Here is a 55,331-nt window from a genome sequence, read left to right on the forward strand (position 1 = left end):
GCCCTGGGCCAGCGCGTTGACCGATTCCGCGTGGTCGAAGGAGACGACGCCGGGCGGCTGGTACTTCATCAGGTCCTGACGGAACTGCAGACCGGCCTGGCTCTCCTTGCTGAGCAGGTTCGACTTGAACTCCTTGTTCAGCAGCGAGCCGCCGAAGGGCCAGAGGAAGCGCATGAAGCTGTCGGCCGACTGGGTCTCGCCGCGGCGCGACTGCAGGGCGTAGGCGAACTCGTTCTTGGAAGCGTCGGTGAGCTTGGGACCGTAGACGGTCATCACCTCTTCCCAGGTCGCCGGCGGCTTGTCGAAGCCCGCTTCCTTGAGCTTGCAGGAGTTGTAGAACAGCAGGCCGGAATAATTGTCGAAGGGCAGGCCGTAGACCGTGCCGCCCCAGGAGCCGAACGCTTCCAGCAGCAGCGGGAAGAAGCCGTCGAGCTTGAGGTTGGGATCGGTGATCGCCCTGTCCTTGGCGAGTTCGTCCACCGGCACCAGCCAGCCATTCTCGGCGAACTCGCCGATCCACACCAGATCGACCAGCGCCATGGTAAGGTCGCCCTGCGAGGTGAAGTTCAGCACTTCCTTCTCGCGCGCGTTCTCATAGGGAACGATCTCGTAATTGACCTTGATGCCGGTCTTCTTCTCGAATTCGGGCAGCAGCTTGATGATGGCGCGGTAGCCCGGACGGTCGAGGAAGATGCCGTTGACTTCAGTGCCCTTGAGGGGCTTGGCCGCCTCTTCGAGCCAGTCGGCCATTGCCGCCACCGGCATGGCCGCCGTTGCCGCCGCGAGGGCGACGACGCTGGCGCAGATTTTCAATGCACGCTTCATGGTTTCCTCCTGAAATGGCGCAGCGCCACGGTTCGGGCGAGGCCGACATGCGGACGGTTGAACCGTCTCTCATCCTTGGCGGGGGCGTGGAGCCGTCGCCGGCGCCGCTTCCTTCCGCAGTTCCGCCGGACGTGCCGGCCTCAACCCTGTGCCGGCGCTTTTCGAGAAGCCCGGCCGCGACAACAGTGCCGTTGTCGACGGGAAACCGATACATTTGTAATCTGAAATATGCAATAGCATCAGAGGCGGATATGGTGGCCGATGCGTGGCAGTCAACAAGCGTGGAGACGGGCAGGATGGCAGCGGAGCATGACGATGGAATGGAGCCGCTCCGCGCCCGGCAGGCTGTCGCCGAGACGTTGGCGCGCGGGGCGGGGGCGCGGGCGCGCAGGTTTTTTCTCCAGCGCGACACGCTGCGCCCAGAGCTGAAATCCGATTCGCAGGACCTCGTCAGCGAGGCCGACCGCAGCATCGAAGCCTGGCTGCGCCGCGCGATCCGCCGGCATTTCCCCGGTGATGGCATCGTCGGCGAGGAGGAAGCGGCAACGGAGGGCACGTCCGGTTTCGTCTGGGTGATCGACCCGATCGACGGCACCATGCCGTTCCTGGTCGGCCAGCCGAACTGGACGGTGTCGATTGGGCTCGCGCGCGGGACAGAGCCGGTCGCCGGCGTCATCTATGCCCCGATGCTGCGCGAACTTTATTCCGCCGTCGCCGGCGGTGGCGCCCGGCTGAACGGGCAGACGCTGGCGATGAACCCGGACTGGACCGTCGCCTCCACCACAATCGGCTTCGGTGCCACGCAGAAGGCATCGCCGGCGGAGGTCGGGGCCTTTGTCGAAGGGCTCTACCGGGAAGGCGGCGTGCTGTTTCGCGTCGGCTCGGGCGCGCTGATGCTGGCCTATTTGGCGGCCAACCGCCTTGCCGGCTACTACGACCCGACCCTGCACTGCTGGGATTGCTGGGCTGGCATGGTGCTGGTGCGCGAGGCGGGCGGGCTGGTGAGCTTCGAGGGCGATTTCACCCGCCCCGGCGCCATGTGGGCCGGCAACGCCACCGTCCACGCCGTGCTGCGGCGGCTGAGCGGGCGCGACTAGGCGAGGGCGGGGATGACGGCGTTGCGCATTCGGTCATCTGGACTTCGAGCAGGGTCAATCAACCCGCGCGTCTGTCGATAGGCTTTCCCCTGCGATGCCGGTTGCGCGGCATGATCGCCAACAGAGGGAACAGCAATGACTTCGCGCTTTCTCGTGACGTGCGCCGCCTTGTCCGCCGTGCTCCTGTCGTCCCCGGCCTTCGCCGTGGACCCGACCACCTGCGCCAAGCCCCGCTTCTCCGATGTCGGCTGGACCGACATCACCGCCACCACGGCGGTGGCCAGCGAACTGCTGAAACATCTCGGCTACAAGCCGGACGTTGCCGTGCTCTCCGTCGCCATCACCTTCAAGGCGCTGGAGAATGGCGACCGCGACATTTTCCTCGGCAACTGGATGCCGCTGCAGGAGCCGACGCAGGTGCCGCTGGTCAAGGACGGCAAGATCGACGTCGTGGCCACCAATCTCGACGGCGCGCGCATCGGCTTCGCCACCTCCAAGGCGGCCTATGATGCCGGGCTGAAGACCTATGCCGACATCGCCAAATTCAAGGACAAGCTGCAGGGCAAGATCTACGGCATCGAGGCCGGCAGCGGCGCCAACGCCACCATCTCCAAGATGATCGCCGAGGACACGTTCGGGCTGAAGGGCTTCGACCTCGTGGAATCCAGCGAGCAGGCCATGCTCACCCAGGTCGGCCATCGCATCAAGCAGGGCGAGCCGGTGGTGTTTTTCGGCTGGCGGCCGCACCCGATGAACGTCAACCTGCCGATCGCCTATCTCACCGACGGCAATGACGTGTTCGGACCCAAGGATGGCGGCGCCAGCGTGCTGACCCTCACCCGGCCGGGCTATACGAAGGACTGCCCGAATGTCGGCAAGCTGCTCACCAACCTCGTCTTCGACGTGGCGATGGAAGACCGGCTGATGAGCGACATTCTCGACAAGGGCATGCAGCCGGAAGCGGCGGTGACGGCGTGGATGAAGCAGAACCCGGCGGCGGTCGACGGCTGGCTCGCCGGCGTCACCACGCTCGATGGCAAGCCCGGCGCGGCGGCGGTGAAGGCCGGCCTCGGCCTGTGAGCCTTCTATAGACGCTGACGGCGCGCCGCGGACGGTGGCGCGCCGAACTGCCGCCGGAACGCCCGCGACAGCGAGGCGAAGGCGGAAAAGCCGGTGCGCTCGGCGATGTCGGCGATGGGGAGATTGGTGTCGAGCACCAGCCGACGCGCCGCCTTCAGCCGCAGCGTGACGTAGTAGGCGCCGGGCGGCACATCCACCGTTTTGACGAACAGCGTCTCCAGTCCCCGCGTCGACACCCCCACCCGCCGGGCGATGGCGGCGACGGTGAGCGGGCGGTCGATATGCGTCTCCATCAGCCGGATCGCCTCGGCCACGCGCGGCTCATGTTGGCGGATGCGGCCGAGCGAGACGATGGGCTGCACGTCCGAGCCCGCGCGGACTTCCTCATAGATGTAGAGGCTCGCCACATCGAGCGCGGCGGAATAGCCGTGCCGGGCGCGGATCAGCGCCAGCATGCAATCGAGCGCCGGGGTGGCGCCGCCACTGGTGAACACCGGCTCGTCGACCACGAAGCGGTCGGGCTGCACGTCGGTGTCCGGGAAGCGGGCGGCGAAATCTTCCAGATCCTCCCAATGGGTGGTGGCGCGCCGTCCCTCCAGTAGCCCGGCAAAGCCCATCAGCCATGAGCCGGATTCGATTCCCCCCGTGGCGACCGAGCGCTTGGCGCCGGCGCGGATCGCCTTGAGGATCGGCGGGGTGGCGAAGCGCGTCGCCTCGAAGGCGGCCACCACCATCAGCACGTCCTGCCGCGCGCCGGCATCGAAGGCGCCGTCCACCGGGATCGGCAGGCCGCAGCTCGCCGTCGGCATCTGCCCGTCCATCGACACCAGCTTCCAGCGGAAAACAGGCCGCCCCAGCACGCGGTTGGCGCCGCGCATCGGGTCCAGCGTCGCCGCCAGCGAGAGTAGCGACAGGCCGGGAAACAGCAGCAGCGTCACGTCGAGCGCGTCGTCGGTGGGGGCAAAGATCATGGCTTCGCAGAATGAGAAATGGATTGCGTAAATAGTTGCGTCACGACTTCGCTTTGCCGTCAAGCTCCACCCATGCGTTCAGGAGCCACGCCATGCCTTTGCAGATGAATCGCGATGTCTTCATCACCTGCGCCGTCACTGGCGCCGGTGACACGACCGGGCGCTCGGCCCATGTGCCGATCACCCCGCAGCAGATTGCTGACAGTGCGATCGACGCGGCGAAGGCCGGTGCGGCGGTGGTGCACTGCCATGTGCGTGAGCCCGAGACCGGCGCCGCCTCGCGCCGCCTCGAACTCTACCGCGAGGTCACCGATCGCATCCGCTCGGCGGAGGTCGACGTGGTGCTGAACCTCACCGCCGGCATGGGCGGCGACCTCGTCTTTGGCGGCGTCGAGGCGCCGTTTCCGCTGAACGAGAAAGCCACCGACATGGCCGGCGCCACCGAGCGCGTCGCCCATGTCGCGCAGTGCCTGCCGGAAATCTGCACGCTCGACTGCGGCACGATGAACTTCAATCTCGGCGACTATGTCATGACCAACACGCCGTCCATGCTGCGCGAGATGGCGCGGCAGATGACGGCGCTGGGCGTGCGCCCCGAAATCGAGGCGTTCGACACTGGGCATCTCTGGTTCGCCAAACAGCTCGCCGAGGAAGGGCTGATCGAGGACCCGGTGCTGATCCAGCTGTGCATGGGCATTCCCTGGGGGGCACCGGATGACCTCAACACGTATCTGGCGATGGTCAATAATGTGCCGGCGGGCTGGACCTTCTCTGCCTTCTCCATCGGCCGCAACGCCATGGCCTATCCGGCGGCGGCGGTGCTGGCGGGCGGCAATGTGCGCGTCGGGCTGGAGGACAACCTCTATGTCGGCAAGGGCCAGCTCGCCACCAACGCCCAGCTGGTTGAGAAGGCGGCCAACGTGGTGACGCATATGGGCGCGCGGATCATCGGCCCGGCCGAGGTGCGCGCGAAGCTGAAGCTGGTGAAGCGCTGAGGAGATGTCGATGTCCGCCCTTTCTCCCATCTCCCGCGCCGCCTGCATTGGCGGCGGCGTCATCGGCGGCGGCTGGATCGCCCGCTTCCTGCTCGCCGGCATCGACGTCAAGGTGTTCGACCCCCACCCCGACGCGCAGCGCATCGTCGCCGAGGTGCTGGCCAATGCCGAGCGCGCTTACGGCCTGCTCACCGGCGCGCCGCTGCCCAAGCGTGGCGCGCTGACATTCTGCGCCAGCGTGGCAGAGACGGTGGCGGACGCGCAATGGGTGCAGGAGAGCGTGCCCGAGCGGCTGGACCTCAAGCGCCGGGTGCTGGCGGAGATCGACGCCGCCGCCCCGGCCGACGCGCTCATCGGCTCCTCCACCTCCGGCCTCAAGCCGACCGACCTGCAGGCGGAGCTGACCCATCCCGGCCGGCTGTTCGTCGCCCATCCCTACAACCCGGTCTATCTGCTGCCGCTGGTCGAGATCGTCGGCGGCGCGGCGACGACACCGGAAACGGTGGCGCGGGCCAAGGCGGTGCTCGACGCCATCGGCATGAAGGGCGTCGTCATCGCCCGCGAGATCGAGGCCTTTGTCGGCGACCGGCTGCTGGAGGCGCTGTGGCGCGAGGCGCTGTGGCTGATCAAGGACGACATTTGCGACGTCGAGACGCTAGACGACGTGATCCGCTATTCCTTCGGCCTGCGCTGGGCGCAGATGGGCCTGTTCCAGACCTACCGCATCGCCGGGGGCGAGGCCGGCATGCGCCATTTCCTCGCCCAGTTCGGCCCGTGCCTGCAATGGCCCTGGACCAAGCTGACCGATGTGGTCGATCTCGACGAGGCGCTGGTGGAGAAGATCGGCGCGCAATCCGACGCGCAGGCGGGGGGGCTCTCCATTCGCGAGCTGGAGCGCATCCGCGACGAAAACCTCGTCGGCATCGTCCAGGCGCTGAAGGCGGGGCAGGGTGGCGAGGGTTGGGGCGCGGGCCGGCTCTTGAAGGCGTTCGAGCAGCGCCTGTGGGCGCAGGCGGGCGCCGCTCCGGCCGCCGATACCGCCGCGCCGCTCGAACTGGTGCAAACACGCGTCTCGCCGGCCTGGATCGACTATAACGGCCACATGACCGAGCACCGCTATCTCCAGGTGTTCGGCGACGCCACCGACGCGCTGCTGCGCCTCATCGGCGTCGATCTCGCCTATGTCGAGGCCGGGCACAGCTACTACACGGTGGAGACGCATCTGCGGCATCTCGACGAGGCGAAGCTGGGGGAAGTGCTGACCTGCACCACCCAGATCCTCGGCGCGGACGAGAAGCGGCTGCATGTCTTCCACCGGCTTTGTGCCGGCCCCGAGCGCCGCGAAATCGCCACCGGCGAGCATATGCTGCTGCATGTCGACAGCAAGGCCGGCCGGGCCTGCCCCGCGGCCGCGCCTGTGCGCGCCGCCCTCGACGTCCTCGCGCAAGCCCATGCGGCGCTTGACCGGCCGATCGTGGCCGGGCGCTCAGTCGGCCTCAAGGCGCCCGCGCCGGCGGCGTGAAGAGGCGTCGCCAAAAATACCGTCGCGGCGTACCCTGTTGCGGGAACAGCGCGCCCGCCCGTGCGTTTATCCCCGGCATCCAACTGGGGCTCTGGGAGACATTCGCATGGAAGACGCACAGATTGGCTGGATCGCCGCCATCATCATCGGCGGTCTGGCGGGCTGGATCGCCTCCTCGATCATGAAGACCGGCACCGGGATCTTCCTCAACATCGTGCTCGGCATCATCGGTGCCGCCGTGGCGAGCTTCCTCTTCGGCCTGATCGGCATCGGCTTCGGTGGCTGGATCGGCTATCTCGTCGCTGGCGTCCTCGGTGCCTGCATATTGATAGGGCTGGTCCGCGCGATACGAAACTGACGCAGCGGCCGGCGGCAGCGCCGCCACTGCACCGAAGAGGGCGCGCTCGCAAGGGCGCGCCTTTTTTAATTGTCGGAGTTTAAAGCAGCAAAGCTTGAATTGATTGGCGATGTTCGCTTTCCATGTGAATATTCTTACTTCGATGAAAATTGGAGGGGGGCATGTTCTATTATCCGACTGAAGAAGAGAAAGCTGCGTACGAAGCGATCGGTCGGTTCGCTCTGGAGTGGGGTAAGCTCGAGCATTGGCTCTACCTTAATCTATTCCACGCCAAAGTTAAATCGAGCCACTTCACTACACTTCGGATAAAAAATTGGACCAAATTAATATTGAAGAAATATGGTGAGGAATCAGGCATTGGTGCTTGTGCCGTAAAATGCGAATTGGATTTATTAAATATTATGGAAGTTCGCCACAGGCTAATTCATGGCGCTCTTGGTGCTATAAATGATAATTCACGAATAATAATGCTCTATGTGGGGAAAACTGGCGAAAACGAAACTACCATATATACAATCGAACAACTGCACGATTTTTGTCACCAGATTGGCCTTTTAAAGGGCGTTGTTAACATGATTAATTCGGGAAATATTCCGTTAGGTTATCCGGAATCTTAATCGAAGGCTAGCGCTACTTAAAGAATCCGCTGGGCGCGAGGGTGAGGGCCCAAAACGCTTTAGAACCCGCTCTTGACCCTGAGATGGGTGTGCGCGTGCGGGGAGCCGTGATTGTGGACGTGGCGGGACTCGTCCTGCGCCACCGGAATAAGGCTGAGCGCGCCGTGCATGACGCCGCGCTCGAGGAACAGTGCCTGAGCATAGGCGGCGATATCGCCGACCTGCCCGCGCATCACCGTCACATCGACCGAGGTCGTATGGTCGAGCGGCACGGAGAGGGCGGCGACCGTCTGGTCGTGCCGCTCCAACCGGCCCTGCGGCACCCGCGCGGCGAGATTGCGCACCGACTGGTCGATGGCGCAGCTGACGACACCGAAGCAGGACGCCCGCGCCGGCCCGTCCGGGCGGGCGGAAAGGCCGCGCCGCACCAGATCGCGTATCGCCTCGGAGCGGTTCGCGGCGCCGCTCTCCTGGATGAAGCCATCCAGCTGGGCGGCCAGATCGTCGTCGATGGCGATGGTGATCCGCTGCATGAAAGCCCCCGGCCGAATACCGTGAGGCTAGGTTATCACCTTGATCCCGGCAAGAATTTTCCCCAGCGACGGCTTTTGTCCTTGCCGGAGGCAGCGCATCATTTGTATGATTTTTAGTCAGTTATTTCATACGAGGGATGCCGTATGCCCCGTTGCTTGCAGGCCGGTTTCGTCGTCTTCGCCGCCCTCGTCCTGCCACTCGGTGTCGGGCCGGCGCTGGCGCATTTCCAGGAGATCATCCCCTCCGCCGACGTGCTGCCGGAGGGCGGGCCGGTGAGCGTCGACATGGTGTTCACCCATCCGGTCGAGGGCGGGCCGGTGATGGAGATGAAGAAGCCGGCCAGGATGGGCGTGCGGGTCGGCGGCGCCACCACCGACCTCCTCGGCCAGATCAGCGAAAAGCCGGTCGACGGCAAGAGTGCCTGGTTGCTCGCCTATGAGCTGAAGGAGCCGGGCGCGGCGATCTTCTTTGTCGAGCCGCAGCCTTATTGGGAGCCCGCGGAAGGCAAGTACATCGTCCATTATGCCAAGGTGATCGTCGACAGCTACGCCACGGGCGAAGGCTGGGACGACCTCGTCGGGCTGCCGGTGGAGATCCAGCCGCTCACCCGCCCGACCGGGATTTGGACCGGCAACGTCTTCTCCGGCGTCGTGCTGAAGGGCGGCAAGCCGGTGCCCTTCGCCGAGGTGGAGGTCGAGTTCATCAATGACGGCACGGTGACGCCGCCGAACGATGCCTTCGTGACGCAGGTGATCAAGGCAGACGCCAATGGCACCTTCACCTATGCCATGCCGCGCGCCGGCTGGTGGGGCTTCGCCGCGCTGCTGGAAGGCGACACGCCGATGACCTCGCCTGAGGGCAAAGAGGTGCCGGTGGAAGATGGCGCGCTGATCTGGGTGAAGGCGACCGATATGGGCGCCGGGAAGTAGGCGGATGGCGCACATTCCGGACGGCCTTCTTTCCGCCCCCGTCCTCGTTGGCGGCGGCCTCCTCGCCGCCGCCGGCGTGGCGCTGGGGCTGCACCGGCTCGATGAGCGGATGATCCCACGCACCGCGCTCCTCGCGGCGGCATTCTTCGCGGGTTCGCTGGTCGCGGTGCCGGTGGGGCCGTCGAGCGTGCATCTGCTGCTGGCGGGGTTGATGGGGGTGATGCTCGGCACTGCCACCTTTCTGGCCGTGCTGGTGGCCCTGTTGTTGCAGGCGCTGCTGTTCGGTTTCGGCGGGCTGACGACGCTCGGGGTGAACACGGTGAACATTGCGCTGCCGGGGGTGCTGTGCGGGCTCGCGTTGGGGCCGCTGATCCGCGCCACCGCGCGGCCTTCGGTGCGGCTGGCGGCCGGCGCGCTGGCCGGGGGGCTGGCGGTACTGGGGACCGGCGGGCTCGTCGCCCTTTCGCTGTGGCTGTCGTCCAGCGCCTACACACCGGCGGCCCGCGTGGTGATCGCCACCTATCTGCCGCTCGCGCTGGTGGAGGCCTTCATCACCGCCTCCATCATCGCCTTCCTCGCCCGCGTCCAGCCCGGGGCGCTGCGGCCGGCTGCGCCATGATCCGTCTCCTGACGGGGGTCCTGCTGGCACTGGCGTTCATCGGCCCGGCGCAGGCGCACAAGCTGAAGGTCTTCGCCACGGTGGAGGGCGGCGAGGTGAAGGGCTACGCCTTTTTCATCGGCGGCGGCCGCGCGGCGCAGACGGCGTGGGTGGCCAGAGATGCGGCCGGCGCGCCGTTCGCTTCCGGCACCACCGACGGGGAGGGGCGCTTCGCCTTCCCTGCGCCGCAGCCACCCACGGACGCCACGGTGACGGTCGACACGCGCGAGGGGCATGTGGCCTCGGTGACGCTGCCGTCGTCGCGCTTCGGTGGCAGGGCGGTTGCGGCCACCCCGACGCTGCCGACGGACGGCCCGAGCCCGATCGACCCAGATGCCCGCCTTGCCGCGCTGGTCGAGGCGGCGGTGCAGCGGCAGGTGGCGCCGCTGATGGAGCGGATTGAGCAGCTGGATACGCGCCTGCGCTATGCCGACATCCTCTCCGGCGTCTTCCTCATTCTCGGCCTTGCCGGCATCGGGTTATGGGCGAGGGGGCGGCGCGGATGACGGCGGGGAGCATCGCGCAGACGTCTCCCCAGCGCGACCTGCGCCTGAACCTCGTCGCCGCCTTCATCGTGCTCGCCTGCCTGTCGCAGCTGCACACGCTGCCTGTCGCGGCGGCGGCGCTGGCGGCGGTGGGGCTGGCGGCCGCCTGGCGGCGGCCCGGCCCCCAACTCTGGCGGCGGCTGCTGCATGTCGAGGGCTTCCTGCTGCTGCTGTTCGCCACGCTGCCCTTCACCCTGCCGGGACAGCCGCTGTTTTCCCTCGGCCCGCTGACCGCGAGCGTCGAGGGCGTGGAGCGGGCGGCGCTGATCGCCACCAAGGTCTCCGCCTGCGTGCTGGTGCTCTCGGCGCTGCTGGGCGCGGTCGAGCCGGCGCGGCTCGGCCCCGCGCTGCGCGGGCTCCATGTGCCGGAGGCGATCGTGCGCCTGTTTGTATTGACAGCGCGCTATCTCGGGTTGATCCGCGACGAGGCGCGGCGGCTGCAGGAGGCGATGCGGATGCGCAGCTTCCGCCCCGGCACGAACCGCCACAGCTGGCGCAGCTATGGTCACCTTGTCGGCATGCTGCTGGTGCGGGCGCTGGAGCGGGCGCAGCGTGTGGAGGAAGCCATGCGCTGCCGGGGCTATGAGGGCCGCTTTCCCCATCTGCCGCAGCCCTCTCCCACACGGCGCGACTGGGCGGGCCTCGTGCTCGCGCTGGTCTTCGGCCTCGCGGTGACGATCGCGGACCGGCTATGAGCGCGCTTGTCGCCCTTGAGGGTGTCACCGTTGCCCGCGAAGGGGTCGATGTGTTGCGTGAGGTCAATTTCGCCCTTGCCGCCGGTGAGCGGCTGGCCATTGTCGGGCCGAACGGGGCGGGCAAGACGACGCTGCTGCGCGCCCTTGTCGGGCTGGAGCGCCCAAGCGCCGGGCAGGTGAGGCTGTTCGGCACGGCATGCCGGAGCGAGCGCGAGTTCCGTCCCCTGCGCCCGCGCATCGGCTATCTGTTCCAGGATAGTGACGACCAGCTGTTCTGCCCGAGCGTGATCGAGGATGTCGCCTTCGGCCCGCTCAATCTCGGCTGCACCCAGGCGGAGGCGTTCCGCCGGGCCGAGGAGGTGCTGGCGACGCTCGGCATCGGCGCTCTCGCCGAGCGCATCAGCCATCGGCTTTCCGGCGGCGAGAAGCGTCTCGTCTGCCTCGCCGGGCTGCTGGCGATGCAGCCGGACGTGCTGCTGCTGGATGAACCCACCAACGGCGTCGACACCGAGAACGGCAAGCGCCTGCGGGCGGCGCTGCGTGCTTTTCCCGGCGCCATGCTGCTGGTCTCGCACGATGACGGCTTCATCGCCGAGCTGGCGACGCGGGCCCTGGCGATTGAGGGCGGGCGTCTGTTCCCGGCCGCGCTGCACGCCCACCCGCACAGCCATACCCATTCCCACCCGCATATCCATCCGGTGACGGCGAGCTAAGGCACCACGGCGCCGCGCGTCCTTCCCTCCGCCGCCTCTCGCGGGGTGAAAAGCGCCGGGAAGCGCGGCGCGCGGTATGGACAATCTCAAATTGTGGTCTGACCACGCTAGATACGGAACCGCTGGCCGGACATGCCGCGGCCGGACTAATCGGCTTACGCGCGACGGTCCGCGCGGGCGCCTATTCCTTGGGCGATCAGTCGCAGATGCAGCGTCACATAAGGGGATATATGGCCTCTTACGGTATCCGTCCACAGGGCGTCCCGCCGTCGATTCGTCCCTCTGCCTAATGGAAAGGCGGGCCGGCGTCCAAAATTTGGATTTGCCAGCGCGGTCAGACCGCGCAATCCTGACAACAGGTCAGACCGCATGAGCCATCTTAACCGACACCCTTGACCCTGGGACGCAACATGCTTGGCACAGTGAGTACCGGACTTCTCGACCTTGGACGGCGGGTCCTTGTCCCGTCCCGCAGCATGGCGCACGCCCCGCGCCTGACCTTCGCCGGCCTGCTGGCGGGCGGCATCGGTGCCGGCCTCGTCGCAGCGCTGCTGGCCGCGCCCCTGCCGGCGCGGGCACAGGATGCCAAGACCACGCTGGTGGTCGCCGCCCCGCGCACGCCGGAATCTCTCGACCAGGAATACCCGCCGACCGAGGCCGGCCATGAGGTGCGCCGCAACGTCAATGAGCGCCTGCTTGGCTACGCCCAGAAGAAGGGCGATGACGGCATCCTCTACGAGGATTTCACCACCATCGTCGGCGTGCTGGCGGAGAGCTACGAACTCTCACCGGACAAGAAGTCCATCACCTTCAAGCTGCGCAAGGGCGTGAAGTCCTACAACGGCAACGAGCTGAACGCCGACACGGTGATGTGGTCGTTCGAGCGCGGCTGGAACATGAAGTCGAACTTCCACTGGTACATGACGCAGATCTTCAAGATCGAGGATCCGAAGGTCGCCTTCACCAAGGTGGACGACTACACGGTCAAAGTGTCGATCCCGAATCCCTCGCCGCTGCTGGACCGCATCTGGATCAACAGTGACCTTGGCATTCTCGACGCCACCGAAGTGAAGAAGCACCTCACCCCCGAAGACCCCTGGGGCGCGCGCTGGCTTTCCACCAACACCGCCTCCTTCGGTCCCTACCAGATCACCAAATACACGCCCGGCCAGGAAGTGGTCTATGACGCCAACCCGAACTACTGGCGGGGCCCGGCCAGGCTGAAGCGGGTGATCCTGCGCGAGATGCCGACCTCGGCTAATCGGGTGGCCGCGCTTCAGGCCGGCTCGGTCGATGTCGCGGAATATCTGCTGCCGCGCGAGCTGGCGCTGCTCTCCAAGGTGCCCGGCGTCACCGTCTACAAGGTGTTCGGTAACTTCATCCACCGCGTGGAAATGAACAACGCCAAGCCGCCCTTCGATAATCTGAAGGTGCGCCAGGCAGTGAATTATCTTGTGCCGCGCGAGGAAATCCTCAAGAGCGTGTATTTCAACACGGCGCGCTTCACCAAGAGCCCGATTTCCGAGATCTACCCGGCCTTTACCGACGAGTACTTCTTCTTCAACAACGATCCCGCCAAGGCGAAGGAGCTGCTGAAGGAGGCCGGCTTCCCCGAAGGCTTCAAGACCCAGCTCGCCTACCGCACCGGCGACCAGATCGAGGAAGAGATCGCCGTCATCCTGAAATCGGCCTTCGCCAAGGGCGGCATCGATGTCGAGCTGCTGAAGCTGCCGGCCTCCACCCTGGTCGAGCGCTACACCAAGGGCGAGGTGCCGATGTACTTCTTCCGCGACATGGCGATCGTGCCGGACGCGGCCTATGTCGCCAATCTCTGGCTCAACAGCGCCTCGGCGATCAACTACTCGAAGTTCAAGAGCGATGAGGTCGACGCCCTCATCAATGCCGGCCTGACCAGCACCGACGAGGCCAAGCGCGTCGCCGACATGAAGCGGGTGCAGCAGATCACCATGGAGGGCGCGCCCTGGGTGTTCCTGATGAACCCCGGCTACCAGCTGGCCACGCGGGCCAATGTGAAGGGCTATTCCTGGTACACGCCGAACGGCAACGCCTTCTACGACATGTACAAGGAGTGAGCCGCCGCCGCTCGCTCAAGAGTGTCCCGGCTTCGGTCGGGACACTCGCCGCGCCTCCCCCCACCGGACGCACGAGCCCCGCATGACTGTCGCCGTCCGCCTCGCCGGATTCTGGGGCACCGTTCCCCGCCCGTTGAAGATCGTCGTCAGCCGCCTCTTCATGCTGGTGCCCCAGCTCTTCGGCGTGATGATGGTGACATTTCTGCTGGTGCGCCTGCTGCCGGGCGACCCGGCGCTGCTGCTGCTCGGCAACATGGCGACGCCCGACACCATCGCCGCCTTCCGCGAGCGGCTCGGCCTCGACCTGCCGATCTGGGACCAGTTCCTGCGCTATGTCTGGAACGCCCTGCACGGCGATCTCGGCACTTCGATCTTCACCTCACAGCCCGTCGTCTCCGACCTTCTGGAGCGCGCGCCGGCGACGCTGGAACTGATCACCTACGCCATGGCGCTCACCATCCTCATCGGGGTGACGCTGGCCATCGTCTCGGTGGTGCGGCCGGGCGGGGCGGTGGATATCGGCAGCCGCATCTACGGCCTTGCCGCCGGCGCGATCCCCGATTTCTGGATCGGGCTGCTGCTGATCTACTTCTTCTTCTACATGCTGGGCTGGGCGGCCGCGCCGTTCGGGCGCATCGACACCTTCGTCACGCCGCCTCCCGCCGTAACGGGCTTCTACACTCTGGACAGCCTCATCGCCGGCAACCCGCAGGCTTTCTTCTCCTCGGTCGGGCGACTGGTGCTGCCGGTGCTGACGCTCGCCATCGTCAATGCCGGGGCTCTGATGAAGATGACCAAGACCGTCTTCGCCGATGTCTACCGCAGTGATTTCATCCGCCACGCCCGCGCCTCGGGCCTGCCGGAGCGGACCATCCGACGCATTGCGCTGCGCAACTGCCTGCCGCCGATCATCACCCTTGTCGGTTTCATGGTCGGCTTTCTGCTCGGGGCGGCGGTGCTGGTGGAGACCATCTTCTCTTGGGGCGGGCTGGGGCAATATGCGGTGCAGGCGGTGGTGAACAGCGATTATCCCGCGCTGCAGGGCTTCGTGCTGGTGGCCGCCACCTTCATCCTGGTCGTCTATACCGTGGTCGACATCCTCTACGAACTCGCCGATCCGAGGATCCGGGTATGAGGGCGACCTTCACGCGCTATCTCAGCCGCCATCCCGGGGCGGTGATCGGGCTGGTGCTGCTGGGCCTGCAGGTCATCGCTATCCTGTTCGCGCCATGGCTCACCTCCTATTCGCCTGTCGAGGCCGACCCGCTGGCCTCGCTGGAGCCACCCTCGCTGGCGCACTGGTTCGGCACCGATGTGTCGGGCATGGATATCTACGCCCGCGTCATCTACGCCACCCGGATCAACCTGCTGATCTCGCTGACCGCTGTGGCGGTGGCCTTCGTCATCGGCGTGCCGGTCGGGCTGCTGATCGGCTTCTACCGCGGCGGGCTGTCCTCGCTTGTCATGCGGGTGTTCGACTTCATCCAGTCCTTCCCGATCTTCGTGCTCGGCATGGCGCTTGTCTCGGTCATGGGACAGGAAATCTGGAACGTGTCGATCGTGCTCGCCGTGCTGTTCATCCCGATGTTCGCCCGCGTGATCCGGGCGGAGGTGCTCTCCCTGCGCGAGCGGCCCTTCGTGGCGGCGGCGCGGTGCAGCGGGGCGACCGACTTCTCCATCATGTTCCGCCACATCCTGCCCAATGCGCTGACCCCGGCAATCGTACAGATCTCGATCAGCGTCGGCCTTGCCATCCTGCTCACCGCCGGCCTGTCCTTTGTCGGCGCAGGCGTTCGCATGCCGACGCCGGAATGGGGGCTGATGGTGTCTTCCGGGGCGCAGCAGATGATCCTTGGCGTGTGGTGGGTGTCGCTGTTCCCGGGGCTGGCCATCGTCATCGCCGTGCTCAGCTTCGCGCTGATCGGCGACATGGCGAAGGACCTCTCCGATCCCACCACGAGGGACCGCCGATGAGAGCGCCAAACGCCGCGCCGCTGCTAGCGGTGGACAATCTCAGCGTCGATTTTGGCGAGGGTTCGCCCAAGGCGCTGTCGGGGGTCTCCTTCGAGCTGCGCCGCGACGAGGTGCTGGGCATTGTCGGCGAGACGGGCGCCGGCAAATCGGTGCTGGCGCGCAGCCTGCTCGACCTGCTGCCCGAGGGCGGGCGCATCGTCGAGGGCGACATAAGGCTCGACGGCGCCTCGGTGCTCGGACTGAGCGAGACGGAGCAGGGCAAGCTGCGCGGGGCCCGCATCGCCCTTATCGGCACCAATGCCAAGGCGCTGCTCGACCCGGTGGCGACGGTGGGGGCGCAGATCGCCCGCGTGCTGCGGGCGCATCGCGCCTGCGGCCGACGGGAGGCTTGGGCGGCGGCGGTGGATCTTCTGGCCCAGGTCGGCATCGTCAATCCGGAGCGGCGGGCAAAGGCCTATCCGCATGAGCTGTCCGGCGGCATGGCCCAGCGCGTGGTCATCGCCATGGCGATGGTCGCCAATCCCGATATCGTGCTGGCTGATGACGCCACGCTCGGCCTTGATGCCACCATACAGGTGCAGGTGCTGGATCTGTTGGTGAAGCGCTGCCGCGAACTCGGCGCCGGCGTCGTGCTCATCACCCATGACCTCGGCATCATCGCCCATTATTGCGACCGGGTGGCGATCATGAAGGGCGGGCGGATCTTCGAGCTGGGCGAGGTCGGCCGCTTCCTGGAGGGGCCGCGCGACGACTACAGCCGTACGCTGCTCGATGCCGCGCGGGTGCGCCCGACGCCGATGGCGGGGCAGGGCGAGGGGGGCGGCGTCACGGACGAGGCGCACGCAAAGCCGCTGCTCGATGTGCGGCGGCTGGAAAAGTTCTTCCCCATTGCCGGCAGCACGGAGGTGGTGCGGGCGATCGACGACGTGTCCTTCTCGGTCGGGCGCGGCGAAACGCTGGCGCTGGTGGGGGAGAGCGGTTCCGGCAAGACGACGGTGGGGCAATGTCTCGTGCGGCTGCTGGAGTGCGATGGCGGCGGCATCACCTTTGACGGCGTTGACATCACCGACATGCCGGCCAAGGAATTCCGCCCCCTGCGACGGCGCCTGCAGATGGTGTTCCAGGAACCCTATGTGGCGCTCAACCCGCGCTGGCCGGTGCGGGCGCTGATTGCCGAACCGCTGCGGCTCGACCCCGGCCTCGACGCCAAGGGGCGCGAGCACCGGGTCCGGCAATTGCTCGATCTGGTCCACCTGCCGCTGAGCCTTGCGGAGGCCTATCCGCACGAACTGACCGCCGGCGAGCAGAAGCGCATCGGCATTGCCCGCGCTCTGGCCACCGGGCCGGACTTCGTGGTGTTCGACGAGCCGACTACCGCGCTCGACATCAGGGTGCGGGCGCAGATCATCGATCTGGTGCGCGACTTGCAGGCCGAGATCGGCATGTCGGCGCTGTTCATCACCCACGATCTCAACTCGGTGCGCTCGCTCGCCCACAATGTCGCGGTTATGCGCCACGGCAAGATCGTCGAGTACGGTGAAACCGAAGCCATCTTCGCCCACCCGACGCAGGACTACACCCGCATGCTGCTTTCCGCCGAACTGCCCATCGAGCAGGGCCTGCTCCAGCGCGACCGGGCCGAGGCCCGCCGTCTTGCGGGAACGGCCTGATGGAGCGCCATATCCTCGTAACCGGCGGTGCCGGGCTGATCGGCAACGCGGTGCGGTGCGCGCTGGAAGCGCAGGGTCGCAAGGTCGTCGCGATCGATCTGGTCGAGCGCACCCGCGAGGGCCTGCCTCTTGTCGCCTGCGACCTCACCGACATTCACCGCCTGCACGCTGTCGCGGCGGAGTATCCGCTCGACGCTGTCATCCATTGCGGCGCCCATTCCGGGCCGATGGTGGCGCGCGACAACCCGTATTCGATGGTGCAGGTCAATGTGGTGGGCACCGCCAACATGCTGGAGCTGGCGCGCATTCATCAGCTGCGCCGCTTGGTGTTCTGCTCCTCCACCAGCGCCTATGGCGACACGCCTGAAGGGCCGGTGCCGGAAGACGTGGTGCTGCGCCCGACCTCGGTCTATGGCGGCAGCAAGGCGGCGAGCGAGGCGCTGCTATGGACCTATTGGCGCCAGTTCGGCGTCGATGCGCTCGCCATCCGCCTGTCCTGGGTCTACGGGCCGGGGCGAACCACCGATTGCGTCATCCGCACCATGATCGAGGACGCGCTGGCCGGTCGGCCGACGCGGCTGCCCTTCGGCCAGGATTTCCACCGCCAGTTCCTCCATGTCGAGGATGCCGTCGCCGCGCTGCTGCTGGCGCTCGACGCGACGCCGCCGCCGCGGCGCATCTACACCGCCACCGGCGGCACCTATGTGACGCTGGGCGAGATCGGCGAGGTGGTGAAGCGGGTGCTGCCGCAGGCCGACATCGCCCTCGCGCCGGGCCCCGATCCGGTGGACGAGGTGCACCGGCGCTTCGACATCTCGGCCATAAGCCGCGATCTCGGTTACACCCCGCGTTTCGATCTGGAGACGGGCATCCGGTCCTATGCGGACTGGATCGCGGCCCGTGCAGGCTGAGGAAACAGCACCGATGCAGGAATTCTCGCTTCACGGCCGCAAGGCGCTCGTCACCGGCGGCAGCCGGGGGATTGGCGGCGAGGTGGTGGAACTGTTCGCCCGCTATGGCGCCGAGGTCGCCTTCTGCCATGTGGGCGATGGCTCTAACGCGGCGGCGCTGGAAGCCCGGCTGACGCAAGCGGGCCACCGGGTTTTCGGCACCGAATGCGACGTGGCCGATGCGGCTGCGGTGGAGGCCATGGCCGTCTGGGCGAAGGAAATACTCGGCCAGGTGGACATTCTGGTCAACATGGCTGGCATTGGCGGTGACAAGGCCTTTGTCGACCTCTCCATTGAGGAGTGGGACCGGATGATCGGGGTGCATCTGCGCGGGCATTTCCTCGTCACCCGGCAGTTCTTCCCCGACATGCTGGCGCGCGGCTATGGGCGGGTGATCAACTGCGCCTCGCAGCTCGCCTATCGCGGCGCCCCGGCGCTGGCGCATTATTGCGCCGCCAAGGCCGGCATTGTCGGCTTTACCCGGGCGCTGGCCTATGAGGGAGCGCCCCATGGCGTGACGGTCAACGCCATCGCCCCCGGCGCCACCGAAACGGTGCTTCTGGGCGGCTTGAGCGACGAATGGCGTGCCCGCAAGCTCACCGAAATCCCGCTCGGCCGCTTCGGCCAGGTGTCGGAGATCGCCCCCACCATCCTGATGCTCGCCTCGGCGGCCGGCGCCTTCTATGTCGGCCAGACGCTCTCGCCCAATGGCGGCGACATCATGCTTTGATCCCATTCTTCTCCGAACGCATCCAGCGAGGCGCCCATGAGCGAATTCGATACGGTCATACGCGGTGGCACTGTGGTCACCGCCTCGGACACGGTGCGGGCCGATGTCGGCATTCGCGACGGGCGGATCGTGGCTGTGGCCGAGAGCCTGACCGGCGGCGCGAAGGTGATCGACGCCACCGGGCTGCTGGTCATGCCCGGCGGCATCGACAGTCATGTGCATCTTGCCCAGCCGGCCTTTGGCGGCCCGGCCATGGCGGATGATTTCGAGAGCGGCACCCGCTCCGCCATTGCCGGCGGCAACACCACGGTGCTGCCCTTCGCGCTGCAGCCGCGCGGCGCCAGCCTGCGCCAGAGCGTGATGGACTATCACAAGGAAGCCGACGGCAAGTGCTATTGCGACTACGGCTTCCACCTCATCATTTCCGACCCTTCCGCCAGCGTGCTGGGGCAGGAACTGCCGGCACTGGTGGGCGACGGCTACACCTCGTTCAAGGTGTTCATGACCTATGACGACCTGGTGCTGAACGACCGCCAGCTGCTGGAAGTGTTCGACTGCGCGCGCGGCTGCGGTGCCCTCGTCATGGTGCATTGCGAGGGCTATGACGCCATTCGCTTCATGACCCAGAAGCTGGAGGCGGCTGGCAAGACGGCGCCCTACTACCACGGCGTCTCCCGCCCGCAATCGGTGGAACGCGAGGCCACCCACCGCGCCATCAGCCATGCCGAGCTGACCGACGTGCCGATCATGGTGGTGCATGTCTCGGGCCGCGAGCCGATGGAGCAGATCCGCTGGGCGCAGCAGAAGGGGCTGAAGGTCTATGGCGAGACCTGCCCGCAATATGTCGCGCTCACCGCCGAGGACATGAAGGGCCTCAACATGGACGAGAGCGGCGGCAAATATGTCTGCTCGCCGCCGCCGCGCGACCACGCCAGCTGGGACGCCATCTGGGAGGGCATCCGCACCGGCGTGTTCCAGACCTTCTCGTCCGACCATTGCGCCTTCTTCTATGAGGGCGAGATGGGCAAGCTGAACCCGAAGGCCCGCACTTCCTTCCGCTGGGTGCCGAACGGCATTCCCGGCGTCGAGACGCGGCTGCAGATCCTGTTCTCAAAGGGGGTGGTGGAAGGGCGCATCACGCTCAACGAGTTCGTTGCACTCACCTCGACCAACCACGCCAAGATCTACGGTCTCTACCCGAAGAAGGGCTCGATCGCCCCCGGCTTCGACGCCGACATCGTGCTGTGGGACCCGAACCGCAAGGAAACCATCCGCCAGGAGCTGATGCATCACGGCGCCGACTACACGCCCTATGAAGGCATGGAAGTCACCGGCTGGCCGGTCATGACGCTGCTGCGCGGCAAGGTGATGGCGGAAGACGGTCGCATCGTCGGCGAACCCGGCGATGGCGGCTTTCTCAAGCGCGAGCTCTCGCCCTATGCCGTGCCGGCGGGAGGCGCAGCGTGAGCGGCGCGCCGGTCGCCCTCGTCACCGGGGCGGGCATCGGCATCGGGCGGGCGACCTCCTTCGCCTTCGCCCTCGCCGGCTACCATGTCGTCGTCACCGATGTGCTGGAGGCGGAGGGCGGTGACGTTGCCCGCGCCATTGTCGATGCGGGCGGACGCGCCGAATTCCTCCCGCTCGACGTCACCTCGACGCCGGCGACCGATGCGCTGGTGGCCGATATCGAGGCGCGGCATGGGCGCATCGACGCGATCATTGCCAATGCCGGCATCGCCAAAAAGGTCCCGCTCGGGGTGATGAGCGACGAGGCGTGGGACCGGACGTTTGACGTCGACCTGAAAGGCATCATGCGGATCGTGCGCGCCGCTGCCCCCGGCATGCGAGCCCGCAAGGCCGGCTCAGTGGTGGCACTCTCCTCCATCATGGGCGTCGCTTATGGCTGGGACGAGCATGTGCATTATTCCGCCGCCAAGGCCGGCGTGGTCGGGCTGGTGCGCGGGCTGGCGGTGGAACTTGCGCGCGACGGCATCACCGTCAACGGTGTGGCCCCGGGCTATATCCGCACCGCGCAGGCGCTCTCGCGCGAGCATTCGCTGGGGCCGGAAGGGCTGGAGAAGGCCGCCGACTTCATCCCGCTCGGCCGCGTCGGCGAGCCGGAAGACATTGCCGACGTCATCCTCTTCCTCGCCTCGCCGGCGGCGCGCTACATGACCGGGCAGGTGATCGCGGTGGATGGCGGGCTGCTGGTCGGGCGCTATTGAGCCTTGCCGGAGCCAACAAAAGCGTCGAAGGAGCGCTGTACCAGCGCCGGGTCGAGCCTGCGCGCGATCATGACAATCTGCGTGCCGTGGACACCCTCGGGCCACGCCTTCAAGTGCTCGGGGGCGTGGACGAGGTGCTGGACACCCTGGATGACCACGGGTTCGGCGATGCTCTCGATCGACAGCAGTCCCTTGAGGCGCAGGATTTCGCCGCCATGGCGGTTCAGCAGCATCGACAGCCAGAGCGCGAAGCGCGGCCAGGCCAACGGCGCCTCGGCGCGGATGACGAAGGCCCGGATGTCGCCGTGCCGGCCGGCTTCGTGCGCGGCATGGCCGTGAAAGCGCCAGCCGCCTTCGCGCACCGCCGCCGCCTCGATCCAGCGCCGCACCTCGGCGGCCCGGTGCGCCTCGTCGGCGGGGTCCGCGAGCAACAGCGCGATATCGGGCGCCTCGTCCGGGAGAAGCGTGACTAGCGCGGCGCTCGGGTTGAGGGCTGAGAGGCGCGCGGCCAGCATGGCGGCTTCCCCGGGGGAGGCAAGGTCGCTCTTGCTGATCGCCAGCCTGTCTGCCGCCGCCACCTGCCGCAGCGATTCCGGGAAGGAAGCGAGATTGCCCACGCCGTTCGGTACGTCGACGACGGTGACGATGCCGCCGAGACGGAACTGGTGGCGCAGCATCGGGTCGGCGATCAGCGTGGTGACGATCGGCCCGGGATCGGCGATGCCAGTGGTCTCCAGCACCACGCGGGCGAAGGGGGGCAGCGTGCCGTGCCGGCGGCGCTCCATGAGGTTGACTAGTCCATCCTTCAGGTCGGTCCGTACCGTGCAGCAGACACAGCCGCTTTTCAGCAGCACGATGTCCTCATCCACGGCCTCGACCAGAAGATGGTCGAGGCCCACCTCGCCGAACTCGTTGATCAGCACGGCGGTGTCGGCCAGTGCCGGCGAGGCAAGCAGCCGACGCAGCAGCGAGGTCTTTCCCGCGCCGAGAAAGCCGGTGAGCACATGCACCGGCAGCTTTCCGGCAGGGGCGGGCGGACCGTTCATCGGCTTTGTTCGACCCGCGCGATCACCGCCGGGTCGAGCGGATCGCAGGGCTGGCCGGCGAGCTTTTCCGCCTCCGGCCAGAGCGCGCCGAAATGCTCCACCACTGCCATGCGCCCGGTGCGCGAGCGTAGGGTGAAGCGGCCCGCCCATTCGTCGAGCCTGAGCCCGTAGAGTCCTAGCACCTCGTTGGCGCAAGCCGCGCGGGCCCGGCGCTCCGCCGTCGGCGTGACGCTGCCGCCGGTTCCTTTGCCGGCGGTCCAGTGGTCGCTGGCGGCGAAAGCGCCGCAAAGCCCGCACATGGCCCGGCCTCAGGGCGTGGGCCGGGCGGTGCCGCTGCGCGGAAAGCGCCGGGCGAAGTCGTCGGCGATCTCCTCCATGGTGACGAATTTCACGCCCTCATGGCCCTTGATGTAGTCGAACAGCCGCTCGTGCATCTTCAACACATGCGGGCGGCCGGAGACATCAGGGTGGATGGTGATGGGGAAGACGGCGTAGTCGTAATTCTCGTAGACCCAGTCGAATTGGTCGCGCCAGGTGTCCTCGATATCGCGCGGCGAGACGAAGCCATGGCTGTTCGGTGCAGCCTTGATGAACATCATCGGCGGCAGGTCGTCGAGGTGCCAGGAAGCGGGAATCTCGATGAGATCGGTCTCCTCGCCCTGCACATAGGGCTTCATCCAGGTCGACGGGTGCTGGGAGTAGTCGATCTTGGTCCAGCTGTCGCCGACCGTCACATAATAGGGGTGGTGGTCATTGTGCATCAGCGAATGGTCGTACTTGATGCCCTTCTGCTTCAGCAGTTCATTTGTCTTCGAGCCGAACTCCCACCACGGCGCCACATACCCGCGCGGCGGCTTGCCGGCGAGCTGGGTGATGAGCTCGACGCATTTGTCGAAGATCGCCTCCTCCTGCTCAGGCGTCATGGCGATGGGGTTCTCGTGGCTGTAGCCGTGCATGCCGATCTCGTGGCCGGCATCGGCCACCGCCTGCATCTCCGCCCGGAAGCTCTCGATGGAATGGCCTGGAATGAACCAGGTGGTCCTGATGTCCCATTTTTCGAACAGCCGCAGCAGGCGCAGGCTGCCGACCTTGCCGGCGAAGGCGCCGCGGGAAATGTCGCAGGGGCTGTCCTCGCCGCCATAGGAGCCGAGCCAGCCCGCTACCGCGTCAACGTCAATGCCGTAGGAGACGAAGATTTCCTTGGCCATTCGCGTTCCTTTCGCTGTTCCTGCCACGGTGGGGGCCGCGGCGCCCAAAGCTCAGACGAATTCGGTCATGGTGATCCCCGCGCGGTCCGCCGTGCGGCTGAGATGGCGGCGCATATAGTAGCCGGCGCCCTCCGGGTCCCCCATGGTGAGCGCCTCGACGACGCGCTCATGTTCCATCACCGGGTCCCACAGCTTGTCGCGCCGCACCGGCAGCCGCGAGCTTTCCAGCAGCACGCGGGCGAAATTGTCGTGCATGTCGGCGAGCAGGCGGTTGCGCGAGAAGCGCATGATCAGCTTGTGGAACTCGAAGTCGATCTGCGCGAAGGCGGCGAAGTCCTGCGCGTGGGCGGCGGCGCGGAAGGCCTGCACATTCTCCTTCAGCTCCTCGATCTCCGCCTCGGTGCGGGTCATCGCCGCCAACTGCGCGGCATGGCTCTCGGCGATGTAGCGGAACTGATAGACCTCGGCCGGGGAATAGCGGGCCGCGAAGCGCCAGGACGGGGCCGGCGCGGCCTCTCCGCCCTCGGCGGTCGCCCGCACGAAGGTGCCGCGCCCGGGCTCGATGGAGATGAGGCCGATGGTGGCCAGGATCGACAGCGCCTCGCGCAGCGTGGCGCGGCTGATGTTGAACTCCCGGGCAAGGTCGCGCTGCGGCGGCAGGGGCGCGCTCGGCCCGAGCTTCCTGTCCTCGATCAGCTTCTGCAGCGCGCTCACCGCGAGCTGGGCCGCCGTTGGGGCGGGCTGGCGCCGCCGCTTGCCTGCTGAATCGGTCTGACCAATGTGTCCGCCGCCACCTTGCACCGCTTTACGCATCTGGCTAAATTCCGTCACTCGCTGCGAGGATGGCATCGTTGGAGCCGGTCTGACCAGTTCAAATTTTGGTCACTTCGCTGCCCCCGAATGTTCGATTGACGCACTTGCCGGGCGAGCGCAAGTGTCCGAGGTAATGAGGCGTGCTTGAGCGAGAACACTGATATTGAGGGGCGGCTGGACCTGCGGCTCCTCCCGGCCACCGCGGCCCTTTTCCGCCCCTATGGCCATCTCGTGAGCGCCGGCGCCGCCGACCCGGTTCACGTCAATGCCGGCACCGCGCTGCGCTACGACATTGCGCGGATCGATGCCGATACACGGCCGGGAAGCCGGCTGGTCGCCTCGGTGTTCGAAACGGCACCTCAGGCGCTGCCGCTGGTGGTGCGGTTGATGGAGCGCCATGCCTTCTCGCAGCAGGCCATCGTCGCCATGCATTCGGAGGACTTCATCCTCGCCGTCGCGCTCGATGACGGGCACGGGCGCCCGGACCTCGCCTCGCTGCGGGCGTTTCACTTTTCCGGCGGGGGCGGCGTCGTCTACCGGCGCGGCGTCTGGCACACGCCGATCATCGGGCTGGGCGGGGCAGGGCGGTTCTTCGTGCAGTCCTGGCAGGCGGGCACGACGGAGGATTGCGAGGAGCAAATCGTCGGTCCCTTCGTCATCCGGGCCGGCGGATAGCAACGCGAGCGGGGAACGCTAACCGGTGGCGGGCGTTGTTCTGGCAGTCAATGTCAGGAGCAACCCGATGGCCGACGCCAACAAGATCAACGAGAATCTGCCCTCCAGCGCCGATGCGCTGATGCGCGAGACGGGCCGCAACGTTTCCGCCGCCTCCGATGCGGTCAGCGAGGGTGTCAGCGACGCCGCCGAGCGCGCCTCGGGCCTGTATGCTGCCGGCAATGCCGCAGTCGCCAACCGCATCGATGTGCTTCCCGGCATGGTCACGGCGGCACTGGCAGGGGTCGTGGTCGGCTATTTCATCGGCCGCGATCGTCCCCACCGCTGGTGAACCGGGCGGCTCAGGCCGCTCCCGGTGGACCCCAACGGGCGAGGGGGACAGGGGCATTGCTCCTGTCCCTTTTTTCGTTGCCGGAGGTCAGGGGCAATGCCCGGCACGGGGCCGCACGCGCATACGGGCGACTTGATCACAGTTCAGAAATGTCCGTGCCGGCGGGGGCTTCCGGCTGCGACCCCGCGAGGGCGTCCACGCGCGAGCGGCCTCCTGACAGGCTCAGATGACGCGAACGACAACATAAATGTTCGTTTGACGACATTTTAGACTCTGGCGGTGGACTCCCACGTCTGGGACGCTAACCGAGGCTCCAGGAAAATGCTGGGAAGTGGGTTCCGAGGCCGCTATTTTGCTGGCCTGTGGGTAAGCGGCGATCAAGGGAAAAGCGAGGCGCATGCCTGCCCGCTGCTTACTCAAGGGGCGAGCCGTGCCTACGGTTTGGCAACCTGACCATAAATAAAGTCAATTTATATCAGAGGGATAAGGTTGGCCTTTCGCCTGACGCGGTTTGGGGCTCGCCCGACATCGCCCCGTCGACCGTGTCGCCATGTGCCTGAATCGGTGTCGCCGGGGCGTTATCTGCCCATGCGGAGGCGTCTCCGTCACCCGCGTCAGATCAAAATGTTATATAAGTGACATGCTGATCTGCCAAACGAACAGTCCTCAATCAACGCCGACCGAAATCCGGAGCCATCAGCGCTCCCGGGCCAGGCCGCGGCAATTCCGGGCGCATGGGGACTGCACGATGACTATCAGGAAGACCCGCCATCGACGTGACTTCAGCCTTGCCATCATGACCTCGCGGCTCCTGTGCGGTGCCGCGATGACGGTGCTCGGTGCCGCCGCCGCTCAGGCGGAGGACGGGACACTTCGCATTCTGACGCTCAACACCTGGGGCGACCAGTACGCCAACAATCTCGGCGTCACCTCCGATTTCTTCATCAACGGCAATTACGACATCATCGCTCTGCAGGAATCGCGCACCAACACCAAGTACATTCCGGGCCTCACCCAGATGCTGGGCGATGCCGGTCTCGGCACATATGCCGGCACCCAGATCAGCGATGTCAGTGTGGTCAGCCGGCTGTCCGGCACGTTTGGCTCCAGCACGCTCGGCGACGCGGTCGCCTACCAGAAGATCGACGCCCAGAACGGCGTCCCGCAGACCATCATCGGCTCCGTTCATCTTAATTATTATGACGAGCCCAATGCCCGCCTCAATGAGGTCAAGGGTTTCAACAGCTGGGCGGCCAGCTCGGATACGCCGATCATTCTCGTCGGCGACTTCAATGCCGGCGACGTCTCCGAGCGCGGGCTCCATAACGCCGACCAGCAGTCCTATCTCTATGCCCGCACTATCATCGACAGCGGCTCCTCGGCGCTGTGGAAGCAGCTGGCGAAGGAATACACGCCGGAGGGGAAGGCGAGCGAATATGAGGCCTATGCCGCGTCGATGAAGGTGGTCGACGACAACGGCACGGTCCATTACCGCAACGTGATCCAGGATTATTTCAACGCCCACCGCGACGAGTTTCCCGGAAAGACCAGCTATTCGCAGCTGAGCTGGCGGCAGTGGGAAGCGATCATCGCCAAGGACATGGCGCAGAACGGCATCACCTTCGAGGACGAGACCTATCCGGTGGAATCCAACACGCCGGTGACGATGAACGTGCTCAAGAAGCAGTACATGCTGCTCACCACTGAAGCGGAGCGCGAGCCCTTCGCCCCGCACGAACTGGGTGACGGCACGACGACCTGGCCGTCTGCCGGCGAGGACGCCACCAATACATGGACCAGCTGGGACCGGGTGACGATCGACCATTTCATGGTCTCCCGCCCCTTCGGCAAGTGGTACACCATCGTCGACGATCCCAATGACGCCTACACCGGCGTTCTCGACGATGTCGGCTTCATCAATGATGGCAGCGCCCCGCTTGCCGACCACGAGCCGGTCGCCCACACGCTGAAATGGATCGGCCCGGCGCTGGAGACCTATACCGAGACGGTCGACAATGCGGAGGTCGAGAAGACCCGCCTCGTCTGGGGTTCCGACGCCACGGTGTTCGAGGAGAAGAACAAGGAGTTCTACCTCACCCGCAACAACATGCGGACCGATGTCTATCTCGGGCAGATCTCCGACGAGAACGGCAATCCCATCCTCACCGACCTGACGCTGGAGGAAAAGAAGACCCTGCTCGACTGCACGAGCACCGATCCGCGCTTCCAGCAGGCCATTGTCGACTATTGCATCGACGACCACAGCTTCATCGGCGAGACGCTGATCACCGATGGCGGCACGGTCATCGTCGACGAGGACGCCGCGCTCGGCACCTCGGCGGCGAGCCTGCATCTCGACAACGGCACGCTGCGCATCGCCGGCACCGACATGGCGCTGCTCGACCGCGCGGTCGTGCTGGAAGCCGGGGGCGGCGGCATCGACATTGCCGAGGCGGATAATGCGGTGGCCATCGCCCGCGCCATTTCCGGCACCGGCGCCCTGACCAAGCTGGGCGAGGGCGCGCTGGGGCTGCTCGGCCAGAACACCTATACCGGCGAGACCCGGGTCGAAGAGGGCCTGCTGGTCGTCAATGGCTCGATCGCCACCTCAGCGCTGACCACCGTGTTCGACGGCGCCGCGCTGGCCGGCACCGGCACGGTCGGCAATCTGCGCATCGCCTCGGGCGGCGCGATCGCGCCCGGCCAGTCGATCGGCACCCTCAATGTCGCGGGCAATCTGAGCTTCGCGGCGGGCTCGTTCTATGAAGTCGAGGTGAATGCCGAGGGGCAGAGCGATCTCATCGCCGTCACTGGCGCCACCACCATCGAGGGCGGCAGCGTCATCGGCATCGCCGCCGGCGGCGACTACCTCCCGGAAACCGCCTACACCATCCTCACCTCGGCCGGCGGTATCGAGGGTGCGTTCGACGACGTTACCTCCAGCCTCGCCTTCCTCGACCCGACGCTGAGCTATGGCGCCACCGAAATCCAGCTGACGCTGGCGCGCAATGACACCGCCTTCGACAAGGTCGGCTATACGAGCAACCAGCAGTCGGCGGCGCGCGGCGCCGAGAGCCTCGGCTATGGCAATGCGCTCTACAATGCCATCGTCATGCAGGATGCGGCGACGGCGCGGTCCATCTTCACCCAGATCGGGGGCGAGCTTCATGCGTCCACGGCGGGCGTTCTGGTGGGCAACAGCCGGTTCGTTCGCGACGCGATGAATGACCGCCTGCTCGCCTCGGGCGGCGAGACGCTGCTGTCCGACATGGCGGTGGTCGGCCTCGACACCAAGGCGCCCCGCCCGGTGGCGGCGGACACCAAGGAAGTCGCCATGTGGATGCGCGGCTTCGGCGCGTGGAACGAGGTCGACGGCAACGGCAACGCCTCGGGCCTGTCCAGCAACACGGGCGGCGTCCTTGGCGGCCTCGATGCCGGCCTGCCCGGCAACTGGCGCGTGGGCATGCTGGCTGGCTACAGCCAAACCTCCGTCAGCCTGGACGATCTCGCCGCCAGTGCCAACAGCGACAATGTCCATCTCGGCGTCTATGCCGGCACGCAGGCCGGTCCGGTCGGCGTCCGCCTCGGCGCCGCCTACACCTGGCACAGCATCGACAGCACCCGCCAGGTCAACATCCCGACCATCAGCGAGCGGCTGACGGCCGATTACGACGCCACCACCACCCAGGCCTTCGGCGAGCTGGGCTATCGGTTCGAACACGAGAAGGGCATGCTCGAACCCTTCGTCAACCTCGCCTATGTTCACTTCAGCAACGACTCTTTCGCCGAACAGGGCGGCGTTGCCGCGCTTGGCGGGGGGAGTGACGGCCTCGACACTTTCTTCACCACGCTCGGCCTTCGCGCCTCCCACCGCTTCGACCTCGGCGGCACGCAGACCACGCTGCACGGCACGGTGGGCTGGCAATATGCCTCCGGCGATATCACTCCCGAAGCTTCGCTCGCCTTTGCCGGCGGCGACGTGTTCTCGGTCGCGGGTGCGCCGATCGCTGAAAATGTTGCCGTGCTCGGCGCACGTATCGAGTTTGCCGCCACGGAACATGCCACCATTAGCGTTGGCTATGATGGGCAGTTCGGCTCGGGACAGAGCGACAACAGCCTGACGGGGACGCTGAGCGTCAGGTTCTGACGCGCCCTCGTTTCCTCCAACCTGCCGGCCGGGCACGACTGTCCCGGCCGGCGTCGAACCGTCTCGACCCATGGGGCGCCCGATGGACGCCGCATGGGTCGAAGGCTATTTTGACGCTGAGCTTTCGAGAATCGACATGCCGATGCGCGACGAAGAGCGGGATGACGAGGGCAAGAAGGCGCGCCGGCGCGCGTTTCTCGTGCAGCATCTCGAACAGCATCGCTACATTTCCATCGAAGAGATCGCGAGCCGTTTCTCGGTGACGACCCAGACCGCGCGGCGGGACGTTGTTGCGCTCGAACTGGAGGGTAAGGTGCGCCGGCTGCATGGCGGCGCGGTGGCCTCGACCCCGATCGACCCAACCATCTATCGCCAGCGCCGCATCGCCAATGCGGAGGCCAAGGACGCCATCGGCGCCGCCATCGCCCGTCTTGTGCCCGACAACGCCTCGATCTTCCTCGACACCGGCACAACCTGCGAGGCCGTCGCCCGCGCGCTCATCGACCACAAGGCGCTGCGCGTCGTCACCTACAGCCTGCGCGTCGCCTCGACGCTGAGCGACTGCACGGACTTCACCATCGCCGTGCCGGGCGGCTTCGTGCGGCAGGTGGATGGCGGCGTGTTCAGCCAGACCTCGGCCGAGTTCATCCAGGCGTTCAAGTTCGATTTCGTCGTGATCTCGGTGAGTGGCATCGACGAGGATGGCGACATCGGCGACGACGACTATGCCGAGGTCGCCGCCGTGCGGGCCGCCATGATGCAGGCCGGGCGGGTTATCCTGGCCATCGACAGCAGTAAGTTCGGCCGTCGCGGGCTGGTACGCCTGGGATCGCTCCGTGACATCGACCTGCTCGTCACCGAGGCGGCGCCGGTCGGCGATCTCGCCGGTGTGGCCGAAAAGAGCGGGGTGAAGCTCCACCTCGCCCGGCTTGAGGCGTCCTGAACCTCCTGGCGGCAAGCGCCCGCATCGGCTGGGCCGCAAGAAGGCCCAGCCGAGTGTTTTTCCGTCACGAACCGGCCCGCGACCGCTTCAGCGCGCCGAGGATCGGCAAGGCGAGAGAGAGCAGAACCACCATGAGCAGCACGGCGGAGATCGGGCGTTCGACGAAGATCGACAGGCTGCCGAAGGACAGCAGCAGCGACTGGCGCAGCGACATTTCCAGCATCGGTGCCAGCACCAGCGCAAGCACCAGCGGCGGGCGGGGAATGTCGAACTTGATCATCAGCCAGCCCAGCACGCCGAACACAATGCACATCCACACCGTGCCCAGATCCAGCGTCGCGGCATAGGCGCCGACCAGCGAGAGCGCCAGGATGCCCGGAGCCAGATAGACATAGGGCACGCGCAGCAGCGCTGCGAACAGCGGGGCCAGCGGCAGGTTGATGATCAGCAGGAACAGGTTGCCGACGAACATCGAGGCGATCAGGCCCCAGACCAGCGTCGATTCCTGCTGCATCAGCATCGGGCCGGGCCGGACGCCGTGCAGGATGAGGGCCGCGAGCAGCACCGCTGTCGAGGCCGAGCCGGGAATGCCGAGGGCCAGCATCGGGATCATCGCGCCATGTGAGGCCGCGTTGTTCGCCGCTTCGGCGGCGGCCACGCCGTCCAGCGCGCCCCTGCCGAAACGCTCGGGATGGCGGCTGAACTTGCGCTCGGTCAGATAGGCCAGCAGCGAGGCCACCGAGGCGCCGGCGCCGGGCATGATGCCCACGAACAGGCCGATGATGCCGCCGCGCAGGATGGCGGCGCGGGTGGCGACCCAGTCGCTCATCTTCGGCAGCATGTCGCGAAAGCGGGTGCGGATCGGCGCGATCGCCTGCGCCCGTTCCAGCGAGGCCAGCACTTCGCCGATGCCGAAGATGCCGATAGCGACGGGGATGAAGTCGATCCCCTCGAATAGAGCGGGCTGGTCGAAGGTCAGGCGCGGGGCGCCCGACAGCGGATCGGCGCCGACCAGCGCGATCATCAGCCCGAGCACGCCGGCCATCAGCGCGCGAACCGGCGAGGCGCCGAGGCTGGCCGTGGCGGTGACGCCGAGCAGGGCGAGCAGGAAATATTCCGGCGCGTTGAAGCGAAGGGCGAAGTCGCTGAGTGTCGGGGTGATGAAGGCGACGGCGATGACGGCGCCGATGCCGGCGATGAAGGAGCCGATGGCAGCGATCGACAGCGCGGTTCCGGCCCGTCCCGCGCGCGCCAGCTTGTGGCCGTCCACCGCCGTCATCACGCCCGAGGCCTCGCCCGGGACGTTGATGAGGACGGAGGTCAGCGTGCCGCCATACTGGCCGCCATACATGATGCCGGCCAGCATCATGATGGCGATCGCCGGATCGAGGCCGAAGGTGAGCGGCAGCAGCAGCGCCATGCCCGCCGCCGGGCCGATGCCCGGCAGCGCGCCGACGATCTGGCCGATCAGCACGCCGAGAAAGACGAAGCCAAGGCCCGCCGGTGTGAGGACCGTTGCGAAACCCTGGCCGAGCAATTCGAGGATGGTCATGGTTCGCGAACTCAAAAGCTGAAGGCGAAAGGTGGCAGGGAGACCCCCAGCCAACGGACGAAGACGAGCTCGACGCCGACGGCCACGCCGACGGCGGTGAGCAGGCTGGGCACCAGTTTCTGCCGGAGCACGAGCGTCAGCATGAAGCCGATGAACAGGGCGACGGCGGGCACCATGCCCAGGATCGGCGAGATCAGGCCCATGCCGACCATCGCCGCCAGGGTTGCGCCGACCCGCAGGAAGCCGGCTGTGTCGGGGAAGTCGAGATCGCCGAGGGAGTGGCCGCGAAACTGCTGAATGAGCAGAATCACGGCCAGAAATGCCCCCGCAGCGGCAAGCCAGACGGGAAAGAACGCAGGTCCCGGCGTCACGCCGTCCCAATAGCGCAGGCCCATCGTTCCAAGGCCGACGAGCAGGGACAGCCCGATCATGAACAGAGCGGGAAGTGCCGCAAGAAATCTCATCGTCTGGCTCCGCCGGTCAGTTCTTCGCGAGGCCGACGCTCGTCAGGAGACGTCGGAACGTGTCCTGCTCACGCTTGAAATAGGCCCCGGCGTCATCCAGCCCGTAGAAGGTGGACTGCTGGAGGTTCTTGGCGATGATGTCCTTCCAGGCCTGGGTCTCGGTGGCCTTCTGGAACTTGTCCGCCCACCAGGCGGCGACCGCAGGATCGAGGCCGGGAGGACCCGCTACGCCCCAGAACTGCAGGTAGACGACGTCGACGCCCTGTTCCTTCGCCGTCGGCACGTCCTTGTAGCCGGGCTCGGTGCGGCGCTTCTCCGAGAGGATGGCCAGCGGCTTGGCCTTGCCGGATTCGATCAGGGCCAGGCCCTCGGCCAGCGTGGCGAAATGGCCTTCGACATTGCCGCCGAGGAAGGTGGCCTGCGCCGCCGAGCCGCTTTCATGCGGGATATAGGTCAGCTTGATGTCGGCGGCCTGCTCGACCAGAGCGGTGGCCAGATGGTCGTTGCCGCCCGAGGCGCCGCCGGCGATGCGGACGCGGCCCGGCTGCGCCTCGGCGGCGGCCACGAACTCTTCAAGCGTGTTGAACTTGCCGTCCGGATTGGTCAGCAGCACCAGCTCCGACTGGACGAAGCCGGCAATCGGCGTGACCTGGTCGATCACCGAGGGCGTGCCCTGGACGATCGGGGTGGTGAAGACCGGCGAGGCCAAGGTGAGGAGGACGTTCTCGTCGCCCTTCTTGCCCAGAACATAGTTATAGGCGTTGGAGTGACCGCCACCGGTCCGGTTCTGGACCACGATGGGGTTTTCCACCAGCCCGTCATTCATGATCTTGGCGATGGTCCGCATGATGACGTCGGGCGATCCGCCGGCGCCGGAACCGACGGTGATCTCGACCGGCCCCTTGGGCGCGCGCATCTCGGTCTGCGCCGATGCCGGAACGGTCGCGGCCAGGGTCCAGGAAAGCGCGCAGGTGAAGGCCAGCGCGCCGGCACTCCTTATCCTTGTCGTCATGAAAGTCCTCCCGGTTGATCTGTTGGTTTTTCGACCAGTTCCACCGTCCCTGGCTTCGTTCAGGTCCAGAGTGTCGACGGATGGAAAAGCTCTTCTGGCGAGACGTGCCGCACTGCGAGGTGCTGCTCGCTGGAATAGCGGCAGGCGGCGGCAAGCTCGGTGCGCGCGGCGGTGAAGCCATAGGGCCAGTAATCTTGGCCCATGGCCTTGAGCGTCGATTCCATGCTGGCGTTCAGCCAGGGAAGCGTCAGCCGGTTGGCCGAGCCGAGCCAGGTTTCCCGCAGCTTCTGCATCGCGAGGTCGCGGGCGCTGCGGAAGGTGTCGAACAGCAGCATCGGCAGATCGGGATGGCGCCGGACCAGCGAGTCGCGCACCGCCAGCACATGCATGACCGGAAAGAACCCGGTCCGCGCGAAATAGGCGCGTTCGGCCGCCTCGAAATCGGGGAAGACGCGCTCGATGCGTGGGTCGCCGTCGAGGAACGCCTTGGGCGGATTGGGCGCCAGCAGGCCGTCGATCTCGCCGGCGAGGAGCAGCGCCTGCAGCGTCTCGCCCTCGTTGATCGGCTGGATCGACAGGTCCGGTGGCGGCGTGAGAGCCAGGCGTTCGCGGCGCACGCCCTGGTCGAGCGCCCCGGTGCGCCAGGAAATGGCTTCGGCGCGCACGCCATAGTCATCATTGAGGATGCCGCGCATCCAGAGCGCGGCGGTCATCTGATATTCGGGGACGCCGATGGCGCGGCCGGCAAAGTCCGCCGGGGTGGCAATGCCGGAATCCGCCCGCTTGAAGAAGCCGTTATGGCGGAAGGAACGCGAGAGAAACACCGGCACCGCCGTGTAGTCGGGAGTGCCGCGCGAGACCTGCAGGATGTGGCTGGACAGGGAAAGTTCGGTGACGTCGAAGCGGGCTTCCTGCACGGCGATCGGAAACAGTGCGCTGGTCGGCAGGACATGGATGTCGGTGGTGTAGCCGGGCAGGGCCAGGGTGTCATCGATCAGCGCCTGGACGCGATCATGATTCCAGAAGGCCATCGAGATATTGGTCGGCGTACCCACGTCCACGCTCCTCCCGCAAGGATGCCTTTTCGGCGTAGCATTCTTTCAAACAGGCTCTGGCGGCCCTTGCAGTAGCTGGCGACGACGCGGCCCGTCGCGGCGGCCTGATCAATCAATGCCAACCGATTTAGATTTGGTTTTATATTGGCTCTGCCGCAACGTCAACAAAGGCCGGCCGGATCGGCGAGGATTCACGGCAGGCTGGGGTGCAGTTCGACCGCTCCTGCACCGTAAGGGCGCGGTTTCATAACGGCGGCTGCGATTAGACATTCAACCAATATTGAGATTGGTGGATCGTTTTGCAGAATGCCGGGCCGACGGCAGGCCCGATGGCTTCGACGTCCGTCCCGCTTCCCGTCCGTGTTGACTGCTAGAGGTCGTCCGGTGAAGGCCGGTTCACCTGATGTGCTCCAGGTTTTTGTCTTTTCGCATTTCCTTCACGCGCACCGGAACGCTCTTCGCTCGAGAATGCTCTAGCTGCGCCCGCGCGTGAGCACCGCGTCTAGCCCGAGCTCCGGATAGAGCTGGGCGACCTGCCGGGCGTCCTCGCTGAGCCGCGCAGTTATCCAGTCGCGCAGATCGGCCACGATGGGCCGCAGCGGCTTGTCGCGCGAGCGCACGAACTGGCAGTGCCGACCCGTGACCTTGACGCCGGGGCCTGCCGGAACAAGCGCCCCGGTGCGCAGCCAGTGGCAGGTGACATTCAGCCAGCCGAGCGCGACGCCCTGGCCCAGCATCGCCGCCTGCACGACGATGGCATAGTCGGAGAAAATCATCGAATTGGTTGCCGCGCCGGGGTCGCCGGGGAAGAACACCTGCGACCAGTCGGGCTGCGCGTCGCCGAACGTGAGCAGGGAATCCGTCGCCGCATCGGCAGGCAAGGTGCGCTGCCGGTCGCGGTAGCCCGGGCTGCAGATCGGCACCAGTATTTCCGGCATGATGTAGCTCGCCTCGTGCCGCTCGTCCGGCCCGTCGACAAAGCGCATGCCGAGGTCGACATCGGTGACTGGCCCGGACAGCGCCGACATGATGAGCTGGAAGCGCAGTTCGAGCGAAGGGAAGGCGCGCTTGATCTCCGCCATGTGCGGCATGATCCAGTGCGTTGTGAAGCCGGTGGAGACCGAGAGGGTGACGGTCTCGACGCCGGTCTTGCGGTCCTCGATCTCCCGCAGGGCGTGCTCGAAGCCCGAAAAGCCACGCGAGACCGCCTCATAGAGGATTCGCCCCGCCTCCGTCAGCGTCACGCCGCCGGGCGTGCGGTCGAACAGAATGATTCCGAGATGGTCCTCCAGCCGGCCCATCATCCGGCTCACGGCGGCCGGCGTCACATTGAGTTCGTCGGCGGCACGGGCGAAGTTGCCGCAGCGCGCCGCCGCCTCAAAGGTGAAGAAACCATTCATTGACGGCAGGGCGAGGCGAAGCTTTCGCATTACATAATGTAATGCCGCGCGAATTTTTTTTCAATTGAACGCGACGTCGATCATTGATTTCCTGCCGGCATGGATGGCCCGTTCCGGGCCTGAGAAGACAGAATTCGGTACGGAAAGGCCGCGCTGCGGTCTGGTTGCGGCAGACTCTGGCTGCGGTCGCAGCGGCAACACCCGCGTATGCGATGTAATGTTCCGCCGTAGCTTTCCTAAGGAGGCCCCATGGCGAAGGAATCTGTCGCGACATCGGCCCCGGGGGCGAGCCGGAGGAAACTATGTCGACACTAGTTTCGCGCCAGACGGTAGGCGTCTCGATCCGGGGCGCTTCCAAGTCCTATGGGAGCTTCCGAGCGCTCGACGCGATCAATCTCGACGTGGCGCCGGGTGAGTTCGTCTCGATTTTGGGGCCGTCCGGCTCGGGCAAGACCACCTTGCTCGGCATTCTTGGCGGTTTCGTCCAGCCGACCTCAGGCTCGGTCTTCCTCGGCGAGCGCGACATCACCTTCGAGCCGCCGCACAAGCGCGACATCGGCATCGTGTTCCAGAACTACGCGCTGTTCCCGCACATGAATGTCGCGGAAAATGTGACGTTTCCGCTGCGCGCCCGGCGCATGCCGAAGTCCGAATGGCCGGGCAGGCTCGCAGCGGCGCTCGACATGGTGGAACTGGCCGGTTTCGGCGAGCGCAAGATCCACGAACTGTCCGGCGGCCAGCGCCAGCGCGTCGCGCTCGCCCGCGCCATGATCTTCGAGCCGCGCCTGATCCTGATGGACGAGCCGCTCTCCGCGCTGGACAAGCAGTTGCGCGAGACCATGCAGATCGAGCTTAAGCACCTGCACCGCAAGCTCGCGGCGACGATGATCTATGTGACGCACGACCAGCGCGAGGCGCTCACCATGAGCGATCGCGTCGCCGTCATGAACAAGGGGCAGCTGATCCAGGTCGATACGCCGGAGCGCCTGCACGACCATCCGGCGGATGCCTTTGTCGCCGGCTTCATCGGCGAGGCGACGCTGCTTCCGGTGCGGCGGCTGGATGACCGCTCGGTCGATCTCGACGGCACGCGCCTCATCTCCGCGCGCCCGGTGCCGAGCGCCGCTGAACTGTTCCTCGCTGTCCATTCCGAGAAGCTCACCGTCATCGCGGATGCGGGGTCAGGAATGGAAAACGTGTTGAGCGGCGTCGTGACCGAGACCCTCTACCAGGGCGAGAGCATCCGCATCTTTCTGGAGCTGGACCGGGGGGCCCGGCTCAGCCTGCGCGTGCCGAGCAATCATCAGGGCCGTTCGCTGCTCAAGACGCCGGGCGAACGCATCGCCGTCGCCGTCCACCCGGACGACACCATCGTCGTGCCGCAGGTCCGCTGACCCGACTTACCGCTGCTGCCAAAAGGAACGCAGAAGATGAAGTTCACCGATTTCAAGGTCATGACGTTCGACGTGGTCGGCACGCTGATCGATTTCGAGGCGGGTGTCCTGGGCGCGGTGCGCGCGCTTGGCGGCCCCAAGGCCGCCGCCGCCAGCGACGACGAGATCTTCGAGCCCTACAAGCGCGGCCGCGACAAGAACTATGGCCGCTCCTCCTTCGCCATGAAGGACGTCTACCTGTCGCTCGCCAATGAGTGCGGCTTCAAGAACGACGAGGCCACCGCCGAGGCGTTCCAGCTCTCGGTTCTGCGCTGGCCGGCCTTCGCCGATTCCGTCGAAGCGCTGCGCCGGCTCCGGAAGAACTACCGCCTCGTCGCCATGACCAATGCCGACCGCACGGCCTTCTCCGCCTATTCGGCGACGCTCGGCAATCCGTTCCATGACAGCGTCACCTGCGACGAGGCAGGATGCGCCAAGCCTGACCCCCGGTTCTTCGCCTTCAACAGGGGCCGGCAGTCCGCGTTCGGCTTCCAGCAGGCTGAGATCCTGCATGTCGCGCAGAGCCAGTACCACGACATCGGCGTCTCCAAGGCCGAGGGTTGCACCACCTGCTGGATCGAGCGCCGCCAGGGCCAGAAGGGTTTTGGCGGCACGCCCGATCCCAAGGTGATGACGAAGCCGGACTTCCACTTCTCCTCGCTCAAGCAACTCGCCGACGCCGTCGATGCGGAACACGCCGCCGCGCGCGCGGCCGCTTGATGCCCGGTCCGACGGCTTTGCCCGCCCCCCGCTCTCCGGTCGACAGTCCCTCGCTCTGGCGGGCGACCTCGGTCGCCCGGCCGGAGTTTGGGAGCCTGGCGGGCGAGCAGTCCTTCGACGTCGCCATCATCGGCGGCGGCTATACAGGACTTTCCACGGCGCGCTATCTCGCGAAAGCCGGGCTCTCGCCGGTGGTCATCGAGGCCAACCACATCGGCTGGGGCGCCAGCGGGCGCAATGGCGGCGTGGTGTCTGGCAAGTTCCGCATCGGCTTCAAGGATATCGCCGCGCGGTACGGCCTCGACACCGCGCGCCGCATGCACGATCTCGGCCTTGAGGCGGTCGAGCATGTCGGGCGCCTGGTCGATGAGCTTGGCATAGAGGGCGCGGACTACCGGCCCTCGGGGTCGCTGCGCTGCGCCCATAATGCCCACACGCTCGACGTGCTGAAGAGCGAGGCGGCCTGGCTGCGCGAGGCGCTGGGAGATCGCGGCATATCGATCCTGAGCGCCGGAGAGGTGACGGCCGAGACCGGCTCGCGCGGCTTCACCGGCGGCATGCTCAGCACCCATGGCGGTGTCATCCATCCGCTGAACTTCGTCCTCGGGCTGGCGGCGGGGCTGAAGGCCGAGGGCATCGCCATCCATGAGGCCACGCCCGTCACCCGTTTCGGCCGCGACGGCACGGGCGTGATCGTCGAGACACTGGCCGGGCGCATCACCGCGCGCCAGCTCGTGATCGCCACCAACTCCTATTCCGACCTGACGCCGGCGACGGCGCCGGTGCGCAAGGCGATCATCCCGTTCCGCTCGGCAATGGTCGCGACCGAACCCCTGGTGGGCACCCCCGGGGTCGGGCTGCTGGCGAGCGGGCGCAGCTACACCGAGACGCGCCGCATGATGCGCTGGTTCCGCAAATCGGGTGACCGCCTGCTCTATGGCGGGCGCGGCGCCTTCGGCAAGACCGATACGCAATCCGCCTTCGCCGCGCTGGAAAAGGCCATGGTGCGCCAGTTCCCCGAGCTGGCCTCGGTGAAGGTGACGCATCGCTGGTCCGGCCTGGTGGCGATGACGCTGGACAGCCTGCCACATCTCGGGCGGCTCGACGACCGCGTCGTCTATTCGGTCGGCTACAACGGTACCGGCGTGGCGCTCGCCTCCGGGATCGGCCGCCATGTTGCCGCGCTGGTTACGGGTGGCACGCCTGATCTCGGCCTGCTGACGCGGCAGCCGCTTCCTCCCATCCCCTTCTACGGACTGCGCGAACCCGCCGTCCGTCTGGTCGCGGGCTGGTACCAGTTCCTTGATGCCATAGGGCGATGACGCGCCGCGACCATCGCTTCAGCAACGCAAGCGGCCGACAAGAATGACCCAGAGGAGAACCGTAATGCGCGTGACACTCTCGATCCCTGCGATAATGGCGGCGCTGCTGCTGTCGGCTGCGGCCGGCTCGGCCGAACAGATCACCTTCGTCTCTCAGGGCGGCGCCTATCAGGAGGCCCAGACCAAGGCCATCCTCGATCCGGTCGCCAAGCTGCTCGGCATCACCATCAACCAGGACTCCTCGCCGGACGCCTGGCCGGTGCTGAAGACCCAGACGGCGACCGGCAAGCCGATCTGGGACGTCATCGACACGCCGACCAAGGACTGCATTCGCGGTGGCGAGCAGGGCATGATCGAGAAGCTCGACTTCTCCCGGCTGCCCAACGCCGCCGAGATCCCCGCCGACTACAAGACGGCTTATTCGGTTCCCTATGAGTTCTATTCGTCGGTTCTGGCCTTCAACAAGGAGAAGTATGGCGAGAACGGGCCGAAGAGCTGGGCCGATTTCTGGGACGTGGAGAAATTCCCCGGTACGCGGGCGCTGCGCAGCCACCCGATGGCGACGCTGGAGGCGGCGCTGCTGGCGGATGGCGTGCCGGCTGACAAGCTCTACCCGCTCGATGTCGACCGGGCCTTCAAGAAGCTGGAGGAGCTGAAGCCCCATGTCACCGTGTGGTGGACCTCCGGTGCCCAGTCGGCGCAGCTCCTCGCCGATGGCGAGATCGACATGGAGATGGCGTGGAACGGCCGCGTCACCGCAGTGATCAAGGAAGGCGCGCCGATCGAGTACACCTTCAACCAGGGTTTCCTGCAGGAAACCTCGCTCTGCATCCTCAAGGGCGCGCCCAATCTGGACACCGCCTACAAATTCCTGAACGCGGCGATCTCGCCCGACATCCAGGCGAACTTCCCGGCCTATATCGATTACGGCCCGGGCAACCCCGCTGCCTACAAGACCGGCAAGATATCGCCCGAGCGCGCCGCGCAGATGCCGAGCTCGCCGGAAAACGCCGCCAAGCAGGTGTTGATCTCGGTGGCGTGGTGGAGCTCGCCGGCGGGCGAGGAGGCGCAGAAGCGCTGGGCGTCCTTCATCCAGAAGTGAGCGGCTGCCGCTGGAGCATCATTGCCGCCCCGGTCCGGTGACGATGCTCCAGCCTATTTTTGACGCGTTTTCTTCACGCGAACTGGTTTCCCCTTCGCTCGAAAAATGCTCTCGCGAGGAAGCTTTCATGGCGATGTCGTCGGTCAACCCGTCACTGGCGCATCAGCGGCGCGAGGCACGCTTGGTCCTGCTGCTGCTGGCGCCGGCGCTTGCCGTGGTCGGCGGCCTGCTGATCGTGCCGCTCGGCTGGCTGGCCTGGCAGTCGGTGCGGCAGGATGGCGGGTTCACCCTGGCGCACTATGCCCGGTTCCTCACCGACGACGTCTATTGGATGACTTTCCTGCAGACTTTTCGCATGGCCTTCATCGTGACGGCGGCGGCCCTCCTCCTCGGCTACCCCGTCGCCTATGTGGCGGCGGGGGCCTCCCGGCGCTGGAGCCTCTTCATCCTGGCGATGGTGGTACTGCCGTTCTGGACCAGCGTGCTCGTGCGCGCCTATGCCTGGCTGATCCTGCTGCAGCGGCGCGGCCTGGTGAACACGGCCCTGACCGAACTCGGGCTGGTCGATGCCCCGCTGACGCTGGTCAACAATGAATTCGGCACGATCGTCGCCACCGTGCACATCCTGCTGCCCTTCATGGTGCTGCCGCTCTACGCCACGATGCAGAAGATCCCGCCCGAGCTGACCATGGCGGGCTCAAGCCTCGGCGGCACGCCGCTGCATGTGTTCCTGCGCGTCTTCCTGCCGCTCTCCATGCCCGGTGTGGTCGCCGGCATGGTGCTGGTCTTCGTGCTGACGCTCGGCTTCTACATCACGCCGGAACTGCTCGGCGGCGGACGGACCTACATGGTCTCCATGCTGGTCTCCAGGAATATCGAGGTCTACAACGAATGGGGCGCGGCCTCCTCGATCAGCGTGGTGCTGCTGGCCTGCGTGTTCTTCATCTTCCGCCTTGCCAGCTTCGTGATCCCGTTCGAGCGCATCATGGGAGCGCGCTGACCATGGCGGTATCGAAACTCCTGCTGCGCGCCTTTGTCGGCCTCGTCCTGCTGTGGCTGATCATTCCCATCGTCATCATCGTGCCGATGTCGTTCTCCGGCGCCCGCTTCCTTGCCTTTCCGCCTCCGTCCTGGTCGCTACGCTGGTACGAGGCCTATCTCGCCAGCCCCGCCTGGATGCAGGCGACGCGGGTCAGCCTGACCGTTGCGGTGGCGAGCGCCATCATCGCCACGGTGATGGGGACCGCTGCAGCCTATGCGCTCAGTCTCGCCAATTCGCGCCTGGTGCGCAGCCTGCAGGTGGTGCTGATGCTGCCGCTGGTGGTGCCGATCGTGATCACCGCCGTGGGCGTGTTCCTCGTCTATGCCAATGTCGGCCTGCTCGCGACCATGACCGGGCTGATCCTCGCCAATGTCATGCTCGGCCTGCCCTATGTCATCACCTCGGTGCTGGTGGGGTTGAGGAAGTTCGACCCGGCGCAGGAGATGGTCTCGCGCAGCCTCGGCATGAACCGGCTGCGCACCTTCTTCATCGTCACCCTGCCGCAGATCCGCCCGAGCGTGATCACGGGCCTGCTGTTCGCCTTCATCTCGGCGCTCGACGAGACCGTGGTGGCGCTGTTCATCTCCGGCGGCCAGTACCAGACGCTGACCAAGCGCATGTTCACCGCGCTGCGCGACGAGATCGATCCCACCATTGCCGCGATCAGCACGCTGCTCACGGCCGTCTCCTTCCTCGTGGTGATGCTGGTGGCGCTCAATGCGCGCGGCGAGCGCGGGCGGGCCTAGCGCCATGAACACCGACATACTGATCCTCGGCGGCGGATCGGCCGGGTGCGTGCTGGCCGCGCGCCTCTCCGAAGACCCGCAGCGCGGCGTCATCCTGGTGGAGGCCGGCCGCAATGTCTCGGTCGGCGACATTCCGCCCGAGGTGCGTGCGCGCTATCCCGGTCGCGCCTATCTCGACAGTTCCAACATCTGGAGCCGCCTGACCGCGCTGATGGGCGATGCGGCGCGGAATGCCGGCCGCCGGCCGCGGCGCTACGAGCAGGCCCGGATCCTCGGCGGCGGCTCGGCGATCAATGCCCTGATGGCCAATCGCGGCGCCCCCGGCGATTATGACGAATGGGAGGAGCTCGGCGCGCAGGGGTGGAACTGGGAGTCCTGCCTGCCGGTGTTCCGTACCATGGAGGCCGACCGCGATGTCGACGGCCCGCTGCATGGCGACAGCGGCCCGCTGGTGCTGCGCCGTATCAGTGATGCGCAGATCTCGCCCTTCGTCCGCCGGGTGATGACGACGCTGGACAGGCGCGGCCACCCGATCCGGCCCGACCAGAACGGGATTTGGGAAGACGGCACCTTTCGCGGCGTGGTGGCGGTGGATGACCACGGCGAGCGCCAGCCAACCTCGCTCGCCTATTTGACGCCGGAGGTCCGGCGCCGTCCGAACCTGACGATTCTCACCGACCATGCCGCGACCCGTCTGCTCTTCGAGGGCACCCGTGCAGTCGGTGCCGAGGTCGAGGCCGCCGGAGGCCGGCGCTTTTCCATCGCGGCGCGGCAAGTGGTGCTCGCGGCCGGGGCGATCCACTCGCCTGCGCTGCTGCTGCGCTCCGGGATCGGGCCGGCAGAGGATCTGCGCGCGCTCGGCATTCCGGTCGTGTGCGACCGGCGGGGCGTCGGCCGCAATTTGATGGAGCACCCCTCGATCGCGGTCGCGACCTGGCTGCCGCCACGCTCGCGCGAGCGCAATCTTGACGAGCACCACGAGCAGGCGATCTGGCGCTACTCCTCAGGCCTGCCCGGAACGCCGGCCGGCGACATGCACGCGGCGATCCTTTCGCGCGCGGGCTGGCACGCGGTGGGGCAGCGCACCGGCAGCCTGTTCTTCTGGGTGAACAAGTCCTATTCGCGCGGCTTCCTGTGGCTCGCCTCGGCCGATCCCCGCTGCGAGCCCGAGGTCGATTTCCGCATGCTGAGCGACGAGCGCGACCTCGTCCGCCTGAAATCGGCGTTGCGTATGGGCGCGCAGGTGCTGCTCGATCCAGGTATGGACGGTTTTCGCGACGTGGTATTTCCTGCGAGCTATACACCCCGTGTCGCCAGGATCGCGGTGCCGGGTGCCTGGAATGCGCTGCAGCGCGGCGTACTCGCCGGGATGCTGGACAGGGCCGGCCCGCTCCGCGCGGCGCTCATCCATGCCGTGGTGACGCAAGGCATCACCCTGAGCGGGCTCTTGGCCGACGACGACGCCCTCACCGATTTCGTGCGGACGAATGTCGGCGGCACCTGGCATCCCTCCGGCACCTGCCGTATGGGGCAGGCCGACGATCCGCTGGCCGTTACCTCGCCGACCGGCGCCGTGCTGGGCGTCGAGGGCCTGCGCGTCGCGGACGCCTCGCTGATGCCGTCCATCCCGCGCGCCAACACCAACATGCCGACCGTCATGATCGCCGAGCGCATCGCCGCCTTCATCCGCGAAGGGCGCTGAACCCGTCTGTCGTCTCCCCGTCGGCCTCGGCGCCTTGCACATGAGCGTTGGCCCGCGCCCGCTAGCGCGGCAGGAGGCCAGCACCCTGCGCGGCCTTGTCGGCGCTGGCCCGCAGCGTCGCAGCCGCCTCGGCCTGATGCAGCTCGTCCTGCACGCCCGCGCGGCGAAGGTGATAGGGCGCCCAGTCCGGCGCCGCCTCGATCGCCTTGGCGAGCGCGGCATCGGCCCCCTGAAAGTCCCGCGTGCGCAGCAGGAGTTCGGCGAGCGCGGCATGAGCGACAGCATTCTCGGGCTGGAGCGCAAGGGCCTGATCGATCAGGCTGGCCGCCTGCTTTTCCTCGCCCTTCCGCTGCAGGGCAATCTCTGCCAGTAGCGCCAGCGCCGTTGCACGCAGCGGCGGCGCGCCGGTCTCGGCCGACCCTGCGAGCAGTTCGGCCGCACGGGCCCGATCGCGCCGCGCCCTGTCGCGGCCGAAGACAAGGAGTTCGGCGAGATGGAGAGCCGCCCACTCATCGCCTGCCGTTATCGCCGCCTCGAAATGAGCGCGCGCGGCAAGCGGGTCGGCTGGCAGGCCGAACCGACCATCCCGGTAGAACTGCCCCAGCTCGGAATCGGCAAAGCCGATGCCCTGCGCGGCTGCCGCGAGGTAGGCGTCGATCACGGGGCGTGTATCATCGCCCTGCATGTGGGTATCGGCGAGCAGATTGGCGATCTTGCCATAGGCGGGCGCATAGCCGGCCCCCGCCGCCTTCTGGAAGAGCGCAAGGGCCTTGGCATCGTCCTGCTCCACGCCGAGACCCTCGGCATAAAAATCGGCGACATTGCTGAGGCCGACGCCGATTCCCGCCTCGGCCGCGCGGTTGTAGTGTTCCAGCGCCCGGCCGTAATCCTGGGGAACGCCAAGGCCGTGGTCGTAGAGAATGCCGATGGCGACATCGGCGAGCCGGTAGTCGCCGCTGCGGGCTTCCTCGAACAGCGCGAGCGCCTCGGTGTAGTTGCCAAGCTTCTGTTGGGCGCGCCCTAGCTGGAAGGCGAGGCGCGCATTGCCGGGATCGACGCCGCGCGCCTTACGGCAGGCCTCCTGTGCCCGTTCGCCGTCCAGGTTCTCGAAGGCGACGCCGGCACGTCCGGCAACAGCGTCATTGGGGCTCGCCGCCAGCCTGTCGCAGTCGGCGATGGCCGGATCGGGCGTCGACCAGACGGAAGCCGAGCCGGCAATGAGCGCAAAGCCGACCAGCACGACCAGGGGGGCGACGCGCGTGTGGGCAAGAGTGCCGAGATGCATGAGTGAGGACACCTTGACCTTGGGTGATCTGAGCAGGCCTCAGCACGCTATCGAAAGAACAGTCGCAAGTGATATCGTCAGCGTCGCAGAGTGATCGCCCGGATTTGCGCAGGCGTCTCAAAACCGGATCGCCGCGCGCCGATCCGCTTGTTGGCAAGAACGAGATACCGCCGCGACGATGCAGAAGACCGTTCGCTTTCATCACTTCTCGACGCAGGCTATTTCCGCAGAGGAACAGTTCGATGCCTTCCGTCTGCGGATCGACACCATGTTCGACATGGCGACGCTCCCGCCCGAGGAGAGGTCAGGCTTCGAGGGCGCCATCAGCAGCGCCAATCTGGGCACGATGCTGCTCAGTTCCATGCAGACGCGCTGTTTCAGCTTCGAGCGTCCACGCCAGCGCATCCTGCGCGACTTCCTCGATCACTTCATGCTGCGGATCGATCTCGACCGGGCGCCCGACCGGGGCGGGCAGGCGCGGGCATTGACGGTGATCGACCTCGGCCAGCCGATTGATCGCCGGTCGACCCCCGAGCACAATATCTCGTTGATCCTGCCGCGCCATGCCTTGGCTGGCCCGGCCCGCCAGGCGGTGGCGTCATTCCATGGCGAGAGCCTGCTCACCCCGCAGGCGCTGTTTCTCGCCGAACATGTGGTCTCGCTCATGCGCCTTGCCCAGCGCGCTGAGGGAGGGGCGACCAGTGATCTGCTGGCTCTGACGCCGCAGTTGGTCGCAGCCTGCCTTCAGCCCGGACGGGGCAGCGTCCGGCACGCGCGCGCCGAACTCGATCTCGCCTTCATGCGCAAGGCGCGCGATGTGCTGTTTGAAAACCTGCGCAATCCGCGCCTGGACCCGGACATGCTGGCGCGGGAGATCGGCATGTCGCGGGCGAGCCTGTACCGGTTGTTCGAGCCGATCGGCGGCGTCGCGCGCGCCATTCGCGAGGCGCGCCTGCACCAGGCGATACGCGATCTACGCTCCGGAAATGCCGCCGTGGGCGCCATCGGCCACGCCTTGTGTTTTTCCAGCGAATCCCAATTCAGCCATGCTTTCAAGGCCTATTACGGCTGTTCGCCCCGGGAGGCCCGCGCCGCCCTGGCGGAAGGGGCGCCGATCGTTGCTAGGCAACGGGCCGGCGACGACGCCGATCCGGCGCAGCGCGTGTTCCCCGCCTGGCTGGTCTCGCTCTGAGGTGGATGAACTGCGTGCCGCTTGCCCCCGCAGGGGCGGCGAGGACATGGTCCGCTGCTGGAAGCTGAGCCATTTCTGCCATTTGCCGGTTCCGTCGACACGGACGGCGCCCGCGGACGGATCTGGGCTCTCCATGAGCTGGATTTTAGTTTAGTGAAGGTGACCAATCCGTGTGCGCTCCGTGTGCACTCACGCGTCGAAAAATCGGAAATTGGGGCGTATCGTGGCGAAAAATCGAGTGCACACGCCGCGGCTCAACTCCTCGAAGTTACAAAATAATGCCGATAAATCAATCATTTAGATTTGCCGTGGCCCCTATGATGGACTGGACCGACCGGCATTGCCGGGCGTTCCACCGCGTCCTGTCCGTGCGCGCGCGGCTCTATACCGAGATGGTGACGGCGAATGCGGTGATCTTTGGCGACCGCGAGCGGCTGCTCGGCTACTCCCCGCAGGAGCACCCGATCGCGGTGCAGCTCGGCGGCTCGGATCCCGAGGCGCTGGCGAAGGCGGCGGCGATCAGCGCGGAGTGGGGGTATGACGAGATCAACCTCAATGTGGGGTGCCCCTCGGACCGCGTTCAGGGTGGCAATTTCGGCGCCTGCCTGATGCGCGACCCGGCGCTGGTGGCGCGGTGCGTTGCGACGATGAAGGCGGCGGTGGCGATCCCCGTCACCGTCAAATGCCGCCTCGGCGTCGATGAGCAGGATCCCGAGGTCGCGCTCGACGCGCTGGCCGATGCGGTGCTGGCGGCGGGGGCGGATGGTCTCATCGTCCATGCCCGCAAAGCATGGCTGGAAGGGCTGTCGCCGAAGGAGAATCGCGACATTCCCCCTCTCGACTATGACCGGGTGCATCGGCTGAAAGCCCGGCTGCCGGATGTGCCGGTCTGCCTCAATGGCGGCATCGCCACGCTGGAGGCGGGGGAGACGCAGTTGGCGCATGTCGATGGCGTCATGCTCGGCCGCGCCGCCTATCAGCAGCCCGAGCTGTTGCTGCGCGTCGACAGCGTGTTCTTCGGCGAGGTCGACCCGCATCCCGACGCCTTCGCCGCCGTCGCCGCTTTCGAGCCCTATGTCGCCGCCCATCTCGCGGCGGGCGGGCGGCTCCACGACATCACCCGCCACATGCTCGGCCTGTTCACGGGCCGTCCCGGTGCTCGCGCCTTTCGGCGCCATCTCGCGACCGAGGGCGTAAAGCCGGACGCCGGCCTTGATGTGCTGCGCGCCGCCGTCGACGAGGTGCGCCGGGCCGAAGAACGCCGGTCGCTTGTGGCCTGAAACCATGCCATCACGGGATGGTCGATGTGGCGGCGTGGCGTGGTGGCGTGATGATGCAGGCAATTCCTCTCGAACATCTGGTGTGGCTGTCCGGTGTGCTTCTGGTGGCCGGCCTCGCCACCGGAATCCTCGCCGGACTGTTCGGCATTGGCGGCGGTGCCATCGTGGTTCCGGTGCTCTATGAGGTGTTCGGCGCGGTGGGGGTCGACGATTCCGAGCGCATGCACCTTTCCGTGGGCACGGCGCTCGCCATCATCGTGCCGACCGCGCTGCGCTCCTATTTCGCTCATCGACGCCGTACCAAGATCGACAACTCCATCATGCGGCAATGGGCCGTGCCGCTGATCGCCGGTGTCGTGGCGGGCACCTTGCTGGCGGCGGTGTCACCGGATGTGGTGCTGAAGATCGCCTTCGTGCTGTTCGCTGCGCTGATGTCGTCGAAGCTGCTGTTCGGCCGGGATCACTGGGTTCTGGCCGATAAGCTGCCGGGGCGGCTGCCCATGGCGCTCTATGGCTTCGGCATCGGCGCCTCGGCGCCGCTGATCGGCATATCAGGCGGCGGCATCGCCACGGTGGTGCTGACCCTCTACCGGGTGCCGATCCACACCGCCATCGCCACCTCAGCCGGGCTGGGGGCGCTGATCGCGGTGCCGGGTACGATCGGCTATATCATCAGCGGCATCCCGCATCTGGAGGATCTGCCGCCCTTCTCGCTCGGCTACGTCTCGCTGCCGGGACTTGTGCTGGTGGGCGGCATCGCGACCCTGGCCGCACCGCTCGGCGCCCGGCTGGCGCACGGGTTCACCAAGCGCCAGCTCGAAGTCGGGTTCGGCCTCTATCTGCTCATCGTCGGCCTGCGCTTCGTGGTAGCGCTGATCGTCGAGTGAGGCGGGAAAGCCCCTCTAGTCCAACGCCTTGGCTCGCATCACCAGCTTCTCGCCGCGAATTTCGAAGCTGGCGAGGCGGGAGAGGAAGGTCATGCCCAGCAGGCTGTGCTTGAGCGTGCCGGGGCTGGCGACGAGGGCGGGGACGTCGCGTTCGTCGATCGAACCGGCGATGCCGATGCGGTCCAAAACCACTGCTGCGGCGCGGCCGCGGCCATTGGCGGTGTCGATTGGGATGTCGTAGCGCAGGAATTCCAGCGGTAGGCCCACCGCCACCGCATCTTCCGGCGTCAGAACGACGCTGGAGGCACCGGTATCGACCAGCATAGGTATTCTGTTGCCGTTCACCTCGACCCGCACGTTGAAGTCGCCGTCGCGGGCGCGGGCCACTTCGACTGCGGGGCCGTTATCGGCCAGTGGGACCGCATAGCCTGGCGCCAGTTCGGCGAGGACGCGGTAGGCGACCGCGTGCAGCTCGACCCGGTAGGTATAACCCACGGCGAGAACGGCGAAAATCACCAGCCAGAGCGCGGCGGCGCGCAGCGCTTCGCCCAGCCTGCCGGTGAAGGTGGCGAACACGCTGGCACCGACAACCATCAGCAGCGAGCCGTAAAACACAATCTGCGCCAAGTCGTTAGCGCCGAGGCCACCGACATCGCCATAGCGCGAGGCGAAGAACACCAGGCCGATGCCGCCGGCGAGGCCGATGACGACGATCCACATCAGGCGGTCGGCGTTCATCGCACGGCTCCCGCGCGGCGCTGGCTCAGGCGGGCCATGATGGCGCGCCGCTCGTTTTCGCCGAGCGTGGACCACGCGCCGATCTCCTCCAGGGTGCGGCCGCAGCCGAGGCAATGGCGCCCGGCTGCATCCAGTGTGCAGACGGAAACGCAAGGTGTGGAAAGGGTTTGGGGCATGGATCCGGTACGCTCAGGGACGCCTGACTCTGGCGCAATTTCCTGTCGATCCGGTTAAGCGCCGGGCCGGCAGGGCGTCAGTGCGCGAAGATAAGCAGGCCGATCAGGAAGGCAATCTCGACCAGAATCGTCGCGGCTCCGGCGACATCGCCGGTCTGCCCGCCGAATTGGGCGCGCGCAAGGCGAACCACCAGAAGGAACGCGACGACCCCGAACAGCGCCCCGCCGACCAGGCCGGTTGGGCCGATGAGGGGGACGATGAGAACGATGAGGACGATGAGGCCGACGCCGAGCGCGCGCCATCGGCTCGCCCGCCCCGGCACCCCGGCGCTGCGGGCGAGGCCGTCCGCCCGGGCGAAGGGGAGGGCGGCGAGCATCCACAGCCCGGCGAGGCGGGAGACGCTGACGGCGGCGATCAGCCCGGCGGCGGCGGGCAGCGGGCCGGTTGCCAGCAGCCCCGCCAGCGCCCCGACGCGCAGGGCGAAGGCGAGGATGAGCGCGCACACGCCGAAGGCGCCGACCCGGCTGTCCTTCATGATCGCCAGCCGCTGCTCGACGCTCCAGCCGCCGAGCGCATCGGCGACATCGGCCAGCCCGTCCTCGTGCAGCGCGCCCGTCATCGCCACCAGCACGGCGACCGCCAGCGTGGCGGCGAGGAAGTCCCCCAGCCCGATCCCGGCGGCGACGATCAGCACCGACGCGCCGATCAGCCCCAGCACCGCGCCGGCCAGCGGCAGCGCCGGGCCGAGGCGGTCGAGGTCGGGCGGGCCGTCCTGCGCCGGCTCGGATGGCAGCCGCACCGGCAGCCGCGAGAGGAAGCGCAGCGCGGCCGGCACGTCGGAAATCACGGGGAGGGGCATCGGCGTTCCGTTCAGCGCTCAACCAGCAGCTCGGCCAGCGGCCGCCGCTGCTCCCAGCCGGCGCGCTCCAGCTCCGGCACGGCTGAGGCTTCGGCGGGGTAGCCGATGCAGAGATAGCCGACCAGCTGCCAGTGCGCCGGCACCTCCAGCGCGCGGGCCACCGCCTGCGGGTCGAGGATCGACACCCAGCCGACGCCGATGCCCTGTGCCGCCGCCGCCAGCCACAGCGTGTGGATGGCGAGCACGGCGGAATAGGCGACGGTTTCCGGCATGGTGGTGCGGCCGAGGCCGTGGCCGGTGGCGGGATCGGGCTCGACGAAGACGGCAAGATGTTCGGGCGCGTCATCCAGCCCGGCGAGCTTCAGCCTTGCATAGAGGCCGGCGCGTTCGGCCGGCTGCAGCGCCAGCGCGGCGGCGTTGCTGGCCTCGAAAAGGGCGCGGATGGCGGTGCGGCGGGCACCCTCGCGCACCCGTACCAGCCGCCAGGGCTGGCTGAAGCCGACGCTCGGCGCCCGGCAGGCGGCCGCCAGCAACGCGTCATACGCCGCGGCGTCGAGCGGGGTGGTGCGGAAGCAGCGGACATCGCGCCGCCAGGCGAACAGCGCGTCAAGCCCGTCGCGAAAGGCGGCGTCGAACGCCGGCGGGGTTGCCGGAAGGGCTTTGAGAGGAACGGCCATGCGGGCTTCCATCCGTGATCCCAGGTGCGCCCCCCTGCGTAATCCCGAGGGCGCGGCTGCGTGCGGGAGGGTTGCGCGACCCTCGGTGAGGGTCTACCCCGCCTTTGCGCCCGAGGCGACACTTCTTCACCCCGCTTCACCCGGCATCTTCCGCTTTGCCGTCGTCCGTTTTGCTCCGTCCGTTTGCTGCTGAGGCTCCCATGCTGCGCTCCGCCACCGGCCTGCCCTTTGACGATATCCGCAACCTCGTCGCCCAGATGCCGGGGCCGGACATGGCCGCCCGCGCCGCCGCGAGCGCCCGGCAGGGGCAATTGGTGAAGCCGCCCGGCGCGTTGGGCCGGCTGGAGGAGATCGCCATCCACATCGCGGGGTGGCAGGGGCGGGAGATTCCGCAAGTGAACCGGCCGACCGTGGCGGTGTTCGCCGCCACCCATGGCGTGGCCGGGCGGGGCGTCTCGCCTTACCCGTCCGAGGTGACCAAGCAGATGGTCGCCACCTTCACCGCCGGCAAGGCGGCGGTGAACCAGATCTGCGGCGTGTTCGGCGCCGGGCTGCGGGTGTTCGACCTCGCGCTCGATTTGCCGACGCCCGATATCGTCGAGCAGGACGCGCTGACCGAGGCCGAATGCGCCGCCACCATGGCCTTCGGCATGGAGGCGCTGGCCGGCGAGCCGGACCTGCTGTGCCTCGGCGAAATGGGCATCGGCAACACCACGGTGGCGGCCGCCATCTTCCACGGCCTGTATGGCGGGCAGGCGAGCGACTGGGTCGGCCCCGGCACCGGCGCCACCGGCGAGGTTCTGGCCCGCAAGGTGGAGGCGGTGCGCGCGGCGGTGGCGCGCGCCAAGGGCCATCTCGACGACCCGCTGGAAGTGCTGCGCAAGCTCGGCGGTCGCGAAGTGGCGGCGATGGCCGGCGCCATCCTCGCGGCGCGGCTGCAGCGCGTGCCTGTCGTGCTCGACGGCTACGTGGTGACGGCCGCTGCCGCCGTGCTCAAGGCGCTCGACCCTTCGGCGCTCGACCACTGCCTCGCCGGCCATGTCTCGGCCGAGCCGGCGCATCGAACGGTGCTGGAACGGCTCGGCCTGCGGCCGCTGCTCGACCTCGACATGCGGCTCGGCGAGGGCTCCGGCGCGGCGCTGTCGATCGGGGTCATCAAATCCGCGCTGGCCTGCCATGGCGGCATGGCGACCTTCGCGGAAGCCGGCGTGGCGGGGGCGTGAGGGGACGGCCTTGTGGCGCAAGTTGGGGCGGGTGATCCACCGTCCCTCATCCCCGGGCTTGACCCGGGGACCCAGCCTTTGCCGGGTGGTGCGCGCGGTGGGGCTGGGTGGCCGGGTCAAGCCCGGCCATGAGGGCTGGTGATGAGTTTCAACCTTTCACGCGCGCGCCCTCGGCGCGCCCGCCCGCCACAGGGTTGGCGGCCACAGACCTGGCGCGGGATTGCCCTCGCCGGCGCCCTCATCGTGATCGCGCTGGTGGTCGAGCATGTCATTCCCCCGCTCACCGGCGCGGTGCGGGTGTCGGATGGCGACAGCGTGGAGATATCAGGCGAGCGGGTGCGGCTGGAGGGCATTGACGCGCCGGAGCTGCATCAGGACTGCGGGGAGGGGGCGAAGGCCTGGCCCTGCGGAATCCAGGCGCGCGGGGCGCTGGCGGCGCTGGTCGCCCAAGGCGAGGTGAGCTGCCGGCCGGTGGATGAGGACCGCTATGGCCGCGCCGTCGCCCGCTGCACGGTCGGCGGTGCCGATATCGGCGCGGCGCTGGTGCGGCAGGGCTGGGCGGTGACGCTGGGGCTGGCCTACCGGGCCGAGGAGCGCGCGGCGCGGGCGGCCGGCGCCGGCATCTGGGCCGGCCCGTTCGACATGCCGGCCGACTGGCGGGCGCGCCATCCAAGGCCGGCGGAGTGATGACGCGCAGCTGTACGCTCCCTATCTAACCGCCATGCCACCGGACGACCTCGACTCTCTCCTCACTGAGATCCGCGCCTGCCGCTTCTGCGTCGAGAGCCCGCGCGGAAGGCCGCTGCCGCATGCGCCGCGCCCGGTGCTGCATGTCGGGCCGAGGGCGCGCATCCTCATTGCCGGGCAGGCGCCGGGCACCAAGGTGCATGCCTCCGGCCGCTCCTTCACCGATGCCTCTGGCGAGCGGCTGCGCGACTGGCTCGGGGTCGGCGCCGAGACCTTCTATGACCCCGACCGCATCGCCGTTGCGGCGATGGGCTTCTGCTTTCCCGGGCAGGACGCCAAGGGCGGCGACCTGCCGCCGCGCCGGGAATGCGCCAGCCTCTGGCACGACCGGCTGTTCGCGGCGCGGGCGCCGTTCGATCTCGTGGTGGCGGTGGGGGCGGCGGCGCAGGCCTATCATCTGCGCCGGCTCGGGCTGGAGCGCTTCGCCGGCGGCGGGCTGACCGAACGGGTGGAACGCTGGCGGGAGATCTGGGACGCGCGGGCGGCGCCGCGCCTCCTGCCGCTGCCGCACCCTTCCTGGCGCAACACCGGCTGGCTGAAGCGCCATCCCTGGTTCGAGGCGGAGCTGGTGCCGGTGCTGCGCGCCGAGGTGGCACGGCTGGTGAATTGAGCCTCACTCATGAGTGGCATCCTCATGAGTGGCATCCTCATGGGTGGCACCCTCATGCCCGGGCTTGACCCGGGCACCCAGGGACCGGGCGGGCCGGCGTGGCCTGGGTCCGCGGGTCAAGCCCACGGATGAGGGGCCTGATGAGGTTGGAGCGATCCCGGATCGGCCTGCGGCCGTCCGGGCTGACGTCAGCTCATTCAGCGCGACACCAGCAGATGCCGGTTCAGCCGGCGCTCCAGCACGTTCCACACCCGCCGGACGATCTCGACCATCACCAGATACAGCACCGCCGCCCAGAGATAGACCTCCATGTCATAGGAGCGGGAGAAGGCGAGGCGGGTGACGCCCATCAAATCGTAGACGGTGATGACCGAGGCGATGGCGCTGGCCTTGATCATCAGCACCAGCTCATTGCCGAGCGGGCGCAGCCCCACCGCGATCGCCTGCGGCAGGATGATCTTGCGATAGGCCAGCACGCGCGACAGGCCGAGCGCCTGCGCCGCCTCCATCTGCCCGGCCGGCAGGGTCTGGATGCCGCCGCGCAGGATCTCCGACTGGTAGGCGGCGGTGTTGAGGGTGAAGGTGAACACCGCGCAGTTGAAGGCGTCGCGGAAGAACCACCACAGGCCGATATCGGTGAGCTGTTCGCGGAACTGGCCGGCGCCGTAATAGATCAGGAAGGTCTGCGCCAGCAGCGGCGTGCCGCGGAAGAAATAGGAATAGGTGAAGGCCGCGCGGGAGAGGACCTTGCCGCCCTCCACCCGGGCGATGGCGAGCGGCAGCGCCAGCACGGCGCCGAAGACGATGGACAGCCCGACCAGCTGCAGCGTCACCCAGACGCCTTCTAGAAAGCGCAGCCCGTAGCGGCTCATCAAATCGGCGTTGAGGCCGATCAGGCCCATCGCCCAGAGGAAGCCCTCGCCGATCATGCCGAGAAACGGTTCCATCAATGGCCTCCCACCCGCTTGAAGCCACGCGAGGCCCGGTTCTCCAGCGCGGTGAAGACGAAGCTGGAGAGGCCGGAGAAGACGAGATAGATCAGGCAGGCGACGAGGTAGAAGAAGAAGGGCTGCTTGGTCACGCCGACCGCGATCGAGGTCTGGCGCATCAGATCGCTGATGGCGATCACCGAGACCAGCGACGTGTCCTTCAACAGCACCATCCAGTTGTTGGACAGGCCCGGCAGGGCGACACGCCAGAGCTGCGGGAACGTGACCAGCCGGAAGGTGTTCCAGCCCGACAGGCCGAGCGCGGACGCCGCCTCCTTCTGGCCCTTCGGCACGGCGCGAATGGCGGCGAGCAGCACCTCGCTGGAGAAGGCGCCGAGCACCAGACCGAGCGCCACCACGCCGGCGACGAACTGGTTCACCTCGATATGGGCGCCCTCGACCACATAGCCGGCCAGGCGGGTGAGCAGCATCTGCCCGCCATAATAGACGATGAACAGGGTGAGCAGTTCCGGCAGGCCGCGAAACACCGTGGTGTAGAGGTCGCCCACCGCCCGCAGCGCCCGCGAGCGCGAATCCTTGGCCACCGCCACGGCGAGGCCGATGGCGATGCCGACCGGCAGGGTGACGAGGGCGAGCTCGATGGTGAGCAGCGCGCCCTGCAAAATCTCGTCGCCCCAGCCATTCGGGCCGAAGGACAGCAGCTCAAGGAGATCCAGCATGATGGACGGCGCGCCCCACGGTCATCGACGAGAAGGCGCCGTCCCGGCCGGGCCGGAACGGCGCTGCGGCGCGGGCGTCAGTAGACGCTGAAG

General features: G+C 67.2%; 56 protein-coding genes (2 of these 56 cut by a window edge). 36 read left to right on the top strand and 20 right to left on the bottom strand.

Going from position 1 to position 55,331, the window contains the following annotated elements; translation table 11 throughout:
* A protein-coding gene (locus tag BLO63_RS12830) for an ABC transporter substrate-binding protein (RefSeq protein WP_091441128.1) crosses the window boundary here: on the bottom strand, positions 1-825 show its 5' portion. The gene continues 525 nt to the left of window position 1, outside the view; 825 of the gene's 1,350 nt are visible here — the first part of the coding sequence; the start codon lies at positions 823-825; its stop codon lies beyond the left edge, outside the window.
* A 296-nt stretch (positions 826-1,121) separates the two neighbouring features.
* Here BLO63_RS12830 and BLO63_RS12835 point away from each other — a divergent pair, with 296 nt between their 5' ends.
* Entirely contained in the window at positions 1,122-1,922 is an 801-nt protein-coding gene (locus BLO63_RS12835; RefSeq protein ID WP_244517855.1) for an inositol monophosphatase family protein, read from the top strand.
* Positions 1,923-2,057: 135 nt separating this feature from the next.
* The gene (gene choX / locus BLO63_RS12840) at positions 2,058-3,002 is read left to right on the top strand and encodes a choline ABC transporter substrate-binding protein (protein ID WP_091441133.1); all 945 of its coding nucleotides are present in this window, start codon (positions 2,058-2,060) and stop codon (positions 3,000-3,002) included.
* 5 nt (positions 3,003-3,007) lie between these two features.
* Here choX and BLO63_RS12845 read toward each other — a convergent pair whose 3' ends face one another.
* The gene (locus BLO63_RS12845; RefSeq protein WP_091441136.1) at positions 3,008-3,973 is read right to left on the bottom strand and encodes a GlxA family transcriptional regulator; all 966 of its coding nucleotides are present in this window, start codon (positions 3,971-3,973) and stop codon (positions 3,008-3,010) included.
* Between the two features lie 92 nt (positions 3,974-4,065).
* Between BLO63_RS12845 and bcoG the strand changes: the two genes are divergently transcribed.
* From bcoG to BLO63_RS20970, 4 genes are all read left to right on the top strand, one after another.
* The gene (bcoG, locus tag BLO63_RS12850) at positions 4,066-4,968 is read left to right on the top strand and encodes a 3-dehydrocarnitine:acetyl-CoA trimethylamine transferase BcoG (RefSeq protein WP_091441139.1); all 903 of its coding nucleotides are present in this window, start codon (positions 4,066-4,068) and stop codon (positions 4,966-4,968) included.
* Between the two features lie 10 nt (positions 4,969-4,978).
* A complete protein-coding gene (locus tag BLO63_RS12855) occupies positions 4,979-6,490 on the top strand; it encodes a carnitine 3-dehydrogenase (protein WP_091441142.1) in 1,512 nt (503 codons plus the stop codon).
* A 106-nt stretch (positions 6,491-6,596) separates the two neighbouring features.
* Complete coding sequence (locus tag BLO63_RS12860; RefSeq protein ID WP_091441145.1) at positions 6,597-6,848, top strand: GlsB/YeaQ/YmgE family stress response membrane protein; 252 nt, start codon at positions 6,597-6,599, stop codon at positions 6,846-6,848.
* A 161-nt stretch (positions 6,849-7,009) separates the two neighbouring features.
* Positions 7,010-7,465, top strand: a complete 456-nt coding sequence (locus BLO63_RS20970; RefSeq protein WP_143007075.1) for a hypothetical protein — start codon at positions 7,010-7,012, stop codon at positions 7,463-7,465.
* A 59-nt stretch (positions 7,466-7,524) separates the two neighbouring features.
* On the opposite strand, the gene nikR is transcribed toward BLO63_RS20970, so the two are convergent.
* The gene (gene nikR, locus BLO63_RS12865; protein ID WP_091441148.1) at positions 7,525-7,998 is read right to left on the bottom strand and encodes a nickel-responsive transcriptional regulator NikR; all 474 of its coding nucleotides are present in this window, start codon (positions 7,996-7,998) and stop codon (positions 7,525-7,527) included.
* Between the two features lie 144 nt (positions 7,999-8,142).
* On the opposite strand from nikR, the gene BLO63_RS12870 reads away from it, so the two are divergent.
* From BLO63_RS12870 to BLO63_RS12930, 13 genes are all read left to right on the top strand, one after another.
* Positions 8,143-8,928 carry a DUF4198 domain-containing protein gene (locus tag BLO63_RS12870; RefSeq protein WP_091441151.1) on the top strand — a complete coding sequence of 262 codons (786 nt, stop codon included), beginning with the start codon at positions 8,143-8,145 and terminating at the stop codon, positions 8,926-8,928.
* Between the two features lie 4 nt (positions 8,929-8,932).
* Positions 8,933-9,547 carry a cobalt transporter CbiM gene (gene cbiM, locus BLO63_RS12875; RefSeq protein ID WP_091441154.1) on the top strand — a complete coding sequence of 205 codons (615 nt, stop codon included), beginning with the start codon at positions 8,933-8,935 and terminating at the stop codon, positions 9,545-9,547.
* Entirely contained in the window at positions 9,544-10,092 is a 549-nt protein-coding gene (locus BLO63_RS12880; RefSeq protein ID WP_091441156.1) for an immunoglobulin domain-containing protein, read from the top strand. The genes cbiM and BLO63_RS12880 overlap by 4 nt, the downstream gene beginning before the upstream one ends.
* Entirely contained in the window at positions 10,089-10,826 is a 738-nt protein-coding gene (gene cbiQ, locus BLO63_RS12885) for a cobalt ECF transporter T component CbiQ (RefSeq protein WP_091441431.1), read from the top strand. Before BLO63_RS12880 ends, cbiQ begins: the two co-directional genes overlap by 4 nt.
* The gene (locus tag BLO63_RS12890; RefSeq protein ID WP_091441158.1) at positions 10,823-11,539 is read left to right on the top strand and encodes an energy-coupling factor ABC transporter ATP-binding protein; all 717 of its coding nucleotides are present in this window, start codon (positions 10,823-10,825) and stop codon (positions 11,537-11,539) included. The genes cbiQ and BLO63_RS12890 overlap by 4 nt, the downstream gene beginning before the upstream one ends.
* 476 nt (positions 11,540-12,015) lie before the next feature.
* Positions 12,016-13,632, top strand: coding sequence for an ABC transporter substrate-binding protein (locus BLO63_RS12895; RefSeq protein ID WP_091441160.1), 1,617 nt, complete (start codon positions 12,016-12,018; stop codon positions 13,630-13,632).
* 82 nt (positions 13,633-13,714) lie between these two features.
* A complete protein-coding gene (locus BLO63_RS12900) occupies positions 13,715-14,767 on the top strand; it encodes an ABC transporter permease (protein WP_091441162.1) in 1,053 nt (350 codons plus the stop codon).
* A complete protein-coding gene (locus BLO63_RS12905; RefSeq protein ID WP_091441164.1) occupies positions 14,764-15,606 on the top strand; it encodes an ABC transporter permease in 843 nt (280 codons plus the stop codon). Before BLO63_RS12900 ends, BLO63_RS12905 begins: the two co-directional genes overlap by 4 nt.
* Positions 15,603-17,276 (top strand): ATP-binding cassette domain-containing protein, encoded by a 1,674-nt coding sequence (locus BLO63_RS12910; RefSeq protein WP_091441166.1) that lies wholly within the window; start codon positions 15,603-15,605, stop codon positions 17,274-17,276. The genes BLO63_RS12905 and BLO63_RS12910 overlap by 4 nt, the downstream gene beginning before the upstream one ends.
* Positions 17,276-18,187, top strand: coding sequence for an NAD-dependent epimerase/dehydratase family protein (locus tag BLO63_RS12915; protein ID WP_091441168.1), 912 nt, complete (start codon positions 17,276-17,278; stop codon positions 18,185-18,187). Before BLO63_RS12910 ends, BLO63_RS12915 begins: the two co-directional genes overlap by 1 nt.
* 13 nt (positions 18,188-18,200) lie before the next feature.
* Positions 18,201-18,956 carry an SDR family NAD(P)-dependent oxidoreductase gene (locus BLO63_RS12920; RefSeq protein WP_091441170.1) on the top strand — a complete coding sequence of 252 codons (756 nt, stop codon included), beginning with the start codon at positions 18,201-18,203 and terminating at the stop codon, positions 18,954-18,956.
* A 36-nt stretch (positions 18,957-18,992) separates the two neighbouring features.
* A complete protein-coding gene (hydA, locus tag BLO63_RS12925) occupies positions 18,993-20,423 on the top strand; it encodes a dihydropyrimidinase (RefSeq protein WP_091441172.1) in 1,431 nt (476 codons plus the stop codon).
* Positions 20,420-21,181 carry an SDR family NAD(P)-dependent oxidoreductase gene (locus BLO63_RS12930; protein WP_091441175.1) on the top strand — a complete coding sequence of 254 codons (762 nt, stop codon included), beginning with the start codon at positions 20,420-20,422 and terminating at the stop codon, positions 21,179-21,181. The genes hydA and BLO63_RS12930 overlap by 4 nt, the downstream gene beginning before the upstream one ends.
* Here BLO63_RS12930 and BLO63_RS12935 read toward each other — a convergent pair.
* The 4 genes from BLO63_RS12935 to BLO63_RS12950 are packed head-to-tail and all read right to left on the bottom strand — an operon-like array spanning position 21,175 to position 24,149.
* Positions 21,175-22,227 carry a CobW family GTP-binding protein gene (locus tag BLO63_RS12935; protein ID WP_091441177.1) on the bottom strand — a complete coding sequence of 351 codons (1,053 nt, stop codon included), beginning with the start codon at positions 22,225-22,227 and terminating at the stop codon, positions 21,175-21,177. The genes BLO63_RS12930 and BLO63_RS12935 overlap by 7 nt on opposite strands.
* Positions 22,224-22,526, bottom strand: coding sequence for a hypothetical protein (locus tag BLO63_RS12940; protein WP_091441179.1), 303 nt, complete (start codon positions 22,524-22,526; stop codon positions 22,224-22,226). Before BLO63_RS12940 ends, BLO63_RS12935 begins: the two co-directional genes overlap by 4 nt.
* 9 nt (positions 22,527-22,535) lie before the next feature.
* A complete protein-coding gene (locus BLO63_RS12945; protein WP_091441181.1) occupies positions 22,536-23,435 on the bottom strand; it encodes a polysaccharide deacetylase family protein in 900 nt (299 codons plus the stop codon).
* Between the two features lie 51 nt (positions 23,436-23,486).
* Entirely contained in the window at positions 23,487-24,149 is a 663-nt protein-coding gene (locus tag BLO63_RS12950) for a FadR/GntR family transcriptional regulator (RefSeq protein ID WP_244517856.1), read from the bottom strand.
* 243 nt (positions 24,150-24,392) lie between these two features.
* Here BLO63_RS12950 and BLO63_RS12955 point away from each other — a divergent pair, with 243 nt between their 5' ends.
* The 4 genes from BLO63_RS12955 (at position 24,393) to BLO63_RS12970 (ending at position 30,344) form a co-directional block, all read left to right on the top strand.
* A complete protein-coding gene (locus tag BLO63_RS12955) occupies positions 24,393-24,923 on the top strand; it encodes an ureidoglycolate lyase (RefSeq protein WP_091441185.1) in 531 nt (176 codons plus the stop codon).
* A gap of 67 nt (positions 24,924-24,990) precedes the next feature.
* The gene (locus tag BLO63_RS12960) at positions 24,991-25,254 is read left to right on the top strand and encodes a hypothetical protein (RefSeq protein ID WP_091441188.1); all 264 of its coding nucleotides are present in this window, start codon (positions 24,991-24,993) and stop codon (positions 25,252-25,254) included.
* Positions 25,255-26,002: 748 nt separating this feature from the next.
* A complete protein-coding gene (locus BLO63_RS12965) occupies positions 26,003-29,401 on the top strand; it encodes an autotransporter domain-containing protein (protein ID WP_244517857.1) in 3,399 nt (1,132 codons plus the stop codon).
* A 136-nt stretch (positions 29,402-29,537) separates the two neighbouring features.
* On the top strand, positions 29,538-30,344 hold the full coding sequence (locus BLO63_RS12970; protein ID WP_091441434.1) for a DeoR/GlpR family DNA-binding transcription regulator: 807 nt from the start codon (positions 29,538-29,540) through the stop codon (positions 30,342-30,344).
* A 64-nt stretch (positions 30,345-30,408) separates the two neighbouring features.
* Here BLO63_RS12970 and BLO63_RS12975 read toward each other — a convergent pair whose 3' ends face one another.
* From BLO63_RS12975 to BLO63_RS12995, 5 genes are all read right to left on the bottom strand, one after another.
* Positions 30,409-31,896 (bottom strand): tripartite tricarboxylate transporter permease, encoded by a 1,488-nt coding sequence (locus BLO63_RS12975; RefSeq protein WP_091441193.1) that lies wholly within the window; start codon positions 31,894-31,896, stop codon positions 30,409-30,411.
* Between the two features lie 11 nt (positions 31,897-31,907).
* Positions 31,908-32,327, bottom strand: coding sequence for a tripartite tricarboxylate transporter TctB family protein (locus BLO63_RS12980; RefSeq protein WP_244517858.1), 420 nt, complete (start codon positions 32,325-32,327; stop codon positions 31,908-31,910).
* A 49-nt stretch (positions 32,328-32,376) separates the two neighbouring features.
* Complete coding sequence (locus BLO63_RS12985) at positions 32,377-33,372, bottom strand: Bug family tripartite tricarboxylate transporter substrate binding protein (RefSeq protein ID WP_244517859.1); 996 nt, start codon at positions 33,370-33,372, stop codon at positions 32,377-32,379.
* A 59-nt stretch (positions 33,373-33,431) separates the two neighbouring features.
* Positions 33,432-34,427 carry a substrate-binding domain-containing protein gene (locus BLO63_RS12990; protein WP_244517860.1) on the bottom strand — a complete coding sequence of 332 codons (996 nt, stop codon included), beginning with the start codon at positions 34,425-34,427 and terminating at the stop codon, positions 33,432-33,434.
* Between the two features lie 473 nt (positions 34,428-34,900).
* A complete protein-coding gene (locus tag BLO63_RS12995; protein ID WP_091441201.1) occupies positions 34,901-35,857 on the bottom strand; it encodes a LysR substrate-binding domain-containing protein in 957 nt (318 codons plus the stop codon).
* A gap of 272 nt (positions 35,858-36,129) precedes the next feature.
* On the opposite strand from BLO63_RS12995, the gene BLO63_RS13000 reads away from it, so the two are divergent.
* From BLO63_RS13000 to BLO63_RS13030, 7 genes are all read left to right on the top strand, one after another.
* On the top strand, positions 36,130-37,221 hold the full coding sequence (locus BLO63_RS13000; RefSeq protein WP_091441204.1) for an ABC transporter ATP-binding protein: 1,092 nt from the start codon (positions 36,130-36,132) through the stop codon (positions 37,219-37,221).
* Between the two features lie 36 nt (positions 37,222-37,257).
* The gene (locus tag BLO63_RS13005; RefSeq protein ID WP_091441207.1) at positions 37,258-37,980 is read left to right on the top strand and encodes an HAD-IA family hydrolase; all 723 of its coding nucleotides are present in this window, start codon (positions 37,258-37,260) and stop codon (positions 37,978-37,980) included.
* Positions 37,980-39,302 carry an NAD(P)/FAD-dependent oxidoreductase gene (locus BLO63_RS13010; RefSeq protein WP_091441210.1) on the top strand — a complete coding sequence of 441 codons (1,323 nt, stop codon included), beginning with the start codon at positions 37,980-37,982 and terminating at the stop codon, positions 39,300-39,302. Before BLO63_RS13005 ends, BLO63_RS13010 begins: the two co-directional genes overlap by 1 nt.
* Positions 39,303-39,366: 64 nt before the next feature.
* The gene (locus BLO63_RS13015; RefSeq protein ID WP_091441213.1) at positions 39,367-40,404 is read left to right on the top strand and encodes an ABC transporter substrate-binding protein; all 1,038 of its coding nucleotides are present in this window, start codon (positions 39,367-39,369) and stop codon (positions 40,402-40,404) included.
* Between the two features lie 127 nt (positions 40,405-40,531).
* The gene (locus BLO63_RS13020) at positions 40,532-41,404 is read left to right on the top strand and encodes an ABC transporter permease (protein ID WP_091441216.1); all 873 of its coding nucleotides are present in this window, start codon (positions 40,532-40,534) and stop codon (positions 41,402-41,404) included.
* 2 nt (positions 41,405-41,406) lie between these two features.
* Positions 41,407-42,192, top strand: coding sequence for an ABC transporter permease (locus tag BLO63_RS13025; protein WP_091441219.1), 786 nt, complete (start codon positions 41,407-41,409; stop codon positions 42,190-42,192).
* A gap of 4 nt (positions 42,193-42,196) precedes the next feature.
* The gene (locus tag BLO63_RS13030) at positions 42,197-43,894 is read left to right on the top strand and encodes a GMC family oxidoreductase (protein ID WP_091441441.1); all 1,698 of its coding nucleotides are present in this window, start codon (positions 42,197-42,199) and stop codon (positions 43,892-43,894) included.
* Between the two features lie 61 nt (positions 43,895-43,955).
* Here the strand turns inward: BLO63_RS13030 and BLO63_RS13035 are convergent, their stop codons facing one another.
* Positions 43,956-45,179 carry a tetratricopeptide repeat protein gene (locus BLO63_RS13035; RefSeq protein ID WP_091441222.1) on the bottom strand — a complete coding sequence of 408 codons (1,224 nt, stop codon included), beginning with the start codon at positions 45,177-45,179 and terminating at the stop codon, positions 43,956-43,958.
* A 178-nt stretch (positions 45,180-45,357) separates the two neighbouring features.
* Here BLO63_RS13035 and BLO63_RS13040 point away from each other — a divergent pair, with 178 nt between their 5' ends.
* The 3 genes from BLO63_RS13040 (at position 45,358) to BLO63_RS13050 (ending at position 48,538) form a co-directional block, all read left to right on the top strand.
* The gene (locus tag BLO63_RS13040) at positions 45,358-46,371 is read left to right on the top strand and encodes an AraC family transcriptional regulator (RefSeq protein ID WP_091441224.1); all 1,014 of its coding nucleotides are present in this window, start codon (positions 45,358-45,360) and stop codon (positions 46,369-46,371) included.
* A gap of 278 nt (positions 46,372-46,649) precedes the next feature.
* Complete coding sequence (gene dusA / locus BLO63_RS13045) at positions 46,650-47,651, top strand: tRNA dihydrouridine(20/20a) synthase DusA (RefSeq protein ID WP_091441227.1); 1,002 nt, start codon at positions 46,650-46,652, stop codon at positions 47,649-47,651.
* 50 nt (positions 47,652-47,701) lie between these two features.
* The gene (locus tag BLO63_RS13050; RefSeq protein WP_091441443.1) at positions 47,702-48,538 is read left to right on the top strand and encodes a sulfite exporter TauE/SafE family protein; all 837 of its coding nucleotides are present in this window, start codon (positions 47,702-47,704) and stop codon (positions 48,536-48,538) included.
* A gap of 15 nt (positions 48,539-48,553) precedes the next feature.
* On the opposite strand, the gene BLO63_RS13055 is transcribed toward BLO63_RS13050, so the two are convergent.
* The 4 genes from BLO63_RS13055 to bluB form a co-directional block, all read right to left on the bottom strand.
* Positions 48,554-49,276, bottom strand: a complete 723-nt coding sequence (locus tag BLO63_RS13055; RefSeq protein ID WP_091441229.1) for a TIGR02281 family clan AA aspartic protease — start codon at positions 49,274-49,276, stop codon at positions 48,554-48,556.
* Positions 49,273-49,452: a DUF1289 domain-containing protein gene (locus tag BLO63_RS13060; protein ID WP_091441232.1), complete on the bottom strand. Its 180-nt coding sequence runs from the start codon at positions 49,450-49,452 to the stop codon at positions 49,273-49,275. The genes BLO63_RS13055 and BLO63_RS13060 overlap by 4 nt, the downstream gene beginning before the upstream one ends.
* A 77-nt stretch (positions 49,453-49,529) precedes the next feature.
* Positions 49,530-50,312: an adenosylcobinamide-GDP ribazoletransferase gene (cobS, locus tag BLO63_RS13065; RefSeq protein ID WP_091441235.1), complete on the bottom strand. Its 783-nt coding sequence runs from the start codon at positions 50,310-50,312 to the stop codon at positions 49,530-49,532.
* A gap of 11 nt (positions 50,313-50,323) precedes the next feature.
* Complete coding sequence (bluB, locus tag BLO63_RS13070) at positions 50,324-50,989, bottom strand: 5,6-dimethylbenzimidazole synthase (RefSeq protein ID WP_205409324.1); 666 nt, start codon at positions 50,987-50,989, stop codon at positions 50,324-50,326.
* Positions 50,990-51,189: 200 nt separating this feature from the next.
* On the opposite strand from bluB, the gene cobT reads away from it, so the two are divergent.
* The 3 genes from cobT (at position 51,190) to BLO63_RS13085 (ending at position 53,569) form a co-directional block, all read left to right on the top strand.
* The gene (gene cobT, locus BLO63_RS13075; protein WP_091441240.1) at positions 51,190-52,212 is read left to right on the top strand and encodes a nicotinate-nucleotide--dimethylbenzimidazole phosphoribosyltransferase; all 1,023 of its coding nucleotides are present in this window, start codon (positions 51,190-51,192) and stop codon (positions 52,210-52,212) included.
* Between the two features lie 141 nt (positions 52,213-52,353).
* Complete coding sequence (locus tag BLO63_RS13080) at positions 52,354-52,899, top strand: thermonuclease family protein (RefSeq protein ID WP_091441243.1); 546 nt, start codon at positions 52,354-52,356, stop codon at positions 52,897-52,899.
* Between the two features lie 34 nt (positions 52,900-52,933).
* Positions 52,934-53,569 carry a uracil-DNA glycosylase family protein gene (locus tag BLO63_RS13085; protein WP_091441245.1) on the top strand — a complete coding sequence of 212 codons (636 nt, stop codon included), beginning with the start codon at positions 52,934-52,936 and terminating at the stop codon, positions 53,567-53,569.
* Between the two features lie 197 nt (positions 53,570-53,766).
* Here BLO63_RS13085 and BLO63_RS13090 read toward each other — a convergent pair whose 3' ends face one another.
* From BLO63_RS13090 to BLO63_RS13100, 3 genes are all read right to left on the bottom strand, one after another.
* Positions 53,767-54,516: an ABC transporter permease gene (locus tag BLO63_RS13090; RefSeq protein WP_091441248.1), complete on the bottom strand. Its 750-nt coding sequence runs from the start codon at positions 54,514-54,516 to the stop codon at positions 53,767-53,769.
* A complete protein-coding gene (locus BLO63_RS13095; RefSeq protein WP_091441251.1) occupies positions 54,516-55,238 on the bottom strand; it encodes an ABC transporter permease in 723 nt (240 codons plus the stop codon). Before BLO63_RS13095 ends, BLO63_RS13090 begins: the two co-directional genes overlap by 1 nt.
* Positions 55,239-55,315: 77 nt before the next feature.
* A protein-coding gene (locus BLO63_RS13100; protein WP_091441255.1) for an ABC transporter substrate-binding protein crosses the window boundary here: on the bottom strand, positions 55,316-55,331 show its 3' portion. The gene runs 761 nt beyond the window's last position; only the last 16 of its 777 coding nucleotides appear in the window; the start codon falls outside the window, past its right edge; the stop codon is at positions 55,316-55,318.

Origin of the sequence: Ancylobacter rudongensis (assembly GCF_900100155.1) — a bacterium.
In the GTDB taxonomy this organism is placed as follows: Bacteria; Pseudomonadota; Alphaproteobacteria; order Rhizobiales; family Xanthobacteraceae; genus Ancylobacter; species Ancylobacter rudongensis.

Coding starts and splice junctions, on each gene's coding strand:
- BLO63_RS12835 (WP_244517855.1), top strand. CDS start 1,122: ATGGCAGCGGAGCATGACGATGGAATGGAGCCGCTCCGCGCCCGGCAG.
- choX (WP_091441133.1), top strand. CDS start 2,058: ATGACTTCGCGCTTTCTCGTGACGTGCGCCGCCTTGTCCGCCGTGCTC.
- BLO63_RS12845 (WP_091441136.1), bottom strand. CDS start 3,973: ATGATCTTTGCCCCCACCGACGACGCGCTCGACGTGACGCTGCTGCTG.
- bcoG (WP_091441139.1), top strand. CDS start 4,066: ATGCCTTTGCAGATGAATCGCGATGTCTTCATCACCTGCGCCGTCACT.
- BLO63_RS12855 (WP_091441142.1), top strand. CDS start 4,979: ATGTCCGCCCTTTCTCCCATCTCCCGCGCCGCCTGCATTGGCGGCGGC.
- BLO63_RS12860 (WP_091441145.1), top strand. CDS start 6,597: ATGGAAGACGCACAGATTGGCTGGATCGCCGCCATCATCATCGGCGGT.
- BLO63_RS20970 (WP_143007075.1), top strand. CDS start 7,010: ATGTTCTATTATCCGACTGAAGAAGAGAAAGCTGCGTACGAAGCGATC.
- nikR (WP_091441148.1), bottom strand. CDS start 7,998: ATGCAGCGGATCACCATCGCCATCGACGACGATCTGGCCGCCCAGCTG.
- BLO63_RS12870 (WP_091441151.1), top strand. CDS start 8,143: ATGCCCCGTTGCTTGCAGGCCGGTTTCGTCGTCTTCGCCGCCCTCGTC.
- cbiM (WP_091441154.1), top strand. CDS start 8,933: ATGGCGCACATTCCGGACGGCCTTCTTTCCGCCCCCGTCCTCGTTGGC.
- BLO63_RS12880 (WP_091441156.1), top strand. CDS start 9,544: ATGATCCGTCTCCTGACGGGGGTCCTGCTGGCACTGGCGTTCATCGGC.
- cbiQ (WP_091441431.1), top strand. CDS start 10,089: ATGACGGCGGGGAGCATCGCGCAGACGTCTCCCCAGCGCGACCTGCGC.
- BLO63_RS12890 (WP_091441158.1), top strand. CDS start 10,823: ATGAGCGCGCTTGTCGCCCTTGAGGGTGTCACCGTTGCCCGCGAAGGG.
- BLO63_RS12895 (WP_091441160.1), top strand. CDS start 12,016: ATGGCGCACGCCCCGCGCCTGACCTTCGCCGGCCTGCTGGCGGGCGGC.
- BLO63_RS12900 (WP_091441162.1), top strand. CDS start 13,715: ATGACTGTCGCCGTCCGCCTCGCCGGATTCTGGGGCACCGTTCCCCGC.
- BLO63_RS12905 (WP_091441164.1), top strand. CDS start 14,764: ATGAGGGCGACCTTCACGCGCTATCTCAGCCGCCATCCCGGGGCGGTG.
- BLO63_RS12910 (WP_091441166.1), top strand. CDS start 15,603: ATGAGAGCGCCAAACGCCGCGCCGCTGCTAGCGGTGGACAATCTCAGC.
- BLO63_RS12915 (WP_091441168.1), top strand. CDS start 17,276: ATGGAGCGCCATATCCTCGTAACCGGCGGTGCCGGGCTGATCGGCAAC.
- BLO63_RS12920 (WP_091441170.1), top strand. CDS start 18,201: ATGCAGGAATTCTCGCTTCACGGCCGCAAGGCGCTCGTCACCGGCGGC.
- hydA (WP_091441172.1), top strand. CDS start 18,993: ATGAGCGAATTCGATACGGTCATACGCGGTGGCACTGTGGTCACCGCC.
- BLO63_RS12935 (WP_091441177.1), bottom strand. CDS start 22,227: ATGAACGGTCCGCCCGCCCCTGCCGGAAAGCTGCCGGTGCATGTGCTC.
- BLO63_RS12940 (WP_091441179.1), bottom strand. CDS start 22,526: ATGTGCGGGCTTTGCGGCGCTTTCGCCGCCAGCGACCACTGGACCGCC.
- BLO63_RS12945 (WP_091441181.1), bottom strand. CDS start 23,435: ATGGCCAAGGAAATCTTCGTCTCCTACGGCATTGACGTTGACGCGGTA.
- BLO63_RS12960 (WP_091441188.1), top strand. CDS start 24,991: ATGGCCGACGCCAACAAGATCAACGAGAATCTGCCCTCCAGCGCCGAT.
- BLO63_RS12965 (WP_244517857.1), top strand. CDS start 26,003: ATGACTATCAGGAAGACCCGCCATCGACGTGACTTCAGCCTTGCCATC.
- BLO63_RS12970 (WP_091441434.1), top strand. CDS start 29,538: ATGCCGATGCGCGACGAAGAGCGGGATGACGAGGGCAAGAAGGCGCGC.
- BLO63_RS12975 (WP_091441193.1), bottom strand. CDS start 31,896: ATGACCATCCTCGAATTGCTCGGCCAGGGTTTCGCAACGGTCCTCACA.
- BLO63_RS12980 (WP_244517858.1), bottom strand. CDS start 32,327: ATGATCGGGCTGTCCCTGCTCGTCGGCCTTGGAACGATGGGCCTGCGC.
- BLO63_RS12985 (WP_244517859.1), bottom strand. CDS start 33,372: ATGACGACAAGGATAAGGAGTGCCGGCGCGCTGGCCTTCACCTGCGCG.
- BLO63_RS12995 (WP_091441201.1), bottom strand. CDS start 35,857: ATGCGAAAGCTTCGCCTCGCCCTGCCGTCAATGAATGGTTTCTTCACC.
- BLO63_RS13000 (WP_091441204.1), top strand. CDS start 36,130: ATGTCGACACTAGTTTCGCGCCAGACGGTAGGCGTCTCGATCCGGGGC.
- BLO63_RS13005 (WP_091441207.1), top strand. CDS start 37,258: ATGAAGTTCACCGATTTCAAGGTCATGACGTTCGACGTGGTCGGCACG.
- BLO63_RS13010 (WP_091441210.1), top strand. CDS start 37,980: ATGCCCGGTCCGACGGCTTTGCCCGCCCCCCGCTCTCCGGTCGACAGT.
- BLO63_RS13015 (WP_091441213.1), top strand. CDS start 39,367: ATGCGCGTGACACTCTCGATCCCTGCGATAATGGCGGCGCTGCTGCTG.
- BLO63_RS13020 (WP_091441216.1), top strand. CDS start 40,532: ATGGCGATGTCGTCGGTCAACCCGTCACTGGCGCATCAGCGGCGCGAG.
- BLO63_RS13025 (WP_091441219.1), top strand. CDS start 41,407: ATGGCGGTATCGAAACTCCTGCTGCGCGCCTTTGTCGGCCTCGTCCTG.
- BLO63_RS13030 (WP_091441441.1), top strand. CDS start 42,197: ATGAACACCGACATACTGATCCTCGGCGGCGGATCGGCCGGGTGCGTG.
- BLO63_RS13035 (WP_091441222.1), bottom strand. CDS start 45,179: ATGCATCTCGGCACTCTTGCCCACACGCGCGTCGCCCCCCTGGTCGTG.
- BLO63_RS13040 (WP_091441224.1), top strand. CDS start 45,358: ATGCAGAAGACCGTTCGCTTTCATCACTTCTCGACGCAGGCTATTTCC.
- dusA (WP_091441227.1), top strand. CDS start 46,650: ATGCCGATAAATCAATCATTTAGATTTGCCGTGGCCCCTATGATGGAC.
- BLO63_RS13050 (WP_091441443.1), top strand. CDS start 47,702: ATGATGCAGGCAATTCCTCTCGAACATCTGGTGTGGCTGTCCGGTGTG.
- BLO63_RS13055 (WP_091441229.1), bottom strand. CDS start 49,276: ATGAACGCCGACCGCCTGATGTGGATCGTCGTCATCGGCCTCGCCGGC.
- BLO63_RS13060 (WP_091441232.1), bottom strand. CDS start 49,452: ATGCCCCAAACCCTTTCCACACCTTGCGTTTCCGTCTGCACACTGGAT.
- cobS (WP_091441235.1), bottom strand. CDS start 50,312: ATGCCCCTCCCCGTGATTTCCGACGTGCCGGCCGCGCTGCGCTTCCTC.
- bluB (WP_205409324.1), bottom strand. CDS start 50,989: ATGGCCGTTCCTCTCAAAGCCCTTCCGGCAACCCCGCCGGCGTTCGAC.
- cobT (WP_091441240.1), top strand. CDS start 51,190: ATGCTGCGCTCCGCCACCGGCCTGCCCTTTGACGATATCCGCAACCTC.
- BLO63_RS13080 (WP_091441243.1), top strand. CDS start 52,354: ATGAGTTTCAACCTTTCACGCGCGCGCCCTCGGCGCGCCCGCCCGCCA.
- BLO63_RS13085 (WP_091441245.1), top strand. CDS start 52,934: ATGCCACCGGACGACCTCGACTCTCTCCTCACTGAGATCCGCGCCTGC.
- BLO63_RS13090 (WP_091441248.1), bottom strand. CDS start 54,516: ATGGAACCGTTTCTCGGCATGATCGGCGAGGGCTTCCTCTGGGCGATG.
- BLO63_RS13095 (WP_091441251.1), bottom strand. CDS start 55,238: ATGCTGGATCTCCTTGAGCTGCTGTCCTTCGGCCCGAATGGCTGGGGC.